Genomic DNA, 55,329 nt, shown 5'->3' with positions numbered 1-55,329 from the left:
AAGGCGCAGGCGCTGTTGCAGCGGTCGGAGGCCAACCTCCAGCAACGGGTGCTGGTGAACCAGCGCCGCCAGTCGCTCGTTGATCGCGGCAGCGTCTCGCGCGAGCAGGCCGAAGAAGCCCAGACCAACGAGACGCTCGCCCAGGCCGATTTCGCCGTCGCCAAGGCGGAGGTACGGGTGGCCGAGGCGGCCCGCGATGACGTCGCCGCTGCGCTGACCATCGAACAGGTGCTGCTCGACCAGCACCGCCTCGTTGCGCCCTTCCGCGCCCGCATCCTGTCTCGCCTGAAGGAGGCCGGCGCTGTCGCCGGTGTCGGGGAGGTCGTCTTCACGATCATCGAACCCCATTCGGTCTGGGTGCGCGCCTTCATCGACGAGGCCGTATCCGGCGGACTCGCGATCGGGCAAAAGGCGCTGGTCCGGCTGCGCTCCGAGATGAACACCGTCGTCGAGGCGCAGATCGTCCGGATCGACCAGGAGAACGACCGCGTCACCGAGGAGCGCCGGGTCTATGTGCGCTGCCTGAACTGTGAGCCGGAACATCAGGGCCGCTATCTTGGTGAGCAGGCCGAGATCGAGATCATCAAACGGGTCGTTCCGGTGGGCCTGTTCGTTCCCTTACGTGCCGTGAGCGGCTTCGATGGTCGTGCGGGCACGATCTGGACGGTCGAAGACGGCAAGCTCAACAAGCGTCTCGTTTCGATCGGAGACCGGCTGCTCGACGGTCGCGTGCTGATCGTCGACGGTCTGCCCGCCGATGCACGCGCGGTGGTCTCTGTGCCGGCGGACGGGTTCACGGTCGGGCGCAGGGCTGTGGCCTCCGAGAGCCCCCGATGAACCTCGCCTGGCGCGATGTCCAGCATGGGCTTGGACGGTTCATCCTCACCTGCGTCGGCCTCAGCCTGTTGCTGGGCGTCGTCATGGGCATGGTCGGCATCTATCGCGGGCTCGTCGCCGAGGCGCTCGGCCTGGTCCGGAGTGCCGGGGCCGACGCCTGGGTCGTCGAAGCGGGCAAGAGGGGCCCTTTCGCCGAGAGCTCGCGCCTGCCGCGCGACACGCGCGACGCCATCGCAGTCCATGCCGGCGTGGCGGCGGCCGGCGCGGTCGTCTACCAGACCGTCGAGTTTCCCTATCGCGGCACGAACCTGCGTGTGTTCATCGTCGGGGCCCAGATCGGACGACCCGGCAGCGAGGTCGCAATCGAGGAAGGCCGCCCCATCCTGAAATCGCGGACCGAGGTGGTGGCCGATCGCAAGACGGGCCTCGCACTCGGCGAACGCATCCGCATCGGCCGCGACGATTTCACTGTCGTCGGCTTGACCGCGAATGCCACCAGTTCGGGAGGCGATCCCGTCCTGATGATGACATTGCGCGACGCCCAGATCGTCCAGTGGCAGTTCGATCCCTCGGCAGTCAGGCGGGAGACGGCCCGCGACGCACCGGCAGGCGGGTCGAGCGATCTGGTCAGCGCCATCATCGTGCGCATGCGCCCCGATGCCTCGTCGGACGGCGTCATCGGTTCGATCGCGCGCTGGAAACATCTGACCGCGATGACGGCCGCCCAGCAGGAGGAGATCCTGACGCGCTCGGTGATCGAGCGCGCCCGTCGGCAGCTGGGCCTGTTCGCGGTGATCCTGCTGGTCGTCTCGACGGTGGTGATCGGCCTGATCGTCTACACCATGACCATGGACAAGAAGAAGGCGATCGCGACGCTCAAGCTCATCGGTGCGCCCGACCGCGTCATCGTCTCGCTGATCCTGCAGCAGGCGCTGGCGATGGGCCTGGTAGGCTTCGCCATCGGCGCGACTCTGATCCGCCTGGCCAAGGACTATTTCCCGCGACGCGTGGTGCTGGAGACCTCCGACACGGCGATCCTGCTCGGCATCATCGTCATGGTGTGCCTGATAGCCAGCATCTTCGGGGTCCGGTCGGCGCTGAAAATCGATCCGGCCTCGGCGCTTGGAGGCTGACATGATGGCCTCACCCAGACCCATCGTCGCGCCAAGGCCCGTCGTCGAAATCGCCCGCCTGTCGAAGACCTTCGGCACTGGGGCGACGAAGGTGCCAGCACTGATCGACATCGATCTGACGATCGGGACCGGCGAGGTGGTGGGCCTGATTGGCCCCTCCGGATCAGGCAAGAGCACATTGCTCAACTGCATCGGCTGCATCACGGAGCCCGATGCCGGCACAATCCGTCTCGATGGCCGCGCGATCTTCGACGGCAAATGGCTGATCGGCGATCTCAGGCGGCTGAGGCTCGAGACGATCGGTTTCATCTTCCAGTTCCACAACCTGCTGCCGTTCCTCTCGGCCTGGGAGAACGTGGCGATCGTTCGCACCCTGATGGGCGAGAGCCCCGAGCGGGCCAAGGCCCGCGCCATGGAACTGCTCGGTTATCTGCAGGTCGACCACCGCGCCGATGCGCTTCCCTCCAAGCTGTCGGGCGGCGAAGCCCAGCGCGTCGCGATCGCACGCGCGCTCGCCAACGAGCCCCGGATCATCCTTGCCGACGAGCCGACCGCGGCGCTCGACTCGGAACGAGCCGCCATCGTCATCGATCTGATGAAGCAGGTCGCGACCGAGCGTGACGCTGCGGTCATCGTCGTGACGCATGACGAGAAAATCTTCTCGCGCCTCGATCGCATGGTCCATCTGCGCGATGGGCGGATCGTCGAGGTGGTTTCATAGCGAGAGAGATAACGTCGCTCGGATTGGCTCCTCATGGATGCGATATCGGGTGGTCGCGCTTACTGAGCGCCAGCATAGCCGCGCGGCCGATCGGTTCTATCATCGCCCTCGGTCGCGGGGCGGGATCGTCCTCGTGGCTGACGGCGCCTCACAAAGCGGCCAGTCGGATCGATTAATCCGGCTGGCCGCCCTATGGTCTCCGCAAGACAAGGAGCCGGCGATGACCAGCCCACGACGCAGCCACTGGGACGACGTCTACACGACCAAGCAGGCCGACACGGTCAGCTGGTTCCAAGACGACCCGACGCCGTCGCTCGACATGATCGCGCTGACCGGTTTGGGCAAAGACGCCCCCCTTGTCGACATCGGCGGCGGTGCCTCGGTGCTGATCGAGCGGCTGCTGGATCGCGGCCATTCGGACCTGACGGTGCTCGACATCGCCCAGGCCGGCCTCGCCGTCGCACGTACGCGCATGGGCGAGCGTGCCGCGCTTGTGACGTGGATCGCGCAGGACGTAACCGCTTGGCAGCCTCTTAAAGACGCCTTCTCCATCTGGCATGATCGCGCTGTGTTCCACTTCCTTGTCGAGAAGGCCGACCGGGTGGCCTATATGCGCGCTCTTGACCAGGGCGTCAGCGTCGACGGCTGCGTCATCCTCGCGCCCTTCGCGCTCAGCGGCCCCGAACGGTGCAGCGGACTTCCCGTTAGGCGCTACTCGGCGGAATTGCTGCAGGCGGAGCTCGGGCAGCGCTATGCCCTGATCGACCAGAAGTTGCAGACGCATGTGACGCCATCCGGGAACCGCCAGGACTTCATCTGGTGCCTGTTTAAAAAGACCCAGACGTTGGCGGCCGCAGAACCATGACCCAAACGCCGTGACGGGCCTGCGCCCATTCTGGCCTAGAAGCATCATTCCGATGCGCCCACCTTGGAGCCCGGAAATCTGTTGCGCGAAGCGCACCGCAAGACAGGGCTGGCCGCATGCGACATTCCGGCGATCTTCGTGCTCTACCCTGACAGCGATCTCGTCCGACGCTTGCGCGCAGACGGATGCACGACGGTTTACCGAGCCTCGGCCTGCAATCACAGCAAGCTCGCGTTTCCTGAAGGGCGGCGTGTTATTCGCAATCGCTGGCCGCGTGGTCGGCGTCTCCTATGTCGTGATGGTAGCCCCGGCACCGCGTCAAAGCTGCTGCCAAGGGCGCTCGGCATGGGCGGGCTCGTCGGCGCAATGTCGGGATTTGTAGGCATCGGTGGTGATCTTCTTGTCGAGCCCGGCCTGATGGGGGCTGCGCGCATGCCGATGATCATTGCGATCGGATAGACTCTCGTGGCGGTCACTGCCTTCGGCGTGACGACCGCCGTGTCCTATGCGCTGTCGGGCCCGGTCGACTGGCGCATCGCCATCCTGTTCGTCGCCGGCGGCATCGGCGGGACGCTGCTTGCCCAGCGTCTCTCGGGCAGCAAGTCGATGCTATCGCGTGTCTTCGCCTCGATCGTGGCGATCGTCGGCGTATACGTGGTCGTGCGGGTGTACACGGCCGTCTTTGCCTGATCGGCAGGACGATGAGCCATCAGCGCCGGAAGATCTGGCGGATCGAGCCTTCCATCAAGTAGGCGATGCCCAGGCGAGCGCCGACCATCATGCCGAAGATCGCCAGCGGCCAGGACAGCGCCATCATCGAGCCGGCGGTGATGCCCTGTCCGATGGTGCAGCCACCGGCGAGAATGCCGCCTCCACCCATCATCACCGCACCGACCAGGTGCCGGCGCATTTCATGATGATCGTCGAAGGCCTCCCAGCGCAGCTCGCGGTCGAACAGCGCCGAGAGGAACGAGCCGAGCACGACGCCGATCACCGTTCCGATACCGAAATCGAGGAGGCCTTCGGGCGTGGTCAGGACCGCATAGAGCGCGCGGCCCACCGGCGACACGAAGGTCAGGCTCTGGGGCCGAGAATGGATCGCGAACTCGTCGATCGCCACCCCGGTCGCCCACCAGCCGGCCACGACGCCTAGGCCCAGCGTGCCGCCCGCGAGCAAGAGGCGGGGCGAGCGCCGCAGCCGCTTGTCGAGCGCCACGGCCAGAACGAGAAGAGTGGCTGCCGCGAGGGCAATGACGAGTCGCAGATCGCTGAAATCGAACCATGCCAGAACCGAGGGCAAATCGCCTTGCACCGCGCCGGGAACGCGGACCGCGATGGACTCCAGCCCTTCGATCCGCAGCGGCGCCAGGATCCCACGCAGCGTCGCGTAGGCGGCGGCACCGAAAACCATCATCACGATCAGGCTGCGCAGGTCGCCGGTGCCGAGCCGGATCAGCGATCCGAACCCGCAGGTGCCGACCAGCGCCATCCCGAGACCAAACAGCGTCGATCCCAGCAGGATCGCAAACCAGGGCACGGCGCTGGGGACGTAGTTCGACAGGCCGGGATTCAGGGCTCCGTACCAGACCATCACCTGCGTGCCGAGAACGGCCACGCCCAGAGCCAGGCCGAAGATGCGCAGCCGGCGGGTGTCGCCGCCGAGCCAGACATCCTCGATCGCGCCGAAGGAGCACAGGCGCGCCCGCCTCGCCGTGAAGCCGCAGGCCGCACCGATGGCGATGCCGACGAGTGCGATCGACCAGGCCGGCAGCGGCGCCATTCCTCAGATCGAAACCAGGGGAGGGCGCCCCGGCATCACTCGGCAGCCGGCGGCTTCGGCGGACCACAGAAGATGTCGTAGATAACCGCGATCACGCGGCGCACATCCTCATTGGCGAGGCTGTAATAGACCGCCTTGCCCTCACGCCGTGTCGTGACAAGTTGGTCGAGCCGCAGCCGAGCCAACTGTTGCGACACCATGGGCTGGCGCAGCGAGAGAATGTTCTCGAGTTCGGTCACGGTCCGCTCGCGCTCGGCCAGCAGGCACAGCAGCAGCAGGCGGTTTTCATGCGAGAGCGCCTTGAGAAAGTCGCTCGCCTTGCGGGCCTTGCGCATCAGCATGTCGAGTTCGGCGGAGAACTCCTCGCCGTCGCGCAGCTCGGCTTCGAGGGCCTTGGATACGATCGCGCTCATGGTCAATCCAGTCTCGCGGCGGTGCCGCTGCGGTGAATGGGGCTTGGCATGTCAGCAAGCATCTTGCCAAGCAATCCCCAGAAGGCATCGTCTCCCTGATAGCCGGTGATCCGACCTGTTTCGCGGCCGTCCTCGAACAACACAAAGGTTGGTGCTGCAATGACCGGTGCGGAGAGCCCGGCCAGGTTCGACCCGCCGGCTTTGAGCTCGATCCGCCGCAGCGGTGCCTGCTTTCCCTCGTCCGTCAGATGATAGGCCGGCGCGACCTCGCGCTCGAAGCGCGCGCACCAGGGACAGCCATCGCGGGTGAACATGACGAGCTCGGCCGCCATAGCCGCCATCGGCGCCAGGCTGGCTACGGTGAGGACGAACAGTGCGACGAGCGTGCCGGCGCGAGGACGGATGAAACCCATTGCAGTAACATAGTCGTATTCGTATGTTTATGCTAGACTAGGACTGTCGGCTTTTCCGCTCTGGAGCTTTGCCATGCTGACCCGTCGCACAATCCTCGCCGCCGGCCTGACGACGGTGCTTCCAGGCGCCGCCTCTGCGCGGGCGACGCTGGGCGAAGACGGGCTCTACAAGCTGGACTGGTATCTTGAGAGCTTTCTTGATCTCGGCGAGGACCTCGCGGCGGCGACCGCCGGCGGCAAGCGCTTTGCCATCCTCTGGGGTCTGAAGGGCTGCCCGGCCTGCCGGCGGATGCACGAGGTCCATCTCGCCGACCCGCAGACGGAACGCTACATCCGCGAGAATTTCGAGATCCTGCATCTCAACATTCTCGGCCAGCGTCCGGTGACCGATTTCGACGGGACCAGGCTCGGCGAAAAAGCCTTCGCCGCCCGCTATGCCATCGAAGGAACGCCGTCGATCCAGTTCTTTCCGGAGACGACGGAGGGCCTGGCGTCGAGAGTCCCTGTGGAGCGCGAGGTCGCGCGGATGCCGGGGCTGCCCGATCCGCGCGAATTCCTCGCCTGGTTCCGGTTCGTGCGCGAGAAGGGCTATGAGCGCGGCGCCTTCGCCGACTGGCCCGGGAACAGGCCAGCCGGAGGCTGAAGCGCTATTTGTTCACCGGCGACTCGGGATCGAACAGATAGGCCATCACGTCCTTGATCTGCTGCTCGTCGAGCACCTTGTTGGTGCCGAAGCGCGGCATGTTCGAGCAGGGCACCACCGCCATCGAATTGTAGATTTTGGTGTAGGCGTCCTTCATCGCCTCGGCGTCGTATTTCCGCTCCTTGCCATAAGCGGAGAGGCTGGGGCCGAGCGTGCCGTAGCTGACCTCCTTGGGGTCGAGTTGGTGGCAGGCGAAGCAGTTGCCGCCGGCGACGGTACCCGGCGGATCGGAGAACTGGCCGCCGCGGCCATTGTTGGCGACCGCATAGCCCTTCTTCCAGTCGCCCAGCAATTTGCCGTCGGCGGGATGGACGACCTTCGGCAGTTCGCGCTTGATGATCGCTTCCGCCTCGGCGGAGGAGACGTTGTTGCGCTTGGCGTTGCAGACGGCCAGCGACTCGTCGGGCGTGATCCGGGCCTGCCATTCGGGCGAGGCCTTGCCGAAAGTCGATTTGACGTAAGCCTCGATCGTGGCCTGGCTCGGCTTCTGCTGCGCGAGCGCCGGGCCGGCGATCAGGAGGGCGGCGCAGGCCGCGGTGACGAAAGCGGTTCTGGTCATCGTTTCCGTCCTCTCAGCGCTTGATCGAAGGCACGGCGATTTCACCGCCGGCGGCCTGCTTCTGCAGGAAGACCGTCAGTGCGGTCAGGCTGTCGGAGCCGAAATCGGGCACCGGCCAACGCTGCTGGCGGTAGCAGTCCCAGAGCCGGTGCTGCATCGTCCGCAGCGCGCTCTGCGAGACGCGGTAGGTCGGCCAGGACGCCATGGTCGCCTGCGCCGCGGCGCCGGGCACCGACAGGTTCGGCAGGCCCTGCAGACGGATGCGCTTGCCTTCCTCGGCGTGGCAGGTGGCGCAGGAGAAATCCATCACGCCGCCGCGGCGATAGAACAACTCCTCGCCGACGGCCGCCATCTCGATCTCCTTGGGGTGGTTGAGCTGCGGCTCGATCTTCATCCCGCTAGACTTGTTGGCAATGAAGGCGGTGAGGTCTTCCAGATCTGACGCGACGCCCGGCCCCGAGAAACGGCGTTTCAAGACGTCGGCGGTATCGAGCCCCTGCAGTTTGTCCATGCACCAGAGCAGCCGCTGCTCGGTATCCATGACGCGGTCGGTATCGGCGAAATAGCGTGGCAGCTTGGCGAAGGCGCCGTCGATCTTGCCGGGTCCCTCGCCGAGATCGCAGCCCTCCAGCGACGCCTTCTTGGCTCCGCGTGGTTCGGCCCACAGCGCCTCGCCGCGATCGACCGCAAGGAAGCCCGGGTTGGAGAACGGGTCCGACAGCATCTGCCGGTAGCGCTCGATCTCCTTCTCGCTGTCGTCCTGCGGCGGGGCCTGTGCGGTCAGGTGCCCGGCGGCCAGTGTCATGGCGGCCGCCAGCACAGCCGCTCCTATTGTGGGGAGCTTCATCCCTTGCCCTTTCGTTTCCTCAGGCGGCCGCTGCTTTGCGACCTTCGTTTCACATCCCTCTCTGTCGGAGGGACTTTACATTCATAGAAAACAATATCACGATACGTGCAAATGATGATCGCGTGGCGGCCCTGCCGTCAAGAGCGAAACACGAACATTTCCAAGGAGGAAGCCGATGCCATCCCAAATCGCGGGCCTGACCCGCCGCAGCACCCTCACGGCCGGCGCGCTCGCCGCTTTTGCGAGCCTTCTGGCGCCGCGCCTCGCCTTCGCAGACGAGAAAACCGTCATGGCGGAGATCAAGAAGCTCTATGGCGACAAGCCGATGGCCGAGGGCAAGATCAAGCTCGACGTGCCCGAGATCGCCGAGAACGGCCTCGTCGTTCCCGTCAATGTCGAGGTCGAGAGCCCGATGACGGAAGCCGACTACGTCAAGGCCGTCCACATCTATGCCGACGGCAACCCGCAGCCCGGCATCGTCAGCTACAGCTTCACGCCGGCCTGCGGAAAGGCTTCGGCCGCGACCCGCATGCGCCTCGCTCAGACCCAGAACATCGTCTGCGTTGCCGAGATGTCGAACGGCGCCCTCCACATGGCCAAGGCCAACGTCAAGGTCACCATCGGCGGCTGCGGCGGCTGAGCGTCCCTGCTCCCGCCCCATAAAAAACGACTTCAGGTGAGGACACTGCCATGACGACCAAACCCACCCCGCGCGTGCGCGTCCCGGCCAAGGCCGCCGCCGGCGAACTGATCGAGATCAAGACCCTGATCTCCCACGAGATGGAATCGGGCCAGCGCAAGGATGCGCAGGGCAAGACGATTCCGCGCAAGATCATCAACAAGTTCAGCGCGAGCTTCAACGGCAAGCCCGTGTTTTCCGCCGACTGGCACCCGGCGATCTCGGCCAATCCCTACCAGTCGTTCTTCTTCAAGGCGACGGAATCGGGCGAGTTCACCTTCGTCTGGAAGGATGACGACGGCTCCGAGTACAGCTCGAAGAACAAGCTGACCGTCGGCTGAACGAGCCGGCCTGCCGGGCCGGCGAGAATCCTGATGACGTGACGCGCGATGTCCAAAAGGACATTGCCGGTGGGCGGCGCTCGGCGTTCGCCCAGAGGGTGAATCATGGTCACGAGACGCGAATTTCTCCAGGCGACGGCCGCCGCCGCGGCGATTGCGGCAGCCTCCGGGCTGGGCCCGCTCGGGCGGGCGGTGGCACAGCAGAAACTGGCGCAGAGCGACATCCTGCGCTTCGATCCGCTGGGCACGCTGACGATCCTGCACGTCACCGACATCCATGCGCAGCTGATGCCGCTGCATTTCCGCGAGCCCTCGATCAATCTCGGCGTCGGCCCCGCCAAGGGGCAGCCGCCCCATCTCGTCGACGCCGAGTTCCGCGCGCATTTCAAGGTCGCGGCCGGCTCCGCCGACGCCTTCGCGCTGACCTCGGACGACTTCGTCGCCCTGGCGAAGACCTATGGCCGGATGGGCGGGCTCGACCGCGTCGCGACGCTGGTCAAGGCCGTCAGGGCGGAGCGTGGTGACGACAAGGTGCTGCTGCTCGATGGCGGCGACACCTGGCAGGGCAGCTGGTCTTCGCTGCAGACCAAGGGGCAGGACATGGTCGATGTCATGTCGGCCCTGAAGACCGACGCCATGGTCGGGCACTGGGAGTTCACGCTCGGCGCGGAGCGCGTCAAGGAAATCGCCGAGAGCGCGCCCTTCGCCTTCCTCGCTCAGAACATCAGGGACCGGGAATGGAGCGAGCCGGTCTTCCCGCCGCGCAAGGTCTTCGAGAAGGGCGGCGTCAAGGTCGCGGTGATCGGCCAGGCACTGCCGCGCACGGCTATCGCCAATCCGCGCTGGATGTTCCCGGACTGGGAGTTCGGCATCCGCGAGGAGGAGATTCAAAAGCAGGTCGACGAAGCGCGGGGCGAGGGCGCTGCCGTGGTCGTGCTGCTCTCCCATAACGGCTTCGACGTCGACAAGAAGCTCGCCTCGCGGGTCAAGGGCCTCGACATCATCCTCACCGCGCACACCCATGACGCGATGCCGGGCCTGATCCGCGTCGGCGACACCGTGCTCGTCGGCTCGGGCTCGCATGGGAAGTTCGTCTCGCGGCTCGACATTGCCACCAAGGACGGCAAGGTCAGCGATATCCGCTTCAAGCTGATGCCGGTCTTCTCGGACGCGATCGCCCCCGATGCCGACATGGCCGAGCTGATCTCCAAGGTGCGCGCGCCCTATGCCGCCGACCTCGCGAAGGAAATCGGCCGGACGGATTCGCTGCTCTACCGGCGCGGCAACTTCAACGGCACCTTCGACGACCTGATCTGCAATGCCATGTTGGAGCAGCGCGATGCCGAGATCGCGCTGTCGCCGGGCTTCCGCTGGGGTGGGACGCTGCTGCCGGGCGACGCCATCACCTGGGAGGCGATCACCAACGCCACGGCGATGACCTACCCCAACTGCTACCGCAACGAGATGACCGGCGCGCAGCTCAAGGAGATCCTCGAGGACGTCGCCGACAACATCTTCCATCCCGACCCCTATTTTCAGGGCGGCGGCGACATGGTCCGCATCGGCGGAATGGGCTACGCCATCGATGTCGGCCAGCCGATGGGCAGCCGCATTTCGGGCCTGACGCATCTGAAATCGGGCCAGCCGATCGATGCGACCCGCAAATATGTCGTGGCCGGCTGGGCCAGCGTCAACGAAGGGACGCAAGGCCCGCCGATCTGGGACGTGGTCCGCAACCATGTCGCCACGCGCAAGACCGTCAGCATCCGCCCCAACGACGCCGTCAAGGTCAGCGGCGCCTGAGCGCGCCTTGCCGATCCTGGGCACCACAACCATGGGACATCCGCCGATGAGCTCAGATCACAAGACCTCCCCACTCGACCGCCGGCGCTTTCTGGGCGCGGCCGGTCTCGCCGGCGCGGGGCTCGCCGCAGCCTCGCTGCCGCTGCGGGCGCAGGAGGCCAAGCCCGACCCGTTGATCACCGAGGTGCAGGACTGGAACCGCTATCTCGGCGAGGGCGTCGACAAGCGCCCCTATGGCACGCCATCGCCCTTTGAGAAGCACATCGTCCGCCGCGACGTGTCCTGGCTGACCGCCTCACCGGATTCCTCGGTCAATTTCACGCCGCTGCATGAGCTCGACGGCATCATCACCCCGTCGGGCCTGTGCTTCGAGCGTCACCATGGTGGCATCGCCGAGATCGACCCGGCCAATCACCGCCTGATGATCCATGGTCTGGTCGACAAGCCACTGGTCTTCACGATGGAAGACATCCGGCGCATGCCGCGCCAGAATCACGTGCACTTTCTCGAATGCGCCGCCAATTCCGGCATGGAATGGCGCGGCGCGCAGCTCAATGGCTGCCAGTTCACCCACGGCATGGTCCATAACGTCATGTATACCGGCGTGCCGCTGAGGCTGCTGCTCGCCGAGGCCGGGCTCAAGCCCACCGCCAAATGGCTGATGCTGGAGGGCGCCGATTCCTCCGGCATGAACCGCTCGCTGCCGGTGGAGAAGGCGCTCGACGACGTGCTGATCGCTTTCGCCATGAATGGCGAGGCGCTGCGTCCCGAACAGGGCTATCCGCTGCGCGCCGTGGTGCCCGGCTGGGAGGGCAATATCTGGGTGAAATGGCTGCGCCGCATCGAGGCCGGCGACAAGTCCTGGCAGGCGCGCGAGGAAACCTCGAAATACACTGACCTTTTGGCCGATGGCCGCTCGCGCCGCTACACCTTCATCATGGACGCCAAATCGGTGGTAACGAACCCCTCGCCACAGGCACCTCTGAAGCACAAGGGCCGCAACGTGCTCTCGGGGCTGGCCTGGTCCGGGCGAGGCACGATCAAGCGTGTCGACGTCACGCTCGACGGCGGCAAGAACTGGCAGGCCGCCCGCATCGACGGGCCCGTCCTCGAGAAGTCGCTGACGCGCTTCTACGTCGATTTCGATTGGGCCGGGCAGGAACTGCTGATCCAGTCCCGAGCCATGGATTCGACCGGCTATGTCCAGCCGACCAAGGACGAGCTGCGCAAGGTCCGCGGCGTCAACTCCATCTATCACAACAACGGCATCCAGACCTGGCAGGTCCGGCCCAACGGGGAGACCGAAAATGTCGAGATCGCTTAAGCCCGTCCTGTTCGCAGGCCTGGCCGGCCTCGCCATCCTCGGTGCCGGCCCGCTGATCGCCCGGACGGCCAAGCCTGCAAAGACTCTCACCTCTGCTCCTGCCGCCACCGCAACCGCTTCCAAGCCGGTGCCGCTCGGGCTGGGTCGCCTCGCACTGCCGGCCGAGATCAAGGCCTGGGACATCGATGTCCGCCCAGACGGTGTCGGCCTGCCGCCGGGCAAGGGCACGGTCCGGCAGGGCGACGAGCTCTTCCAGGCGCAATGCGCCAGCTGCCATGGCGAATTCGGCCAGGGCAATGGCCGCTGGCCGGTGCTGGCGGGCGGGCAGGGGACGCTCAAGGCTGACAGGCCGGAGAAGACGATCGGCTCGTTCTGGCCGGATCTCTCGACGGTTTACGACTATATTCACCGCGCCATGCCCTTCGGCAACGCCCGGTCGCTCAGCGCCGACGATACCTACGCACTCACCGCCTATCTCCTCTTTCTCAACGACATCGTAAAGGACGAGGACTTCGAATTGTCAGACAAGAACTTCACATCCGTGAAGCTGCCCAATGCCGGCGCCTTCTACGACGATGATCGCGAGACGTCCGAAAAAGCGTTCTGGGGCAAGGAGCCCTGCATAACGAACTGCAAGCCGGAGGTGAAGATCACGGGCCGCGCCGCCGTCCTCGACGTGACGCCCGATTCGAAATCGGCGCCGAAGGTCGATTGATGCGGAGCCCTCGGCAGTCGCCCGGCTGGATCAGCTTCGTCGCCTTCGCGGCCTCGCTCTCCGGCGGCCCCGCTCTGGCCTCCGGCGATGTCGCGCTGGGGGAGTATCTCTCCTCCGAATGCACGGCCTGCCACCAGACCAGCGGCCGGCAGGTCGGCGGCATTCCCGCGATCGTCGGCCACCCGGCCGACCAGTTCCTCGCGCTGATGGACGCCTACCGCGGCAAGCATCGCGAAAACCAGGTCATGCAGACGATTGCCGGCCGCCTGACCCGCGAGGAGTTGCTCGCCCTGGCCGCCTATTACGAGAGCCTGAAACCGGTCCGATGAAGCCAGCCTCCGCAGAGAGGCAAACGGAGGTCGAGATGACCAGTGCGCGCGACGAGACTTCACGCCGGACGGTGATGGCCGCGGCCGTCGCTGGCTTGGCCGGCATGGCGGCACCCGCGCTGGCGGCGCCGCGCGACCTCAAGCTCGCCGATCTGAAGAAGGAGGCCGATCTCGCCTGCGTCTATCATTGCGACTTCGGCGATCCGCCGCGCTTCGTCCAGATGCTGACCAACATCTCGAACCACTATTCCGCCTATGGGGCGGACCCCTTCGCGCTGCAGCTCGCCATCGTGGCCCATGGCCAGGGCGTCAAGTTCTTCCTCGAATCGCTGGAGGAAACGAGCTGGCGCGACGAGGTCATGGTCCCGAAGATCTTCGAGCGGGTCGAGGACGTCGCCAAGAACGGGCTCAAGGTCCATCTCTGCGAGATCACCTTTAGCCGCCTCAAGCTCGACAAGGCCAAGGCCCGCAGCGCCGCCTTCATCTCCTTCGTGCCCTCTGGTGTGGCGACCGTCGCCGCCCTGCAGTCGAAGGGCTTCGCCTACATGAAGATCGGCTAGGCCCGCCAAGAGGCCGCCGGGGACGCCATCCAACGGACAACCAACAAAAGAATCCGGGAGAGAGACATGAAGATCAATCGTCGTGCATTCACCCTGTCAGGCCTGTCAGCGGCGGCCGCGCTGGGGCTGGGCGCGCCGGCCGTCCTCGGCCAGGCCAAGCCGCGCGTCGTTGTCATCGGCGGTGGCGCCGGCGGCGCAACCGCCGCGCGTTATCTCGCCAAGGACAGCCAAGGCGCGATCGCCGTCACGCTGGTCGAGGAAAACGAGACCTACCAGACCTGCTTCCACTCCAATCTCTATCTCGGCGGCTTCAAGACCTACGACGAGATCGTCCATCGTTATGATGCGCTGGCGAAGGCCCATGGCATCGCCGTCGTCCGCGCCCGCGCCACTCAGATCGACCGCGACAAGAAGGAGGTCGTGCTCTCGACCGGGCAGCGCCTACCGTACGACCGGCTGGTCGTCTCGCCCGGCATCGATCTGAAATACGATTCCGTTCCGGGCTGGTCGAAGGAGGCCGAGGAGGCGATGCCGCATGGCTGGAAGCCCGGCCGCCAGACGCAGCTGATCAAGGAAAGGCTCGACGCGGTCCCCAATGGCGGGCTGATCGTGATGATCGCACCGCCCAACCCGTTCCGCTGCCCGCCCGGCCCCTATGAGCGCGCCTCGATGTTCGCCCATGCGCTGAAGAAGGCCGGCAAGGCCGACGCCAAGATCATCATCCTCGATCCGAAGGAGGCCTTCTCTAAGCAGGGCGTGTTCCAAGCCGACTGGGAGAAGCGCTATGGCGGGATGATCGAATGGCTCGGCCCCAAAGTGCATGATGGCATCAAGTCGGTCGATCCGAAGACCAACACCGTCGTCACGGGGTTCGAGACCTACAAGGACTGCGCCTTCGTCAACGTCATCCCCGCGCAGATGGCCGGCGAGATCGCCCGCAGCGCGGGCCTCGCCCCTGCCGGTGGTTATTGCGCAATCGACCCCGCGACGATGAAGTCGGCCGTGGACGCGCATATCTTCGTGCTCGGCGATGCCTGCATCGCCGGCGACATGCCCAAATCCGCCTTCTCGGCCAACAGTCAGGCCAAGATCGCCGCCATGGTAATAAGGGGCGAGGTGACCGGCGCTCGCACCTTCCCGGCACGCTACGTCAACACCTGCTGGTCGCTGGTCGACACCGACGACACCATCAAGGTCGGCGGCCGCTACGAGCCCAAGGACGGCAAGATCACGGCGACCGAAACCTTCGTGTCGCAGCCTGGCGAGAGCGATGCGCTGCGCAAGGACAACCAGGCCGAGAACCTGGGCTGGTACGCCGCCATCACCGCCGACATGTTCGGATGAGACGTCCCCCCGCACCGTGGCCTCCCGCGCGGTGCGACCTCCCTGGCCGCGCCCCCCCGGGTGCGGCCCCTTTTTTCACCTCTGACGAAGGACGACCCATGAAATTGCTGACCAGCGCCATTCTGATCGCCACGATCCTCGCCGCGGCCTCCGCGCAAGCGCAGGACATCGCCGCCGGCGAGCGCTCCTGGAACAAGTGCCGGGCCTGCCACCAGATCGGCGAGACTGCGAAGAACGGCGTCGGCCCCCATCTCAACGGCCTGTTCGGCCGCCATACCGGCGAAGTCGAGGGCTACAGCTACTCTGCCGCCAACAAGGCCGCGAACCTGACCTGGGATGAGGCGATCTTCGCCGAATACATCAAGGATCCCAAAGCCAAGATTCCGGGCACCAAGATGGTCTTCGCCGGCATCAAGAACGAGAAGGAAATCGCCGATCTGACGGCGTTCCTCAAGCAGTTCGGCAAGGACGGCAAGAAGCTCTGATTCCCTGCGGCCGGCCCTCAGGCCGGCTGGACGAAGCGATAGGCCGCGCCCTGCTTTTCTACGCGGCCGATCGCGCCCGGCAGATGGTAGCCGATGATGCGGGCCTTCTCGGCCACGGCACGCTCCAAAAGGGCGTGCCGTGTCGCAACCGCCCGGTCCGGCTCATGGTCGGAAGCCGGCCGCCAGTCGGGATGCGCAAACGAGATCACCGGATGCGTCAGCGCGTCGCCGACGACGAAAACCGGACCTTCCGCATCGGTGAAGCCGAAAGAGACATGGCCGGGCGTGTGGCCGGGTGTGCCGAAGGCGGTGATGCCGGGCGCCCAGTCCTGTCCGGCCTGCCGCGTTTCCAGCCGGCCGCCGAGTTCTTTCAGCACACGCTGCGCGCCCGCCGCGAAGGCGTGCCGATCCTCCGGCAGGCCCTCGTAGACCTTCGGGCTCGTCCAGTAGGCGACTTCGGCCGCGTCGGCAAGCCAGCGGGCATTGGGGAAGAGCGGCGTGTCGAAGTCGTCCAGCGCGCCCCAGAGATGGTCCGGGTGAAGATGCGTGAAGAGCACATGGGTGACGCTGTCGGGCGCGATGCCGGCCGTCTCCAGGCTGGTCGCGAGCTTGCCCGTTCCCGGCAGAAAGTTAGCGCCCGAGCCGCAGTCGAACACGATCGTCTGGTCGCCCCGGCGCAGGCAGGTCACGTTCAGCACGGTTGTCGATGGCCCGGAGACCCGCGCGACGCTCCTGATCGTCTCGGCTTCAACGTCGCGGGCGAGCATGCCAGCGGGCATCTCGAAGCCGCCATCGCTGAGGACCGTGACGCCAGCATTGCCACTGCCAACACCGGTCCGCGCGACAACCTGCGCTGACGCGGGCATATATGCCGAAGGCAGCAGCAAAGCCGCCCCTGCCGCGAGAACGCGCCGCCGATCGAACATCGAACCCTCCAGATTTTATATCGTTAAATCGGAATGTATCGAATTCTATCGCGTGTGCAAGGCAGCCTGTTGCGTCGGCCGCCGGCATGGCTCGCAGCCTTCGGCGGGGCACGGCGCCCGGCGGAGGGTCAGACGGTCGCCGTATCGCGACTGCGGCTGTCCAGCTCCGCGTTGTACCGGCGCAGTGCATACTGTTCGGTCAGAAGGCCGACGACCCTTTAACGTCGCCCGATCGTCGACGACGGTGAGCTCCTCGCTCTTGGACGATTCAAACAGGCTCGCCGCCTCGCGGACGTTCATCTGGGGCAGCAGCACATCCTTGGGATTCAACGCCAGCTCTGCAACGGTCTCGACATCGACCTCTGGCCCGTGTGCGTGAGCCGCTAGGACGATGCCGGCATAACGGCCTATCTCGTCGACGAGCATCGCGATCATAGTGGCTACGATCAGACCAGCACCCAGCCCAACCACGCCGGCGAGCAGGACCAGCCAGACCTCGTCCGTGCGGATCAGCCTTGGGAAACTGCGCCTGAAGCGAAGATACCGGGCGCGGCCATGCCGGAGCAGCCGTTCGAAGCTTCCGCGCGCAATCGGCTGGTTCGGGCTTTCGGACGGGTCAGTCATCGCTTCTTCGACCGTGATCTACCTTCCGTCGCCATAGCGCGGACATCGTCTCAATCGATTTTGGTATTGGCCTCGGCATCCAAACGGTTGAGGCGGGCATGCCGCCTCAGCAGATTCCGCAGTGCGGCGGGAAGCTAGGCGACGGCAACCACGAAGCATCGACCCTGACGGCGCGAACAGCGGCATCACCGAGGGCTCGGGCACGTGCTCGGACGTCTGCCGGTCACGCTGACCAACATCCTAAGCTGCTGGGCTGCAATCTTCAGCAGGGCACCCTGAAGCTGACGTTCCGAACGTCGGCTAGGGGCCAGAACCGCCGCCCCCGCGCCCGGGCGAATGCGCCAAGATCGCCGCCGAGAGCGAGTGGTGATCAATTTCGAGGTTGTACTCGCGCGCCAGCCGGTAACAGGCATTCTCGGCCGCGATATCCTGAGCCAACGCGGGCTCGACCGCCGGAAACGAACTCAGCGCTGCATAAAAGCTAAGGGCAACGTCAGCGGCGCTACCTCAAACAACTTCGCAAGATCCGCCACCGATCACATGCGATAGCCCTGTTCAAGACCCGTCCGGCGCTTGCCGGCTGGGGCACGGCTATGCATCAAATAACTGATTTCGGTCGTCATTTCAGTCGATTTCGACGGCTTGGCGCTGGGGCTGAGTATCCTCCCGCCCCAGCCAGCTTCTCCCAAGCGCCTGCAATCTTTGAGAAAACGCGCCAAACGGTAGCGTTTTCCACATCGTTGCTTCACATGGCTGTGAAACAGGACGATGTCGTGCCAGCCATTCCTCACGTGCTCCGTCCGGGCTCGGTTTCTCTCGCATCAGATCACCGCGCACTCAGACCTTCATGTCTTCCCAGCGGTCATGACCCTCAAGCTGTCGACCCGCCAGATCCAGTCCATCGCCAGGCACGTGTTCACGCAGCACCTCGAAGGGGGGGCGGGCCGGTTGAATGCGCGTTGAGCTATGTCGCCGGCCCAGCGATGGATCGCGACAGTCGGGCCGCAAGGAAATCGACAAAGGCACGGATGCGCGCGGGCGTCGTGGCGCCGCCAACGAAGACGGCGTGGATGATCTCGACATCGCCGGGATTGAACGCTTCCAGGATGGGCATGAGCCTTCCTTCGGCGATCTCCTGCGCGACGCTGAAGGCGCCGACGCGGGCGATGCCGACGCCGATCGCCGCAAGCTGGCCGAGCGTCTCGCCATTGTTTGCTTCGATGTTGCCCTTCACGGTCAGGGCGAATTCGCGACCATCGCGCAGGAAGGGCCAGACTGGCTCGGCGCGGCGAAAGTTGAAGTTGAGGCAGTTGTGCCGGTGCAGGTCCTCGGGCACCTGCGGCTCACCGAAGCGGGCGAGATAATCGGGCGAGGCAACGATCAGGCGCCGCGTCTCGCCGAGCCTGCGAGCGGTCAGAGTGCTGTCGGCGAGGAGGCCGAAACGCACCGCGACATCGGCCTGCCCGGCGGCGACGTCGATCACCGTGTCGGTGAGCGCGATGTCGACGAGAATATGCGGATAGAGCGCCGCGAACTCCCCTAGCAGCGGCACGATGCAGAGCCGCCCATGCGACAGCGCCGCACTGACCCGAAGGCGCCCGCGCGGCGCGCCCTGATCGGCGATCTGCTGCTCGGCATCGTCGAGATCGGCGAGGATGCGCCGCGCCGCCTGCAGATAGGCCTGCCCCTCCGCGGTGATCGAGAGCGCCCGCGTCGAGCGCAGCAGGAGCCGCACGCCCAGCCTGGCCTCGATGCGGTCGATCGTGCGGCTCACCGCGGACGGGCTCAGGCCCAGCAGGCGTCCCGCCGCCGAAAAGCTGCCCTGTTCGACGACGGCGGCAAACATCGCCAGCGAATGGGCCCTGTCGGCCCCCAACAGCATCTTTGCGTCCATCGCACATATCCTCGCCGGACGGGCCGGATAATCTGGGGAAGAGGCCGCCGCTATTTATGCAGCAGCCTATCAACGGAAGAGCAAGCCATGGAATATCGTCAACTGGGATCGTCGGGCCTGCGCGTTCCGGCCCTGAGCTTCGGCACCGGCACGTTCGGCGGCCAGGGGCCGCTGTTCAGCGCCTGGGGACAAAGCGATGCGCGCGAGGCGCGGCGCATGATCGACATCTGTCTGGAAGCCGGCGTGACGCTGTTTGATACGGCGGACGTCTACTCGAATGGCGCCTCGGAGGAAATCCTCGGCGAGGCCTTGCGCGGACGTCGCGGCGACGTCCTGATCTCGACCAAGACCGGCCTGCCCCTGGGCGATGGTCCGCAGGATTGGGGCGTGTCGCGTTCGCGGCTCATCCGCGCGGTCGATGCCGCACTGAAGCGCCTCGGCGCCGACCATATCGATCTGCTCCAGCTCCACGCCTACGACGCGTCGACCCCGGTCGAGGAGCTGATGGGGACGCTCGACCAGCTGATCGCGCAGGGCAAGCTGCGCTATGCCGGTGTCTCCAATTATCCCGGCTGGCAGCTGATGAAGGCGCAGGCGGTGGCCGATCGCCATGGCTGGGCGCGGTTTGTCGCGCATCAGGTCTACTACTCGCTGATCGGACGCGCTTATGAAACGGAGCTGATGCCGCTCGGCCTCGACCAGGGCATCGGCGCGCTGGTCTGGAGCCCGCTCGGCTGGGGACGCCTGACCGGCAGGATCGGCCGCGACAGGCCCGTGCCGGACGGCAGCCGCCTGCACGAGACCGAGCAGTTCGCGCCGCCAGTCGAGAGCGAGCATCTCTACCGCGTCATCGACGCCATCGAGGCCGTCGCCGCCGAGACCGACCGCACCGTGCCGCAGATCGCGCTCAACTGGCTGCTTCGGCGCCCGACGGTCTCTTCGGTGATCATCGGCGCCCGCAACGAGGAGCAGCTGCGCCAGAATCTCGGCGCCGTCGGCTGGTCGCTGACCGCCGAGCAGATCGCCGCGCTGGATGCGGCGAGCGAGGTGCTGCCGCCCTATCCCCACACGCCCTACCGGCAGCAGGAGGGCTTCGCCCGCCTCGCTCCGCGCGTCATCTGAGGTCTCGCCATGAAACTCAATCCTGGATTGATCGCGCTCTCGATCGGCGCCTTCGGTATCGGCGTCACCGAGTTCGCCCCGATGGGCCTGCTGCCCATCATCGCAGCGGATCTCGGCGTCTCGATTCCCAGCGCGGGGCTGCTGATCAGCGCCTATGCAATCGGCGTGATGCTCGGCGCCCCGCTGATGACCCTGACGACGGGGCGCGTGCCGCGACGAAAGCTCTTGATCGCGCTCGCCGGCATCTTCACCGCCGGCAACCTGCTCGCGGCTGTGTCGGACAGCTACGGCATGCTGTTGGCGGCGCGTCTGCTCACCTCCCTCAATCACGGTGCCTTCTTCGGCGTCGGCTCCATCGTCGCGGCAAGCCTCGTCCCGCCACAGCGGCAAGCGGGCGCGGTCGCGGCCATGTTCATGGGCCTGACCATCGCCAATGTCGTGGGGGTGCCCCTGGCCGCCTGGGCGGGCGAGCATCTCGGCTGGCGCGCCGCCTTCTGGGGCATCGCGGCGCTGGGCCTGGTGACCATGGCGGCCCTGCGGCTGACCCTGCCGCCGCTGCCTGCGCCGAAGGGCGCCAAGGTGATGGCGGAATTGCGCGCGCTGACGCGGGGCGACGTGCTCGGTGCGCTCGCGCTCACAGTCGTCGGCTCGAGCGCGATGTTCACCGTCTTCACCTATATCGCGCCGATCCTGCGGGATGAGACGCAGGCCTCGTCCGCCTTCATCACGGCGATGCTGTTCACCTATGGGGTCGGCCTGACCGTCGGCAACTGGCTGGGCGGCCGCTTCGCCGACCGCTCGGTCGACCGGACGCTGATCGTGACGCTCGCGTCGCTCACGGCTGTTCTCGTCGCCTTCGCGATGCTGATGGGCCACGCGGCCGCGAGCGCCGTGCTGATCTTCCTCTGGGGTATTGCGAGCTTCGCGCTGGTCCCGCCGCTGCAGGTGCGGGTGATGTCGGCGGCTTCGGAGGCACCCAACCTGGCCTCTGCCGTCAACATCGGCGCGTTCAATCTCGGCAACGCCTTTGGCGCCGCGCTCGGCGGCGGTGTCATCGCCGCCGGTTGGGGATATCCGATGGTGGCGCTGGCGGGAGCTGCGACCTCGGCGATCGGCCTCGTGGCGGTCTGGTTCAGCACGAGGCCTGATCGCGCCCGGCTGTGCCCGGGCATCAATCCATAGGTGTCTTGGGCACCGGGAGTTCGAGAGTCCCAGGGCTGTCGGATCCTGCAAAGCGATGGCGCCCGTTCTTGTGCGGCCGGGCGTCGTCGGCCAGCTCGCCGTGAACCTGCGCAACGACCGCTGCGCCATCGCCACCACGCGGCGCAAGATCAGCGCGCGCATGACGATTTCGCCAAGATTGGCCGAGCCGATGATCAGCGCCGGCAAATGTGCGGCATTCCAAGGGAATCGCCAGACAACCTTCCGCTCCCGCCTTGCCGGCGGCGAGCGAGCCACGGCCTGCAAGCTGGCTGATCTCGCCGGTGAATTGCCCGCTGCTGTGAACCGTGATGGGGTTCACGCGATGTCGAGCTGAAGGTCGACCTGACGGTCAGCCGCGCGAGGAACTGGTGTCGCGGGCGTTGGATATTTGCTTGTTGAATGGCCCGATCTCGAACTTCAACATCACCAATGTCGAGCTCGGCTCCCTGCCCTATCTCTGGGTGGGCTCGCCGCGTCTCGGGCTCCGATATCGCGACCTTCGCATCACATACGATCCTTACCCATGCGCGCAATACGCGGCATTTCGTCGAACTCTCCGCGCATTTCCGCGACAGCTTCGAACGACCGGTCCGGATCGTGCCGTCGAGCAACCTCGCTGCCAGCCTGCAGATGCCCCTCGATGGCCTGGGCATCGCGCCGATGTCGCGGACATTGGTGAACCCGTGGCTGGACAGTGGAGAGCTGGTCGAATTCCCTTATGAGGGGAAGCCAACCGCGCTGATTTTCACAGCATCATACGCCCACACGCCTGCCAGTTTTCGGCTCAAGCGAGCAGCGGAGCGGGCGGGCGGGAGAACAGGCAGCGCATCAGCATCATGGCAACAGCATCGGGCAGTTGGGCCGATAGAAGGCTCAACGGCGCGCACCGATAAGCGTTCTCTATCAAATAACATAGATAATAATCATTCGACGGCATCGGTGAGCATTCCTATCCTTTTTGGGATCAGGCAACGGAGACGATGCAACCATGTCCATTCTCGGGGCCCGCTTGGGTGTCGACATCGGCGGAACCTTCACGGACGTCGTCCTCCAACGGGACGGCAAGAGGTTCTCGACGAAAGTCCTGACAACCTACGCCGCGCCGGAAGACGCGATCATCGAGGGCATGCACCGGGTCTGTTCCAAGGCCGGCGTGCAGGTCTCCTCGATCGCGCAGATCATCCACGGCACGACGCTGGCGACGAATGCGCTGATCGAGCGCCGTGGCGCCAAGACCGCGCTGATCACCACCGAAGGCTTCCGCGACGTGATCGAGATGCGGACCGAGAGCCGCTTCGAGCAATACGATCTCAACATGACGCTGCCGCAGCCCCTGCTGCCGCGCAACCGGCGCTACACCGTCAGGGAACGCATGGATGCGCGCGGACAGGTGTTGATCCCGCTCGACCGCACCGAGGTCGAGACACTGGCAGACGAACTGCGCGAGGCCGGCTATGAGAGCGTCGCCATTGGGCTGCTGCACTCCTACGTCAACGACGCGCATGAGCGCATGATCCATGACGTACTGGCCGAGCGGCTGCCCGGCGTCATGATCTCGCTGTCGTCGGAAGTCTCGCCCCAGATGCGCGAATATGAGCGCTTCAACACGACGATCGCCAACTCCTACATCAAACCGCTGATGAAGAGCTATCTCGTCCGCCTCAAGGGCCGGCTCGAGGCGGAAGGCGCGTCCTGCCCGATCTTCCTGATGCATTCGGGCGGCGGCATCATCTCGCTGGAGAGCGCCTCGGAGTTCCCGGTCCGCCTCGTCGAATCCGGTCCGGCCGGCGGCGCGGTCTTCGCCGCCCATATCGCGGCCCAGCACGGCCTGGCGAAGGTCCTGTCCTTCGACATGGGAGGCACGACGGCAAAGATCTGTCTGATCAAGAACTACACGCCCAAGACGGCGCGCGTCTTCGAGGTCGCCCGGACCTATCGCTTCAAGAAGGGCTCGGGCATGCCGATCTCGATCCCGGTGATCGACATGGTCGAGATCGGGGCCGGCGGCGGCAGCCTCGCCCATGTCGACTCGATGAAGCAGATCCGCGTCGGCCCCGAGAGCGCCGGTTCCGAGCCCGGCCCGGCCTGCTATGGCCGTGGCGGCAAGCGTCCGGCGGTGACGGATGCCGACGTCGTCCTCGGCAAGATCGACCCCGATAACTTCGCGGCCGGGACGATCAAGCTCTTCGCCGATGAATCGGCCGCCGCGTTGAAAGCCGAGATCGGCGGCAAGCTCGGGATGGGCTCGGAAGAGAGCGCCTGGGGCGTCGCTGAGGTCGTCGACGAGAACATGGCTAATGCGGCCCGCGTCCATGCGGTCGAGAACGGCGAGGACCTCTCAGGTTACACCATGATCGCGTTTGGCGGCGCGGCCCCTTTGCATGCCGGCAGGCTTTGCGAGAAGCTCGGCATCGAGCGTTGCCTCGTGCCACCCGGCGCCGGCGTCGGCTCAGCGATCGGCTTCCTGCGGGCCCCGTTCAGCTTCGAAGCCAATCGCACGTTGTTCATGCGGCTGTCGCGCTTCGACACGCAGCGCGTGACCAGGCTCTTCGACGAGATGGAACTGGAGGCGACGCGGGCGGTGCGCTCCTGCGGCTGGAGCGGCGAAATCCTGACCGATTACAAGGTCTATATGCGCTATGCCGGCCAGGGTTGGGAAATCCCGGTAATGCTGACCTCGGAAGAGGCGCGCTCGGCAGATCCCTCCGTCATCCTGCAGCGCTTCGAGCATGAATACGTCAACCTGTTCGGGCGCACGGTGCGCGGCCCCGAGGCGGAGATCACGGTATGGTCGGTCAATGCCCAAACCCCCGCGACGTCGGTCGCTCCTGTCGAGGCCTTGAGCGTGACGCGGCCCGTGGCCACCCGGACGGCACGCAGCTTCTTCGATGCCGGGCTCGGCAAGCGGGTCGAGGCATCCGCCCATGACCGCGACGCTCTGCCGGCAGGAAGCGAAGTCTCCGGCCCCAGCATCATCACCGAAGACGAAACCACCATCATCCTGCCGTCGAGCCGCCTCGCCGTCACATTGAACGACGGCTGCATCGACATCCGCCTGCAGCAAGCCCCGAAGGCCTCGCATGCGGCCAACGCGAAGGAGGCCGCCCATGTCTGAGATCTCGAAAGTCGCCTACCAGGTGATGTGGAACCGCCTGATCTCGGTCGTCGAGGAACAGGCGCAGGCGCTGATCCGGACCTCGTTCTCGACCTCGGTGCGCGAGGCGGGCGACCTCTCGGCCGGCGTCTACAACGAGAAGGGCCTGATGCTGGCGCAGGCGGTGACGGGCACCCCCGGCCATGTCAACGCCATGGCCGACGCGGTCGCGCATTTCATTCGCAGGATCGGGCGCGACAACATCTGCGAAGGTGACGTCTACATCACCAATAATCCCTGGGAAGGCACGGGCCATCTGCACGATATCACGATCGTCAGCCCGTCCTTTCATCAAAAGAAGCTGGTCGGCTTCTTCGCCTGCACGGCCCATGTCGTCGATGTCGGCGGGCGAGGCTTCGGTGCGGATGCAAACTCTGTCTACGAGGAAGGCCTGCATATCCCGATCATGAAGTTCGTCGATCGCGGCACGGTCAACGACACGCTTGAAATGATCATTCGCGGCAATGTCCGTGAGCCCGATCAGCTTGTCGGCGACATCTACGCGCTGGCGACCTGCAACGAGATCGGCCATCGCCGCCTGATCGACATGATGGTCGAGTTCAAGCTCGCCGATCTTGCCGGCATTTCCGACTTCATCCTGACCAATTCCCGGCAGGCGACTCTCGACAAGATCGCAGCATTGCCGCGTGCCCAGGCAGAGGGTCACATGCGGATCGACGGCTACAGCCGGCCGATCGACCTCTGCGTCAAGATCACGATCGAAGAAGACGGCGTGCTCTGCGACTGGGCCGGCACCACCGGGGTCGACAAGAACGGCATCAACGTGCCGCTCGTCTACACCAAGGCCTATACCTGCTATGCGCTGAAATGCGCGATCGCGCCAGAGATTCCCAACAACGCGGCCTCGCTGGAGCCGTTCCGGATCACGGCGCCGGAGCATACGATCGTCAATGCGGTCTGGCCGGCCCCGGTCGCGCTGCGCCACATCATCGGCCACATGGTGCCCGACACGATTTACGACGCGCTCGACAAGATCCTGCCGGGCGTCGCGCCGGCAGAAGGAGCAGGCAGCCTCTGCAACTTCCAGGTCTCGCTGCGGCCACGCAACGATGCCGCCGTGCCGGCCGATGCCGTTCGTGCCGAAGTCCTGACCTTCAATTCCGGAGGCTCAGGCGCCCGGCCCACGCTCGACGGCATGAATGCCACCGCCTTCCCCTCCGGCGTGATGACGATGCCGGTCGAGGCGACCGAACAGGTCGGCCCCGTCATCGTCTGGCGCAAGGAGCTGCGGCCCGATTCCGGCGGCAATGGCCGGCAGCGCGGCGGCCTCGGCCAGCACATGGAGGTCGGCGCCTGGGAAGGTTACGAGTTCGACATGCAGGCGATGTTCGACCGCGTGCACCATCCGGCTCGCGGCCGGCGTGGCGGTGGCGCTGGCGCGCCGACGACGATCGTGCTCGACGACGGCACGGCGATGAAGGGCAAGGGCAAGCAGTTCGTGCCGCATGGCCGCAAGGTGATCATGGCCTTCCCCGGCGGAGCAGGCTATGGCGCGCCGGGAGAGCGGCGCATGGAGAGCGTCGAACGTGATCTTGCCCTGGGCTACATCACGGCCGAGATTGCGGCTTCAGAATACGGGCTGTCCAAAGAGCGCGTGGCCGAAGTGCAGGCCATCGCCCGTCGTGGCGAGCTGCCTCGCTAATGGTGAGCGCGCACTCATCTGCGCAATGAGGGCAAGGCGATGCAGATGCCCCCGAACCGGTTCCTGGCGTCGATACGGGGCGGGCAACCTCAGATCGGACTCTGGCTCAGCCTCGCCAGCGCCTTCGCCACGGAAGCTGTCGCAAGCTCCGGTTTCGACTGGGTGCTGATCGACGCAGATCACCGCCCAACGACCTGAACTCCGTGATGGCGCAGTTGCAGGTTCTCGCCGCCCATCCGGTCACCCCCATCGTGCGGCCGGACTGGAACGACCTCGTGCTGGTCAGGCGGCTGCTTGATCTCGGCGCGCCGGGACTGCCACAACCGCCAGAAACGAACGCAGCGCTGGACAAAAAACTGGAGGCAACGTCAGCCCGCTATCCAGCGAGCGTGCTCTGCAGGAATGCGATCAGACGCGTGTCGTCGCCATAGGCGATGTTGACCCGCATTCCCGGCCGCGTCTGCTGGCGATCGGGGAAGAAAACCGTGCCGGGCGCGATGAAGATGCCTTGCTCCGAGGCGAGGCGCGCCAGCTCCAGATCGTCGAGGCCAGGCTCGAAATCGGCCCAGAGATAATAGCCACCGGTCGGGGCTGCGAAGACCGGCAGGCCAAGCCGGTCGAGGTTCTGCAGCGTGCGCGCGGTCGCCCGCTCGATGCGCTCGCGCAGGCGTTTGAGATGGTGCCGGTACTGCCCGCTGGCGATCAGCTCGCTGACCATCCGCTCAAGGTAGCCCGAGCTGTTGACGACCGTCAGCATCTTCATGTCGGTCAGCGAGCGGCAGATGCTGGGGCTGGCGGCGACATAGCCGACGCGCAGGCTGGCAGAGAGCGTCTTCGAGAAGGTGCCGAGATAGATCACGCGCTCGAGCTGGTCGAGCGCCGCCAGGCGCGGCAGGCTTGCCGGGAGGGCATCGGCAAAGACATCGTCCTCGACGATGGTGAGATCGTGTTTTGCCGCGATCTGCAGTAGGCGATGCGCGACCGGCAGCGACATTGAACCACCGGTGGGATTATGCGCAGCTGATTGCGTGAAGAAGGCTTTCGGCGCGTGCCGAGCAATCTGCAGCGAAAGGTGGTCGAGATCGGGGCCGTCGGCAAGACGTTTGACGCCGACGATTTCGACCCGCGCGAGCTTTAGCTTGCCAAACAGCGGATAATAACCCGGGCTATCGACCAGAACCGTATCGCCAGGCTGCAGCAGATGCCGGATGATCAGGTCGAGGCCATGATTGATGCCGAAGGTCAGCAGCACCTGCTCGGGCGAGACATGGATGGAGCGCTCGGCCAGCATCAGCCCGATCTGTGACCGCAGCGGGCCATAGCCGAGCGGATCGCCATAGCCATGCTCGATCGGTCGCTCTCCCTTGCCGGTCTTGAGGCGCAAATGCCGGCCTAGCTCGGAATCCTCGGTCCAGGAGGCCGGAGGACGCCCGTCACCGACGCGGACGGGATGGGTCTGGCGCAACTGCTCGCGCAGGAGTGAGACGATGTCGATCGCCTCCATCATGTGCGCCGGTGGGGCTTCGATCGCGTTGCGACCGGCGGCCCGGACATAGAAGCCGGAACCGGGTCGCGCTTCCAGCCGCCCGAGAGCGACCAGACGATCATAAACCTCGACCATCGTGTTCTTGGAAACCGCGTATTCCAGAGCGGCCGCGCGCAGCGACGGCATGCGCCGACCCGGCTGGAGCTGACCAGCCTCGATCGCGCGCGCGATGCGGGCGATGATGCGGTCCGTGCGGCTGACATCAGCGCCATCGTCCATCGCGCGGCCTCCGATTGTACCACTCGATCGACTGGTACGCCGAATGGGATCGTACGGGTAATTGTGCCTTGTTCCTCTTGGGTCTTTGCGAGAGCCTGTCAACAACAAGCAGGCAACGAGCCCGATCGCGGGCGGAGGAAACACCATGACGACGGCTGAGGCGCGCGCTGACGGCGCGCGGTCCGTGAATTCGCGCATCGAGAACTACCGCAACCTGTCTTGCCTGGAACGGCTCGACCAGGCGGTTGCGGCCGCCGGTCTTTCGGCCGCTGACCGTGCCCTTCTGGCGACACCCGGAGCGCTGCCGCTGATGCTCGCCAATGGCATGATCGAAAATGTCGTCGGCACCTTCGAACTGCCGCTCGGCATCGCCACGAATTTCACCGTCAACGGCAAGGATTACCTGATTCCGATGGCGGTCGAGGAGCCCTCGGTCGTTGCAGCCGCATCCTACATGGCCCGGATCGCACGCGGCTCGGGTGGCTTCCTGACCTCCAGCAGTCTGCCGATCATGCGCGCGCAAGTGCAGCTCATCGGCATCAGCGATCCCGAAGGTGCGCGCCACAAGCTGTTGTCGGCGCGCGATGAAATCGTCGCCGCCGCCAATGCCAGGGACAAGGTGCTGATCTCGCTCGGCGGCGGCTGCCGCGACATCGAGGTTCATGTCTTCCCGCAGACGCCGCGTGGCCCGATCGTGGTGATGCACCTGCTCGTCGATGTCCGCGACGCGATGGGGGCAAACACGGTCAACACCATGGCCGAGACGGTCGCGCCGATCGTCGAGCGCGTCACCGGCGGCACGGTGCGGCTGCGCATCCTATCGAACCTCGCCGATCTCAGGCTCGCCCGCGCCACGGTTCGTATTCCCGCCGCGGCGCTCGCCACGCCCGACTATTCGGGCCAGCGCATGATCGACGGCATGCTCGACGCCTACACCTTCGCGGCGATCGACCCTTATCGCGCCACCACCCACAACAAGGGCATCATGAACGGCATCGACCCGGTCGTGGTCGCCACCGGCAATGACTGGCGTGCGATTGAGGCCGGTGCCCATGCCTATGCCGCCCGCGGCGGCCGCTACACGTCGTTGACGACCTGGGAGCTCTCCAAGGACGACGAACTCGTCGGCTCGATCGAGATGCCGATGGCGCTCGGCCTCGTCGGCGGCGCCACCAAGACCCACCCGCTGGCGCAATGGTCGCTACGGCTGATGGGCGTCGCGACGGCGCAGGAGCTGGCCGAGGTCACCGTCGCGGTCGGTCTCGCCCAGAACATGGCGGCGCTGCGCGCGCTCGCCACGGAAGGCATCCAGCGCGGCCACATGGCGCTTCATGCCCGCAACATCGCCATCGTCGCCGGCGCGGAGGGCGCCGAGATCGAAGCGATCGCGGCCGAACTCGCCCGCACCCATGACGTCCGCGTCGACCGCGCCCGCGAGCTGCTCGCCGAGCGCAGGAAAATCTGACGCCGAGCACCATTGCCTTCCACTCGCCTGCCACGACAGAAAACCGCGAAAAGCGGATCATCCCCGGAGGAGACACCATGACTATCCTGCTTTCGCGCCGTGCGCTCAGTGCCCTGCTCGTCACGACCAGCCTCGCCTTCGCGGCGCCCGCCCTCGCCCAGAACGAGATCAAGATCGGATACAATGCCGATCAATCGGCCAGCGGCGTGGCAGAGCTCGGCATAGCCGGGCTCTACGGCTTCCAGGCCGCGATCGAGGACATCAATGCCAAGGGAGGCGTGCTCGGGCGCAAGCTCGTCGGCGTCGTCCGCGACGACGTCGCCTCGCCGCCCAAGTCGATCCAGAACATGAACGAGCTGATCGACAACGAGAAGGTCGCGGCCGTCGTCGGGCCGACCAACTCCGGCAACGCGCTGGCCTGGCTGCACATCCCGCAGCAGAAGAAGGTCCCGGTCGTCTCCCATGTCGCGACCGCGACCGACATCACGGCGCGCTACATGAAGGAGCCGCAGAACTACATCTTCCGCGTCTCGATGGTGGATCGCGAGCAACTCGCCTTGCTCGCCGCCTATGCGATCAAGGCCACCAAGACCAAGAACATCGCCATCATCGCCGATACGACCGGCTATGGCCAGGCCGCGACCAAGGACCTGCTGGAGATTCTGACGCTGCATGGCATCAAGCCGGTGGCGATCGAGAAGTTCGGTCCCAAGGACACCGACATGACCTCGCAGCTCGCCAAGGTGAAGGCAGCGGGCGCCGACATGGTGATCTCCGGCTCGCTCGGCGATGCAACGGCGCAGGTGCTGAAGAGCATGGAGAAGATGGATTATTATCCCGGCCTGCTCTCGACCTGGGGCTCGATCAACACGCCGCTGATCAACATCGCCGGCCCGAAGCTGGCGGAGAAGACCATCTTCGCGGCCTCGACGACCGAGGATGCCAACGAACGGGCCGTGGCTTTGCACAAGCGGCTGATCGCCAAGCACCCCAACATGCCGGCCTTCGTCTCGGCGGCGCAGGGCTATGACGCGGTGACGCTGATTGCGGCTGCCATCGCCCAGGCCAACAGCACGGATGGCGAGAAGATCCAGCAGGCTTTGGAAAACCTCGGCAAGGTCCAGGGCATCATCAAGGCCTATGACAAGCCGTTCTCCAAGGAGCAGCACGAGGCACTCGGTGTCGCCGACTTCCACCTGGCGCAGTGGAAGGACGGGCGCGTCGTCAAGGTCGACAACGAGATCGTCAAAGCCCTGACGGCGGCCGATCTCAAGCGCTGACGGCGGTACGCTTCACTCCAACGCGCCGTCATCCCGGGCGACCGCAGGGAGACCCGGGATCCATGCCGGAACGGTTCAGGCATGGATCCCGGGTCCTCGCTGGGCTCAGCCCGGGATGACGGAATTGCTTTAAGACGGACGGCGCGGAGACGAGATGACGGCAATCCTTCAGGCGCTGGCGAGCGGACTGGCGCTGGGCGCGATCTACGGCCTGATCGCGCTCGGCTTCAACATCACCTACGCCACGACCAAGACCTTCAACTTCGGCCAGGGTGCCTTTCTGGTGCCAGGCAGCCTGGTCGGCGTCTCGCTCCTGCTGCTGGCCGCCGGCAAGCCGCATTGGGGCAACCTCGCCCCCTCCGAGATGACGCTTCTGAGCTACGCCCTTGCCACGCTGGCCAGCGTCGCGGTCGTGGGAGCCATCGGCATCCTGCTCTATTACTGCGCGATCAAGCCCTTCGTCGGGGCCGGTGGCCTGAACTGGGTGCTGAGCACGATTGGTTTCGGCATCATCCTGCAGAACGCGGCGCTGGCGGTTTGGGGCCCTGCCTCGATCGCGGTACCCTCGCCGCTCGGCAACGAGGTCTGGCGCATCGCTGGGGCCGGCATCCGCCCGCAGGAGGTGTTGATCGCGGGCGTCGCGATTTCGGTCATGGTCGGGCTCGATATCGTCCTCCGCAAGACCCGCTTCGGCAAGGCCCTGCGCGCCGTCGCCTTCAATCCGCAGGCCGCCGCGATCGTCGGCATCAATGTCGAAAAGATCGTCATCATCGCCTTCGTGATCTCGTCCTCGCTGGCGGGATTGGCGGGCATGCTGATCGCCCCCATCACCACAGCCTCGGTCTTCATCGGGCTCGGCGTTGCGCTCAAGGCCTTTTCCGCGGCAATCGTCGGTGGGCTGACCAGCCCGCGCGGCTGCATGCTCGGCGGCTTCCTGCTCGGCATCATCGAGGCGCTGGTCGGGCTCTGGCGCGCCGAAATGCGCGAGATCACCATCTTCCTGCTGATCATCATCGTGCTCGTGCTGCGGCCTGGCGGCCTCATGGGCGCGCGCAGCGTGGAGAAGATCTGATGGGTCTCGTCCACGGCCTCTCGCTCGCTCTGCTGGCAGCCGCGCTCGCGCTGCTGCCAGCATTGCCGCTCAACGACTTCCATCTCCAGATCCTGTTCACGATCGGCGTGAACTACCTTGCCGCGGCGGGCCTCAACGTGCTGGTCGGCTATGCCGGGCAGAAATCGCTCGGCCATGCCGGCCTCTTCGCCGTCGGCGCCTATACGGCGGCCATCGCCAGCGTCGAATGGGGCATCAGCCCGTGGGCGTCGCTGCTGCTCGCCTGCGGCTTTGGGGCGGTCTTCGGGCTGGTCATCGCCCTGCCATCGGTCAGGGTCTCGGGGCCAAGCCTGGCCATGGTAACGATCGGCTTCGGCATCGTGGTCGAGAAGATCGTCACCGAGTGGACCGACATCTTCAAGGGCCAGGCGGGCCTCTACGGCATCAGCGCGCCCTCGATCGCGGGGCGCAGTTTCACCAACCTGCACTGGGTCTGGTTCGTCGGCGCGCTCTGCATCGTGACGCATCTGATGCTGCGCTCGCTGCTGAGGGGCCGCTATGGCCGCGCCTTCCTGGCGGTGCAGATGGCCGAGCCCGCTGCGCAATCGGTCGGCATCTCGGTCTCGCGCTACAAGACGCTGGCCTTCGTCGTCTCGGCGGTGACCTGCGCGCTGGCTGGCGCCGTGGTGGCGCAGCAGAACCAGTATTTCAACTCCGACTTCATCACCTTCAACCTGTCGATCTTCTTCCTCGTCGTGGTGATCTTCGGCGGCTCGGGCTCGATCTACGGCCCGCTGCTGGGCTCGGTGGTGTTGACCCTGCTCGACGCCTGGCTGGCGCGCTGGCCGGCGCTCCAGCATTTCAGCTATGGCGCGCTGCTGCTGTTCTCGCTCTATCTGATGCCCAATGGCCTGGCCGGCGCGCTCGGCGCGCTGTTCCGGGGTCGCCCGAAAATCTTCGATCGTTCGCAGGCCGATGCGGGGGTCTCGGTTCTCGCGGCGCGTCCGTCGGCAGGCGACGGCAGCGCACTCCTCGTCGTTGCCGATCTCCACAAGGCCTATGGCGGCATCGTGCCGGTCAACCATGTCGGTTTCACCATCGGCGCGGGCAAGGTCCATGCGCTGATCGGCCCTAACGGCGCCGGCAAGACCACCCTGCTCAACCTGCTGTCGGGCCATGTCGCGCCCGACAGCGGCTCGATCCGCTTTCAAGGGCAGGAACTGGCGGGTCAGCCTGCGCACCGCGTCGCGAGTCTCGGCATCGCCCGCACCTTCCAGAACCTGAAGCTGTTCGGCGATCTCTCGGCGCTCGACAACGTCCTGCTCGGCGCGCATCGCCATGTCGAGGCGAGCTTTCCCGCTGCGCTGCTCGGGCTGCCGGCGAGCCGGCGCGCCGAAGCCCAGGCCCGGGCCGATGCGCTGGCGCTGCTGGCCGATCTCGGCCTCGGCGAGCGTGCCTTCGAGCCAGCCAGGAGCCTGCCCTACGGCCTGCAGCGGCGGCTCGAGATCGCGCGTGCGCTGGCCTCCCGGCCGAAGCTGCTTCTGCTGGATGAGCCGGCAGCGGGCCTCAACCCGCAGGAGACGCATGAACTTGGCGACGTCATCAAACGCATCCAGACGGCAGGCGTCACCGTGCTCCTGATCGAGCACCACATGGACCTCGTCATGGGCATCTCGCAGCATGTGCTGGTGCTGGACTACGGCGCGCTCATCGCCGAGGGCGCGCCCGACGCGATCCGCAAGAACCCCCGCGTCATCGCCGCCTATCTCGGCGCCGACGAGGATGCCGCAACCGTCGCGGAGAGCGTCGCATGAACATGCTCCGCATCGACGATCTCTGCGTGCGCTACGGCGCGATCGAGGCGCTGAGGGGCATCTCTCTGCAAGTCGCAGCCGGCGAGATCGTCACGCTGATCGGCGGCAACGGCGCCGGCAAGTCGACGCTGATGCGCGCCATCGCCGGGTTGGTGAAGCCGGCCTCGGGCACGATCACCTTCGAGGGCCGCACGATCACCGGGATCAGGCCGCATCATTGCGTCCGGCTCGGCATCGGCCATTCGCCGGAGGGCAGGCTCGTCTTCGGTGACCAAAGCGTGCGCGACAACCTCATGCTGGGCGCCTATGCCCGCGACGACTCGGACGCCATCGCCAGCGACATCGACAAATACTTCGCCGTGTTCCCCCGCCTGGCCGAGCGTCAAGACCAGCAGGCCGGCACCTTGTCGGGCGGCGAGCAGCAGATGCTGGCGATCGCGCGGGCGCTGATGAGCCGGCCGAAACTGCTGCTGCTGGACGAGCCGTCGCTCGGCCTGGCGCCGCTGATCGTCAAGGAGGTCTTCGCGGTGATCCGGCAGCTGCGCGAGGAGGGCGTCACCATCCTGCTGGTCGAGCAGATGGCCAACCTAGCGCTCACTGTGGCCGACCGCGCCTATGTCATCGAGACCGGGCGGATCACGCTGGAGGGCACGGGCGCGCAGTTGTTGCGCGACGAACGCGTCCGCTCGGCTTATCTCGGCGCCTGACATGACGAAACGGCGCGTCCAAATTGTCGAGGTCGGCCCGCGCGACGGCTTGCAGAACGAGAAGACCCTTGTCGCGACGGCAGACAAGATCGCGCTGGTTGGCATGCTCGCCGATGCTGGTCTGTGTCGGATCGAGGCGACCGCCTTCGTATCGCCGCGCTGGGTGCCGCAGATGGCCGATCATGACGCGATGCTGCGCAACCTGCCGCGCCGCGCCGGCGTGGTTCATTCCGCCCTCGTCCCGAACGAAAAGGGCGCCCAGGCAGCGCTGGCCGCCGGCGCGCAGGCGCTCGCCGTCTTCACGGCAGCGTCCGAGACATTTTCACAGAAGAACACCAACTGTACGATCACGGAGGGCATCGCCCGCTTCGAGCCGGTGCTCGCGCTTGCGCGCCAGGCCGGCGTCCCGGTGCGCGCTTACGTCTCCTGTGCGCTCGACTGTCCCTATGAGGGCGAGATCGCGCCCCATGTGGTGGCCGACGTCTGCGCCCGCCTTCACGGCATCGGCTGTGACGAGATCGCGGTTTCCGACACGATCGGGCGCGGTACCCCGCAGCGGACGGCCCGGATGGTCGAGGCGACGTCGCGCATGGTGCCCGTTGCGCAGCTCGCCGGACATTTTCACGACACATATGGCCGCGCCATCGACAATGTCGCCGCAGCCTGGAGCCTGGGCGTCGGCATTTTCGACGGCGCCGTCGGCGGGCTCGGCGGCTGTCCCTATGCACCCGGCGCCGGCGGCAATCTCGCCACAGAGGCACTGGTCGTGCATTTCGAGGCTCTGGGTATCGAGACGGGGATCGACATGGCGGTCCTGCAGAATATCGCTTTTTGGGTCCGTTCTCTCGCGAGCATAGATGCCGGTTCGCGAAACCGGCATGAGGTCACCCCTGCAGCCGGTTTACCAAGTCAAGCGCAGGTCCGCCTCCCGCCGTCCTGATTGGGTTTTTGAGGCCCCACTCTCGTGTGCTTGGAAGACCGCTTAGGAGCTTGTCGTGGCCTGCAGCAGGTTACGTGGACACCGAGATTGGGTGTTTGGACTGCCCCCGGTCCGTTAGACATCGCCGACCTATCCTTGGACTGCCCCCGGTCCCGTGCCTCAGCCCTGTGCCCCAGTTGGGGACAAAAGCTACTCAGCCAGGACGACAGGCCGTCTTTTCAATGACTTCGGATGGCTGGCTGGGGCGGGAGGATTCGAACCTCCGAATGGCGGTACCAAAAACCGCTGCCTTACCACTTGGCGACGCCCCAATGTGCCGCGCCTTCTAGAACGCGTCGGGGCCGTGCGCAACCTGTCAGATCGGCGCTGCGGAACCGAAAGCCAGCGCGGCGAAAGGTGACGCCGACAGATGCCGCGGATAATTCGTCATCGAGAGGCGTGGTGCCTGTTGCGCGGCGGCGCTGCGCTGGCTATAAGCCCGCCACCAGTCAATCGGAGTGTGGCTCAGCCTGGTAGAGCACCTCGTTCGGGACGAGGGGGTCGCAGGTTCAAATCCTGCCACTCCGACCAAAATTTCCCGTTGATTTCACGATCTGCCAAATCAGCCCTTCGGGGCTTTTTTGCTGTCTGGGCGTTTTGCCGCCGGCAATGTCGATGGCTGTGTCAACCGGCCTCGGGCCAGGACGGTGTCGTCGCGGTAGCTGCCCATGTGGTCATCGCGGCGCTTGCCCGCTAGGGTAAGCCGACACCACCAGCGGAATCGATCATGAAGCGCGCCCTGCACCTCCTCGGCATTCTCGGACTGGCGACGCTGCTCGCGGGTTGCGACAAATGCGGCAATCTCGGCCCGTTCTTCTCCGGTCCGCAGCCGACGACCTGCAGCGGTTCCAGCCCTAACGGCTGAGTGGCGCTTCCCCGACCTGTCCTTTCGACCACACCGATATGAAAAAGGCCGGGGCGATGCCCCGGCCTGGAGATGTCCGTCCTATGGCTGGAATCAGCCGCGGCGTTGCAGCAGCGACCAGCCGGCGCGGGCCAGGCAGGCGACCAGTGCGAGCTTGACGAGATCGCCGATGATGAAGGGCTGGACGCCATAGGCGAAGGCCTTGGCGAAGCCGACGCCGGTCGTGCCGGCGGCCATCTGGGCGCCGAAGGCGAGCCAGCCGAAGCCCAGCAGCATCATCACGGTCTCGGCCGCGACGAGGCCCCCGATCAGGCGCGGCAGCGAGGCATCGCGCGCCGCAGCCCAGCCTGCGATGGCGGCAGCCGCCACGAAGCCGACGAGGAAGCCGCCGGTCGGGCCGACGAGATAAAGCGGGCCGGCGGCGACCGGCGGCGTATTGGTGAACACCGGCAGGCCGGCGAGGCCATAGGCGATGTAGAGCGCCACCGTCGCCGCGCCGAGGCGCGAACCGTAAGCCGCGCCCAGCGCCAGCACGGCGAGCGTCTGCAGCGTCATCGGCACCGGCCAGAACGGCACCTTGATCTTGGCGGCGAGCACAAGCAGCAGGCTGCCGGCAACAGCGAGGGCGACATTGCGAAGCAGGGCCGCGCGCGGGCCCGAAATGGCAGGAAGGGCCGCCCCGGCCAGCGTCGGGGCTTGAAGGGGAAGCATATCGGCCATGGGCGTGTCGTCCTGTTCTCGAAGGCCGCGCTGCGCGACCGTCTTTTCCGTCTATAGAAAATGCCGCAAAGCCCCACAAGCCGCATGCGCCCGCATACAGAGGCAGGCGCGATTGCAGAGGCACGCATGAGCAGGGATCACAGATGAGCGACGACGTGCCGGCGAAGGATGACTTGCCCGCGAAGGATGATCTGCCCGCGAAGGATGATCTGCCTTTCGACCGCAGCGCGACGACCCCGGCGGGGGAGGTGGCGCGGCTGTCGCCGCTGGTGCGCCGGCTGATCGCCGGCAATGGCGGCCCCATGACCTTCACCGGGACGTGCAGCTACATCGTCGGCCAGGGCACGGTCGCGATCATCGACCCCGGCCCCGATGACCCCGCCCATGTCGCGCGGCTGCTGAAGGCGGTCGCGGGCGAAACGGTGAGCCATATCGTCGTGACGCATACGCATCGCGACCATTCTCCGGCCGTGCCGGCGCTCAAGGCGGCGACGGGGGCGATCGTCGTCGGCTGCGGCCCGCACCGCGCCGCGCGCGAGTTGGCGGCGGGCGAGGTCAACCGCCTCGATGCCGCCGCCGACCGCGACTATGCGCCGGATCTCGTCATGGCGGATGGCGATGCGATCTCGGGGCAGGGCTGGTCTCTGGCTGCGGTCGAGACGCCCGGCCATACCGCCAACCATCTGGCCTTCACCCTGGCGGAGGAGAAGACCTTGTTCTCCGGTGACCATGTCATGGCCTGGTCGACCACGATCGTCGCTCCGCCCGACGGCTCAATGGCGGCCTATATGGCCTCGATCGACAAGCTGCGGGGGATGGAGCACTCGGTCTACCGGCCAGGTCACGGCGGGCCGGTCGTCGAACCGCAGCGTTTCCTGCGCGGGCTGGTGCAGCATCGGCGCCTGCGGGAGGCGGCGATCCTTGGCCGGCTGCTGGCCGGCGACGAGACCATCGCCGCGATGGTGCCGCCGATCTATCAGGGTCTCGCGACCGCGTTGCACGGCGCAGCGGCCCTGTCGGTGCTGGCCCAGCTCGAGGATCTGGTGCTGCGCGGCGTCGTTTCATGCGACGGGCTGTTGCCCGGGCTGGAGAGCCGCTACCGGCTCGCGTGAGGCTCTCGCCATCCGCGCCCTGGATAACGCTCTAGCGCGTCTCGACCAGCAGCTCGACCTCATCGGCGAAGGCGGCGATCCGTGCCGCGTTGACGCTGAGATCATGCGGGCCGATCCGGGAGGCCGAGCGGATGTCGATGCGGCTGCCATCGGCGCGCGGGCGGACCCGGATGGTGATGTCCTCGGCCGTGCGCAGGATGCGCGAGCGCGCCACGGCCTCGATCCGCCCCGCGCCGCTGCGTCCGCCCGGCCGCGACGATTCGAGCACCTGCCAGCCCCGTGCGAGCGCCGCCCGGCGGGCGATGTCGAAGGCGGTCTCGGCCGGCACTTCGAGCACGATCGGCACCGCCTTGGGGTAGGCCTGGCGCTGGAGGCGGCGACGGTCGGGGGGGACATCGGGCGGCACCCGGCCGGCGCGGGCGTCGAGCGCCACGCGCGAGCGGCTGAAGCCCGGGGGATCATCGATATCGGTCGATATGTCGGCCAGCGCCGGCCGGGTCGCCAGCCGGAAGCCGACATAGGCAGCGGGTGCCAGCATCAGCAGGCAGAGCAGGAAGGCGCCCGACGCCATGCCGACGCCGCGATGGCCCGACTGCCAGATCCGCATGAAGGCCAGCAGCGCCAGCAGCAGCGCCAGCAGCACGACCACATAGGCCGCAGCCACGGGCGCAAGGCCCTCCAGGCTCGGCTCGCCCGTGCGGAAGACCAGGATCGCGAGCAGCAGCACCGCGAGCGCAAACCAGGCCAGCCGCCGGCTCCAAACGGCGGCACGCGAGACGGGCTCCTCGAAGACGAGACGGCGATGCATCGGCCATAGGTGACGCCGCGACGGGCTTTAGGCAAGACCGGGCGGCGGGGCCGGGGCCATCGCTCGACGGCGGGGCTCGTTCCCTTCCCCCCGCTTGCGGTGGGGAAGGGTTAGGGATGGGGGCCGGAAAGCTAGCACTCCACCTTGGATCGTCTCGCCGAGCGGCACTGCCCCCCACCCAACCCTCCCCACCGCAAGCGGGGGGAGGGCTGGAGCCCGCCATCATGGCCTCGTCAGCTTTCAAGCGATCGCCCTGGCGGCAGGGCCGGCAGCTCTCGCCTCCGCCGGCGAGATGGTTTAGGCGTCATCTTCTCATTTTCCGGGATTGACGGGCCGTGCCAGACTCGAAGACAGCGCCGCGCGCAGACGCGACCGAGCCGGACCGCGTCTGGTTCCGATTCATGCGGCTGCATCAGCGCATGCTGATGAAGATGACCGCGCGGGTTCGCGCGCTCGGCCTGTCGATTCCGCAGTTCGACCTGCTTTCGACGCTGACCGAGCGCGAAGGCATCAGCCAGAACGAACTGGCCGAACGGCTCTATGTCACCAAGGGCAATGTCTCGGGTCTGGTCGACAGGCTGGTGCAGGCCGGCCTCGTCGAGCGCCGCGCGATCGCCGGCGATCGCCGCTCCTATGCGATGCACCTGACTCCCGAAGGCCGCCGGCTGGCGGAAGAGGGGATCAAGACTCAGCGCGATTTCGTGGCGCAGACGCTGGGCAAGCTGCCGGAGGGGGATCTGGCGGAACTCGACCGGCTCGTGCTCAACTGGCGCGAACGCGTGCGCGCGATCGACGAAGGCTGAGGCCGAGCCCGTCTTGGCGTCACGTCCTGGCGTCAGGCCGCGACGCTGATCTTCTCGACCGCCTGCCGGCCGCCCGGGAGGTCGCGCATCACGAGGCGCTCGTCGGCGGCGATCTCCCCCAGCATGGTCTCGCCATGGGCGGTGAGGGCGGTGGCCGTTTTCCGGATGAAGACGATGACGGGGCGGTTGCCCGCTTCCGCCCAGCGCTTGAGCTGACCGTAATAGGGTTCCTTGCGCCAGGCCTGCGCCGCGCCTGGATCCGCCTGGACGAAGAGCCAGCGCGTCTGAGCGTCCATGGTGAGCACGAAGCGTGCCTTGTCAGGCTTCCAGTCGGGGCCGAGATAGTCCTGCGTCATCCAGAGGCAGAGGAAGTCGCGGCATTGCTGGGGACGCGCCTCGTAGATCTTGCAGCCGCGCCCGGGCAGGCAATTGGGACACCAGTTGCCTGCGGTGGCCCCGACAGGCGGCACGTCATAGACCTTGCAGCAGAGGGTACAGGTGCCGCAATTGCGCCCTGCAGCGGGCAGGCTCGTCTTCGTCACCGGGTCGATCATGGAACCTCTCTCACGCTCCGCACCGTGGAGAGCGTCACCGGAAATGGCAAGCGGCCGCGGGCCTGCCGTTTCGGGCCCGTCCTGCGGCAGAGTCTGCGTCGATGTGCGTGAAAATCGCTCAGCGCTTGCGTCCCGCGCGGTCTATGCTCCTATCAGCATTCCATAAAGACCGGGAGCCTGCGCGATGCTGTCCAACCTCGCCGTCCGCGACATCGAGACCCTCGTCCACCCCTATACGAACCTCGCGACGCATCGCGAGGTCGGCCCGCTCGTGATCGAGAGCGGCAGGGGCGTCTATGTCACCGATTCCAGCGGCAAGGAATATATCGAGGGCATGGCGGGCCTGTGGTGCACCGCGCTCGGCTACTCCAACCAGGAACTGGTCGAGACCGCCTATGAGCAGATGAAGAAGCTGCCCTTCACGCATATCTTCGGTGGCCGCAGCAACGACCCGGCGATCGAGCTGGCCGAGAAGCTGAAGGAGATCGCGCCCGTGCCGATCTCGAAGGTGTTCTACGGCGCGTCAGGCTCGGACGCCAACGACACCCAGGTGAAGATCGTCTGGTACATGAACAATGCGCTCGGCCGGCCGCAGAAGAAGAAGATCATCTCGCGGCTGAAGGGCTATCACGGCGTCACCGTTGCCTCGGCCTCGCTGACCGGCCTGCCCAACAACCATATCGATTTCGACCTGCCGCTGCCCGGCATCCTGCACACCTCCTGCCCGCACCATTACCGCTTCGCTGAGCCCGGCGAGAGCGAGCTCGACTTCTCGTCGCGGCTCGCCGCCGAGTTGGAAGAGATGATCCTGCGCGAGGGGCCCGATACGGTGGCCGCCTTCATCGCCGAGCCGGTGATGGGCGCGGGCGGCGCGATCACCCCGCCGGAAGGCTATTTCGAGAAGATCAACGCGATCCTGGCGAAATACGACATCCTCTTCATCTCGGACGAGGTCATCACCGGCTTCGGCCGCACCGGCAACATGTTCGGCACCACGACCTATGGCATGGCCGCCGACACCATCTCCTGCGCCAAGCAGATCACCTCGGCCTATTTCCCGCTCAGCGCGGTGATGATGAACGACAAGGTCTATGATGTTCTCGTCGACCAGAGCCGCAAGATCGGCACCTTCGGCCATGGCAACACCTATGCGGGCCATCCCGTCGGCTGCGCCATCGCGGTCAAGACGCTGGAAATCTACCAGCGCGACAGGATCGTCGAGCATGTCCGCGCGGTTGAGCCGACCTTCCTGCGACGGTTGAACAAGCTCGCCGAGCATCCGCTCGTCGGCGAGGCGCGGGGTGTGGGCCTCATCGGCGCGGTGGAGCTCGTCAAGGACAAGCAGACGAAGGCCTCCTTCGAAGTGAAGAAGGGCGTCGGCGCCAAGTCGGTCACCTTCGCGCTGGAGGAGGGGCTCATCACCCGTGCGATGGGCGATCGCGTCGCGTTCTGCCCGCCGATGATCATCACCGAGGCGGAACTCGAGGAGATGTTCGACCGCTACGAGCGCGCGCTGAACAAGACCTTGAATTGGGCCAAGGCCGAAGGCCTGCTCGCTGCCTGACGGCGACTTGCGTTCGGCCGGAGGCTTCCGCCCGCCGGAGCGTGAGTCCGTCCCGACGCAGCCATGTGTTCATGATTATGGCGGCAGGTTGCACAGCGACACATATCGCCTTGAACAGATCATGATGGCGCCGCGGCGCCGTCGCGATCGCCGGTCACGGTGCCAGCATGACGATGACCAGGAACCATCGTCGTTCGTGCAGCCAACCCCATCGGAACCCATGACCCCGTCTCATCCGCGTCGCCAGACGCAAGCGAATGCGAGCTTCCACGATGCCACGGCGAAAGAGGCTTATGCCTCCTGGTTCCGCCCCATCGCTCTGCCTGCCGTTGCCGCCGGAACAAGACGCCCGGCTGCCGCGTTGGACCTCCGTACGAAGGATGCACCATCCCGGCTTGCCGGTGTCCTTCGCAACGGTTTTGACGACTGACCTCCCTAGACCACGTTTCGAGACGCTCCATGTTTGACCGGCGCAGAGTTCTTCAAACTCTCGCCGGTCTTTTTTTGGCCATGTCGGGCACCGGCGCCTACGCCGCCGCATGGGAGCCGAGGCGCCAGATCCTGACACGTTACCGGCTGAAGCCGAGGGGCTGGCCGGAGCGCCGCCGCATGAGGCTGGCGGTGATCTCCGATCTGCATATCGGCTCGCTTCATGTCCCGCTCTCGCGTGTCACCGAGGTCGTCGCCGCGACCAACGCGCTGAAGCCTGATCTCACGCTGCTGCTCGGCGATTTCGTCGCGAGCCGCCGGCGCGTCGCATCCGACCCGCCGATGCGGGACTGGGCGGACGAACTGGCGCGGCTCCAGGCTCGCGACGGCGTCTTCGCCGTGCTCGGCAATCACGACTGGTGGCATGATCCGCAGACGCAGGTCGCGCGCGCCGGCCCCACCCAGGTCGGCGAGGCCCTGCGCGAGGCCGGAATCCCGATGCTGGAGAACCGCGCGCTGCGCTTGGAAACGGTCGATGGGCCGCTCTGGCTGGCGGGGCTCGGCGATCAGATCGCGTTCCTGCCGCACCATCGCGGCCGGCCTGCCGGGATCGATGATCTCGCGGGCACAATGGCGCAGATCGCCGATGACGGCGCCCCCGTGATCATGATGGCGCATGAACCCGACATCTTCGCGCGGATGCCGGATCGCGTGTCGTTGACCCTGTCGGGCCATACCCATGGCGGTCAGGTCAGGCTGTTTGGCTGGGCGCCGATCGTGCCCTCGCGCTATGGCAACCGCTATGGCTACGGTCACATCCACGAGGAGGGGCGCGATCTTGTGGTCTCGGCCGGAATCGGAACCAGCCAATTGCCGATCAGGTTCGGCATTCCGCCGGAGATCGTTCTGGTCGAGCTCGGGAGAGGCTGACGGCGTCAGCCGCCCCGACAGATCAGGTAACGATCACCTTCGTTCCGGCCGGAACCCGGTTGAACAGGTCGATCACGTCGATGTTGCGCATGCGGATGCAGCCCGACGAGGCCGAACGTCCGATCGTCTCCGGTTCGTTGGTGCCGTGGATGCGGTAGAGCGTGTCGTGGCCGTTCTGGTAGAGGTAGAGGGCGCGGGCGCCGAGCGGGTTGTCGGGGCCACCTTCCATGCCACCGGCGCGGGGCGCCAGATGCGGCCAGCGCGCGATCATCTCTGCGGGAGGCGTCCAGCGCGGCCATTCCGCCTTGCGCTGGATCACCGCTTCGCCGGTCCAGCCGAAGGCCTCGTCGCCGGTGGCGACGCCATAGCGGATCGCCTTCTTGTTCGGCAGGACGTAGTAGAGATACTTCTCTCTGGTATCGACCACGATGGTGCCGGGAGCCTGGCCCGTCGGATCGGTGATTTCATAAGGCAGATGCGTGATCTGATGTTCGAACTTCGGCACCAGCGCGATGTACTCGGCGTCACGGGCAGACAGAGCCGGAGCGTTGACGCTCTTGTATTGGCAGGCGCCCAGAAGCGCCGACATCGCCAAGGCAAGGATCACGGTCTGTTTCATGCTGTCCACCAGAGCGGCCCGAAGGCAATCTTTATGCTGAATGCGGGGTTAACGCTTCGTGTCGACCGGGTCCGGAAGGAGCGCCGACAAGATGCCGATGCTCTATGCGCGAAACCTGCACGGCGCAATCAGGTTCCCTTGAAGACGGCCGAACCGGGCGTTTCCCGATCCACCGTGGCAGGACGGCCACGCTTCGCGCCGCCCCGTCGCTGCACGACCCTTCGATTGCTGAAACAAAAGGCCCGACCGTGACGACCTTGCTGATCACGCATCCCTCGAGCCTTCGGCATGAGACGCCGGCGGGTCATCCCGAGCGTCCCGATCGTCTGCGCGCCGTCGAAGCGGCGCTGGAGGATGAGCGCTTTGCCTCGCTGATTCGCGAAAGCGCGCCGCTGGGCACTCTCGACCAGGTGGCGCTCTGCCATCCCAGAGAATTCGGCGAGGCGATCGTCGCCGCCTCGCCGCAAGCCGGGCTCGTCCAGATCGATGGCGACACGCTGATGTCGCCGGGAACGGTCGATGCCGTGCTGCATGGCGTCGGTGCCGCGGTCCAGGCGGTCGATGAGGTGATGTCGGGTTTCGTTGCCAACGCCTTTTGTGCGATGCGCCCGCCGGGCCACCACGCCGAGAGCGTCAAGGCCATGGGGTTCTGCTTCTTCAACAATGCGGCCATCGCGGCGCGTCATGCGCAGCGGCAGCACGGCGCGCAGCGCGTGGCGATCATCGATTGGGACGTCCATCACGGCAACGGCACGCAGGAAATCTTCTGGGACGATGCGAGCGTGCTTTATGCCTCGACCCATGAGATGCCGCTCTATCCCGGTACGGGCGCGGCCTCCGAGCGTGGACAGCACGGCACCATCGTCAATGCGCCGCTGCGCGCAGGCGACGGCTCGGACGCCTTCCGCGAGGCGATGGAGACGGCACTGCTGCCGCGCATCGATGCTTTTGCGCCGGACCTCCTCATCATATCGGCCGGCTTCGACGCGCATTGGCGCGACCCGCTCGCCAACCTCAATCTGAAAGAGTCCGATTTCGCCTGGGCGACCCAGAAGCTGATGGCGATCGCGGACCGGCATTGCGCGGGACGAGTCGTTTCGATCCTCGAAGGCGGCTACGACCTCGAGGGGCTGTCCCGTTCGGCCGCCGCCCATGTCATGGCGCTGATGCGGGGCTGATCCCGGCCGCGCTGCTCGGTGCGTCGACATCACGCGACGTTCATCGCGGGTTCAGTCGTGCCGGCGCATCACAAACGTGCTAGTGGAACGCTGTGTTGCGGCGGTCGCTCGGCCGGGGGGCTCGATTCGAGAAACGCATGAGCTTGCGATTCCGGGTCTAAAATGAAGGTGCGTGACAGGTCTTGATCGCATGATGGAGCGCGCCAGCCGGTGTCGCTCGCCAATGCGCTGGCCTGATCCGAGCGGGGCGCGATGAACGACATGAGCAAGCTGTCGGCGACGACAGATATCGCGGCCGCGAACCCGCTCGCCATGCTGGCGGGCGAGCGACGGCCGGACCTCCTCCGCGATGAAGTTCTGGGCGAGATTTTCGCGGCGACCGTGGCGGAACGGGCTGCGCATCCGGCCCTGGTCGATGCGTCGCGGCGGCTGAGCTATGACGAGGTCTGGGCGGCCGCGGGCCGTCAGGCGCGCGGGCTTGCGCTGGCGGGCGTCGGGCCCGGCGATCTGGTCGGGCTGTGGATGCCGCGCGGCATCGACCTGCTGATCGCGCAGATCGCCATCACGCGTGCGGGCGCGGCCTGGGTGCCGTTCGACGCGGAGGCGCCGGTCGACCGTATCGCCGTCTGCCTGACTGACGCCGAAGCCAAGGGCATCGTCACCGCATCAGACTGGCAGGGGCGTGCCGCGGCGACGGAGCGCACCGTCTGGACGCCGGAGGCCTTGGCGGCCGCCGACGACGGCGTGGCCATGCCGGCCCGTGCGGCCGGTCTGACCCAGGATCACCCCGCCTATCTGATCTACACCTCAGGCTCGACCGGCACGCCGAAGGCGATCGTCATCAGCCATCGCAACATCTGCCATTTCCTGCGCTCCGGCAACGCGCTGTATGGCATTGATGGCGACGACATCGTCTTCCAGGGGGCATCGGTCGCCTTCGACCTGTCGATGGAAGAGATCTGGACGCCCTATCTCGCCGGCGCCACCCTCTATGTCGCCTCGCCCGAGACGATGGGCGATGCCGAGAAGCTGCCGGCGCTGCTGACTGAAGCCGGCGTCACCGTCATCGACACGGTGCCGACGCTGCTCGGCATCCTCCCAGCGGATGTGCCGTCGCTGAAGCTGATCCTGCTCGGCGGCGAGGCGCTGCCGCCCGCGACCGTGCAGAAATGGTCGAAGCCCGGCCGGCGCATTCTCAACACCTATGGCCCGACGGAAGCGACCGTGGTCGCGACAGCGACCGAGGTCGTGCCCGGCGAGATCGTCACGATCGGCCGGCCGATCGCCAACTACACCGCCTATATCGTCAACGAGGCGATGGAGGTGGTCGGCCCCGGCGAGCAGGGCGAATTGCTGATCGGCGGCCCCGGCATCGCCAGGGGCTATCACGGCCGGCCAGAGCTCACGGCCGAGAAGTTCATCGCCAACCCGTTCGCCAACCCGTTCGGCGATGACGGCGATCCGATTCTGTACCGCTCGGGTGACGCGGTCAGCCTCGACGGCAACGGCAACATCGTCTTCCACGGCCGCATCGACGACCAGATCAAGATTCGCGGCTTCCGCGTCGAACTGGGCGAGATCGAATCGAAGCTGGCCGACGAGCCCGGGGTCCACCAGGCCGCCGTGGTGCTGCGCATCGATGACGAGATCGAGCGGCTTGTCGCCTTCGTCGTCGCCGAGCCCGGCGTCGCGGTCGATGGCGCGGCGCTGCGCGCTTCGCTACGCGACCAGCTGCCGCCCTATATGGTGCCGGCGCATTTCGAGGCGGTGGGCTCGCTGCCGCGCATGGTCTCCGGCAAGGTCGACCGCCGGATGCTGAAGGCCGCGCCGCTGACCGCGCCGAGTTCGGCCGGCGAGCAGGAGCCGCCGCGCAATGCGACGGAAGCCGCGCTTCTGGAAGCCGCCAAGCGCGTGCTGGGCGCGTCGAGCCTGCCGTTGGAGGCTGATTTCTTCGTCGATCTCGGTGGCCATTCGCTGCTGGCGGCGCGTTTCATCTCGATCGTCCGGGAGACGCCGGCCTTCGCCGGGATCACGCTTCAGGACGTCTACGGCGCACGCACGCTTCGCGGCATGGCTGCGCTGCTCGACGGGCGCGGCATCGCCGAGGCTGAAGACCTCTCCTTCACGGCGCCGCCCTTCATGCGGCGCTTCCTCTGCGGGCTGGCGCAGGCCGTTGCGCTGCCGGTCATTATCGGCCTGTCGACGGCGCAGTGGCTGGGCATCTTCGTCACCTATATGATCCTGTCGGGCGAGGATCTGCCGCTGCTCGGCCAGATCGCGGCGCTGCTCGGCGTCTATGTCGCCCTCACCATCGTCACCGGCCTGATCGCGATCGCGCTGAAATGGCTCGTGCTCGGCCGCACCAAGCCAGGAGTCTATCCGCTCTGGGGCGTTTATTATTTCCGCTGGTGGTTCGCCGCCCGCGTCGCCGGCCTGGTCCACATCAAATGGCTGCAGGGCACGCCGGTGATGCGGATGTACTGGCGGCTGCTCGGCGCCAAGGTCGGGCGCGACGTCATCATCTCCGACTATGAGGCCGGCGCGATCGACCTGATCGAGATCGGCGACAATTCGACCTTCGGCTCGAAGACCACCTTCGCCAATGGCGAGGCGATCGGCGACAAGCTGATCATCGGCCGCATCACCATCGGCAGCGATGTCTGCGCCGGTGCTTCGGTGGTGCTCGGGCATGGCAGCGTAATCGGCGACCACGCCGAAATCGGCGATCTGACCGCGATTGCGCCCCACACGCGCGTCGGAGAGGCTGAGATCTGGGACGGTTCTCCCGGCCGCAAGATCGGGATGGTCGATCTGGCCTCGCTGCCGGAGCAGGCCCAGGCCAGCCCGCTGCGGCGCGCCGCGATGACGGCATTCTATGCGCTGATGCTGATCGTGGTGCCGCCGATCAGCCTTCTGCCGATCTTCCCGGCCTTCTGGCTGTTCGACCAGATCGACGACTGGATCTCAACCTGGTCCGAGATCAGCTATCTCTGGTATCTGCCGCTGCTGACCTGGCCAACCGCGATCGGACTCATCGCCTTCACCGTGCTGCTGATGGCCGGCCTGCGCTGGGCGATCCTGCCGCGCGTAACCTCGGGCTCCTACTCCATCCATTCCAGCTTCTACGCGCGCAAATGGACCGTGGCGCTGGCGACCGAGGTGACGCTGGAGACGCTGTCGTCGCTGTTTGCGACGATCTACATGCGGGCCTGGTACCGGCTGATGGGAGCCAAGATCGGCCAGGGCGCGGAGATCTCGACAAACCTGTCGGGGCGGTATGACCTGACCGGGATCGGCTCCGGAAACTTCATCGCCGACGAGGTCGTCTTCGGCGACGAGGACATGCGGCGCGGCTATATGCGCCTGGACATGACCAGAACCGGCGAGCAGGTCTTCGTCGGCAACGACGCTGTCGTGCCGCCCGGCGCGATCATCCCTGACCGCGTGCTGATCGGCATCAAGTCGAAGCCGCCGGCCAACGACCAGATGCAGCCAGGCGACACCTGGTTCGGCTCGCCGCCGATCAAGCTGCCGACACGGCAGAAGGTCGATCTCGGGGCCGACTGGACCTACAAGCCGTCGCTGCGCAAGCAGGTCGCGCGCGGCGTGTTCGAGGCGCTGCACACATCGTTTCCGGCGATGCTGTTCATCACTTTCGGAACGCTCGCCGTCGATCTCGTGCTTCAGCGCAAGATCAACGAGCACGACTGGGTCGGGCTCGTCCTGTCCTTCATGGGCGTCGCCATGTTGATCGCGATCGCGCAGGCGCTGATCTGCGCTGCGATCAAATGGCTGATGATGGGCGTCTACAAGCCGGTGATGAAGCCAATGTGGTCGTTCTGGGCGATGCGCACCGAGGCCGTGGCCGTGATGTACTGGGGCCTCGGCGGCAAGGTGTTGTTCGACTATCTGCGTGGGACGCCGTTCCTGCCCTGGTTCCTCATGCTGTTCGGGGCAAAATACGGCAAGGGCGTCTGGTTGGACTCGACGGATATCACCGAGTTCGACTGCATCAACGTCGGCGATTTTTGCACCGTTAACGCTCATTCGGCCCTGCAGACGCATCTCTACGAGGATCGCGTCATGAAGGTCGGCCGGGTGAAGCTTGGCCGGGGCGTCTGCGTCGGCGCGGGCGCGACGGTGCTCTACGACACCCATGTCGGCGACTACGCGCAGGTCGGGCTGCTGACGGTGATCATGAAGGGCGAGAACCTGCCGGCGCATACGCGCTGGGAGGGGGCTCCGGCAGTGCCGGCGAAGGCGCCCGCCGGGCATTGAGGCGTACGCCTCCGGGCCTTCGCTACGGCAGCGACGGCACGAATTCTGTCAGCACGCCGAGGCCGGCTCCGGCTTCGGCTTGCCTTACGTCGCGCGTACAGAGCTTGATGGCTTGGCTCGATGCAATCGCGAGATGAAGCGCGTCACCTGCCCGCAGGCGGGTTGAAGCGCGGTTGGCGAAGGTTGCAGCCAGCCGAAACTGTTCACGCGTGACGTCGACACATTCGAATTCGCCGCCGATCAGATCGCCAAGTTTGGCAAGGGCCGTTCCTTGCGCCACCACATCAATCTGATTTGTGCGGAGCTTGATCGACAACGCTGCCGAGAATTCAGCCACGACCCAATCGCTCACGACGAAACGATCCGAATTGTGAGCGCTCAGCCATTCGAGCACGGCTTCCGAACCGGGTTCCGTAACAAGCGCGGTCACAACGAGCGACGTGTCAAGATACAGTCTCAATAGCGCTCCTCGTCACGCATCCGGCTCATGAAGGTGCCGCTGTCTTCCTTCTGCATTGGCATCATCGCCTGATGCGCCCGGAGCTTCTCAATATCGAGCGGCTTCCTAGGCTTCTCGATGGCGGTCAATTGCGCGACAGGCTTGCCGTGTCGCGTGATGCAGACGTTTTCGCCAGCTTCGACGGCATCAACTAGCGCGCTCAGTTGCGCTTTGGCTTCGGCAAGTGCAACAGATCTCATACCGATCTCCTGACCAGATTATTGGTCAGATTTATCATCGTTGCGTTCGTCTGCCAAGCCTACACGACAGCTTGCAGGACTTTGACGTTCCCGCATTCCAGCTTATGAGCCTGCCTAGCAATCTGTCAGGCTTCCCCATGTCCCACAACAGTTTCGGCCATCTCTTCCGCGTCACCACCTTCGGCGAGAGCCATGGGCCGGCGATCGGCTGCGTCGTCGATGGCTGCCCGCCGCTGCTGCCGCTGAGCGAAGCCGACATCCAGGGCGATCTCGACCGCCGGCGGCCGGGCCAGTCGCGCTTCACCACCCAGCGGCAGGAGCCCGACCAGGTCCGCATCGTCTCGGGCGTGTTCGCCCGCGAGCATGACGGCGTGCAGGTCACCACCGGCACCTCGATCGGGCTGATGATCGACAATGTCGACCAGCGATCGAAGGATTATTCCGAGATCAAGGACAAGTACCGGCCGGGACACGCCGATTTCACCTATGACGTGAAATACGGCATCCGCGACTATCGCGGTGGCGGGCGCTCCTCCGCCCGCGAGACGGCGATGCGGGTGGCGGCCGGCGCGATCGCGCGCAAGGTCGTGCCCGGGATGATCGTGCGCGGCGCACTGGTGCAGATGGGGCCGCACAAGATCGACCGCGCCAACTGGGACTGGGACGAGGTCGGCAACAACCCGTTCTTCTGTCCCGACGCGAAGGCCGCGCAGTTGTTCGAGGGCTATCTCGACGGCGTCAGGAAATCCGGCTCCTCGATCGGGGCGGTGCTCGAGATCGTCGCCGAGGGCGTGCCTGCCGGCCTGGGCGCGCCGATCTACGCCAAGCTCGATGCGGAGATCGCGTCCGCGCTGATGAGCATCAATGCGGTCAAGGGTGTCGAGATCGGCGACGGTTTCGGCGCGGCCGAACTGTCGGGCGAGGAGAATGCCGACGAGATGCGCGCCGGCAATGACGGGCGGCCGCTTTTCCTGTCGAACCATGCCGGCGGTATCCTCGGCGGCATCGCGACGGGGCAGCCGATCGTTGCCCGTTTCGCCGTGAAGCCGACCTCCTCGATCCTGGCGACGCGGGCGACCGTGACGCGGACGGGTGGAGAGGCCGAGATGTTCACCAAGGGGCGTCACGACCCTTGCGTCGGAATCCGCGCCGTGCCGGTCGGCGAAGCGATGGTCGCCTGCGTGCTGGCCGACCAGTATCTGCGCCACCGGGCGCAAGTGGGCGTGGTCGAGCCGCGCTGGCCGTTCCAGGAGTAGCCGGGCGTCTCTCTCGGGTCGCGGCCGCACATGACCGCGCGGCTTGCATTTCAGCAATACTGAAAATGCGTTTCGAATTCATTGCCACTGAAGCCGCCCTGCGCTAGCCTGCCGGGCATGAAACTCGACGCCTGGCTCAAACAGACCCATACCAGCCGCAGCGCTTTTGCGCGGCAGGTCGGCCTGTCGCCGGCCAGCGTGACGGCGCTCTGCAACGACCAGACCGCCTGGATCTCGCGCGAAAGCGCCGAGCGCATCGCCGCCGCCACGGGCGGTTCCGTCACTCCCAATGATTTCCTCGGCCTCGTCGGGCCGCGCGAGGCCAGCATGTCCAACACCGTCACTGCCACCATCGAAGCCTTCGCCCGCGGCGAAATCGTCATCGTCACCGATGACGACGACCGTGAGAACGAGGGCGATCTCATCGTCGCAGCCTCGCTCTGCACGCCCGAGAAGATGGCGTTCATCATCCGCAACACCTGCGGCATCGTCTGCGCGCCGCTGACCTCGTCCGAGGCGCGGCGGCTGCGGCTCGACCCGATGGTCTCGTCGAACGATGCACCGCTGGGCACCGCCTTCACCATCACCGTCGACGTCAAGCACGGGCTGACCACCGGCATCTCGGCCGAGCAGCGCTGCAACACGGTGCGCGCGCTCGCCAACGGCAATATGGGCGCGACCGATTTCGTGCGGCCGGGCCATGTCTTCCCGCTGATCGCGAGGGATGGCGGCGTGCTGATGCGCTCCGGGCATACCGAGGCGGCTGTCGACCTCTGCAAGCTCGCCGAACTGCCGCAAGTCGGCGTGATCTGCGAACTCGCCAATGACGACGGCACCGTGATGAAGGGCGCGCAGATCACGGCCTTCGCCCAGAAGCATGGCCTCAAGCAGATCACGGTCGCCGACCTGATCGCCTATCGTCAGTCGCGTGAGAAACTGGTCGAGCGGGTCCACAGCTTCCCGGTCAAGACCGCCTTCGGCGAGATGACCGGCCATGTCTATGTGACGCCCTTCGAGGACACGCAGCATTTTGCCTTCGTGATGGGCAAGATCGGCGACGGCGCCAAGGTGCCGGCGCGGCTGCATCGTGCCGATGTGGTGTCGGATGTCCTGGGCGGCGGCGCTTCGATCCAGTGCGCGCTGCGGCGCTTCCAGCAGGACGGGCGCGGCGTGCTGATCTATCTGCGCGACGGCTCGGCCGGCGTGCCGATCAAGAGCGTCGACGAGGGCTCCGACGCGCAGCGCACGCAGCAATGGCGCGAGGTCGGCCTGGGCGCCCAGATCCTGCGCGATCTCGGGGTCGGCTCGATCATCAATCTCGCCTCGTCGCCGCGTTCCTTCGTGGGCCTGAGCGGCTTCGGCATCGAGATCGCGGAGACGCAGCCGCTCGAATGAGCCGGGCCTGCTAGACCCAGTCGGCGCGATTGCCGGTGACGGTCAGGATCTTGCCCTGCCAGATCTCGACCAGCGCGGCCTTCTGCGGCGGCACCGCGCCGACCAGTGCCAGGATGGCACGGGCGACGCCGCCATGGCTGACGATGACGGTCTCGCGCTGGAGGTCCTCCAGCACGGGCCGGACGCGCTTCGCCAGCATGCCGTAGCTTTCGCCGCCGGGCGGCACGAAGCTCCATTTGTCGCGCTCGCGGAGCTGAGCCTGCTCGCGCTCGGCCTTGCGGATGTCGCGCCAGGTGAAGCCTTCCCAGGAGCCGAAGGTCAGCTCCTTCAGCCGGTCATCGAGGCGGTAGGCGCCCGGCGCCAGATCGAGCTCGGCACGCAGAATGTCCATCGTCTCGCGGGCGCGCTGCATCGGCGAGCCGATGAAATCCAGCGCCGCGAAGCCGGGCTCCAGCGCGCGCAGCCGCTGCGCCGCCTCGGCCGCCTGCGTCCTGCCGAGATCGTTGAGGGGAATGTCCTGGCCGCCCTGCAGGCGGCCCTCGCGATTCCAGTCGGTCTCGCCATGGCGGATGAGGATGAGCCGGTGCGGGAGCGTGATCGGGAGCATGTCCGGGCTTCTGCACGCTGCCGGGCGCGGCGTCAAAGCGTCGTGCCGGATCGGCGCCATGCGCCGCCGCCATGGCTGCGGCGATCGCTTTCCATTGGCCTGTCGCCGATGGTCGGTCTATAGGCGGCTCTTCGCACCCCGGATGATCCTTCATGCCGCCGGCTCTCACTTTGCCTGATGGTCGCAGGCTCGCCCTCGACGCCGCACCGCTGCTGATGGGCATCGTCAACATCACGCCGGATTCCTTTTCCGACGGCGGAATGCTGCGCAATGCCGCGGATGCAATCGCTCATGGCGAAAAACTGGCCGCGGACGGCGCCGACATCATCGATATCGGCGGTGAATCGACCCGGCCAGGCCACGCTCCTCTCGATGCCGCGACAGAACTCGGACGCGTCCTGCCGGTGATCAAGGGCTTGCGCGAACGGATCGCGACGCCGCTCTCGATCGACAGTTGGAAGGCCGAGGTCGCACAGGCCGCGCTGGCGGCCGGCGCCTCGATCGTCAACGACGTCTGGGGCGCCCAGCGCGATCCGGCGATCGCCGGTGTCGCCGCCAGGCATGGCGCGCCGATCATCCTGATGCACAATCGCGAGACCATCGATCCCGCGCTCGACATTCTGTCGGACGTACTACGCTTCCTCGAGCGCTCGATTTCGATCGCGCTGGCGGTCGGCGTACCGCGCGAGCAGATCGTGGTCGATCCCGGCATCGGCCTGTTCGGCAAGACGCCGGAGCAGTCGGTGCGGCTGATCCGCGAACTGGGCCGGTTGCGTGAACTCGGCTGTCCGATCCTGCTCGGCGCATCCCGCAAATCGGTGATCGGCGTCATCACAGGCCAGAGCGTCCCGGCTGAGCGCGTCATCGGCAGCGTCGCCGCCCATCTCTACGGGGCGACACAGGGAGCGGCCATCATCCGCGCCCACGACATCGGCCAACATGCGCAGGCGTTCAAGGTCTGGGCTGCCATCTCACAGCCCCTGGAGTCCCGCCCGTGAGCGAAACCGGCATCATCCTGATCGAGAAGCTCGATATCTACGCCTATCACGGCTTCTTCTCCGAGGAGGAGCGGCTGGGCCAGCGCTTCGTGCTCGATCTGGCGCTGGAGGTCGACCTGCGTGCTTCCGCCATCAGCGACGCGCTCGCCGATACCGTGAACTACGGCAAGGTCGTGGGCGTTGTGACGGAGGTCTTCACCACAAGCCGCTTCAACCTGCTCGAGGCTGCGGCGCGCGCTGTCGCCCTGGCGGTCCTCGACGGCTTTCCGCCCGTGACGCGCGTCGAGGTCACCTTGCGCAAGCCCGCCCCGCCGATCCACGCCACGCTCGCCAGCGTCGGCATCACGTTGAGCTATCGGCGTGAGAACTGAGGCCGCGCTCGGGCTGGGCGGCAATCTCGGCGATCCGCTGCAATCCTTCGTTGCGGCGCTGCACAGCTTCGCCGGTCATCCTGCAGTCGAGCTGCGCCGCTTTTCGTCGGTCTACCGGACCAAGCCCTGGGGCATCGTCGAGCAGCCCGATTTCCTGAACATGGCGGCGCTGCTGTCGACCGATCTCGGCGAGGTCGAATTGCTCAATCTCTGCATGGAGATCGAACAGGCCAGCGGACGCGAGCGGCGCGAGCGCTGGGGACCACGGACGCTCGACATCGACATCCTGACCTTCGGCGAACTCGTGACCGACCGGCCCAGCCTGCAACTGCCGCATCCGCGCCTGGCGGCGCGCGGCTTCGTTCTCGTGCCCCTGGCCGAGATCGCGCCCGACCTCATGATCGGCGGGCGCAGCGTCGCCGCGCTGAAGGCGGCGATCGAGACCAGCGACGTCGTTCTGGACGAAGAGGAGACGACGAGGCTGCGGGACGCTCTGGGCTGATGCCGCCGGTTTCGCGACAGGCGGAACCTGCTCGTCGTCACTCGCCCTTGTCGAGCGAGATGTCCGGGGCGGTCGGCACCTTCATGCCGACGACGTGGTAGCCGGCATCGACATGCAGGATTTCGCCGGTGATGCCACGCGAC

General features: G+C 66.2%; 56 protein-coding genes, 2 tRNA genes and 1 pseudogene (2 of these 59 running past the window's edge). 40 read left to right on the top strand and 19 right to left on the bottom strand.

Annotated elements, in window-relative coordinates; translation table 11 throughout:
- The 6 genes from AE618_RS07425 to AE618_RS07405 form a co-directional block, all read left to right on the top strand.
- Positions 1-837, top strand: the 3' portion of a protein-coding gene (locus AE618_RS07425; protein WP_054208410.1) for an efflux RND transporter periplasmic adaptor subunit. Its footprint begins 333 nt before the window's first position; 837 of the gene's 1,170 nt are visible here — the last part of the coding sequence; its start codon lies off the left edge, out of view; the stop codon is at positions 835-837.
- Complete coding sequence (locus tag AE618_RS07420) at positions 834-1,970, top strand: ABC transporter permease (RefSeq protein ID WP_054208409.1); 1,137 nt, start codon at positions 834-836, stop codon at positions 1,968-1,970. Before AE618_RS07425 ends, AE618_RS07420 begins: the two co-directional genes overlap by 4 nt.
- 1 nt (position 1,971) lies before the next feature.
- Positions 1,972-2,691 carry an ABC transporter ATP-binding protein gene (locus AE618_RS07415; protein WP_248310785.1) on the top strand — a complete coding sequence of 240 codons (720 nt, stop codon included), beginning with the start codon at positions 1,972-1,974 and terminating at the stop codon, positions 2,689-2,691.
- Between the two features lie 220 nt (positions 2,692-2,911).
- A complete protein-coding gene (locus tag AE618_RS07410) occupies positions 2,912-3,556 on the top strand; it encodes a class I SAM-dependent methyltransferase (protein WP_054208408.1) in 645 nt (214 codons plus the stop codon).
- Between the two features lie 81 nt (positions 3,557-3,637).
- Entirely contained in the window at positions 3,638-4,015 is a 378-nt protein-coding gene (locus tag AE618_RS28435) for a sulfite exporter TauE/SafE family protein (RefSeq protein ID WP_197280703.1), read from the top strand.
- 6 nt (positions 4,016-4,021) lie between these two features.
- Positions 4,022-4,246 (top strand): TSUP family transporter, encoded by a 225-nt coding sequence (locus tag AE618_RS07405; RefSeq protein WP_054208407.1) that lies wholly within the window; start codon positions 4,022-4,024, stop codon positions 4,244-4,246.
- Between the two features lie 19 nt (positions 4,247-4,265).
- Here AE618_RS07405 and AE618_RS07400 read toward each other — a convergent pair whose 3' ends face one another.
- Genes AE618_RS07400 through AE618_RS07390 form a run of 3 tightly spaced genes read right to left on the bottom strand, consistent with a single transcriptional unit; the run spans position 4,266 to position 6,162 of the window.
- On the bottom strand, positions 4,266-5,336 hold the full coding sequence (locus AE618_RS07400; protein WP_054208406.1) for a YeeE/YedE family protein: 1,071 nt from the start codon (positions 5,334-5,336) through the stop codon (positions 4,266-4,268).
- Between the two features lie 35 nt (positions 5,337-5,371).
- Entirely contained in the window at positions 5,372-5,749 is a 378-nt protein-coding gene (locus tag AE618_RS07395; protein ID WP_054208405.1) for an ArsR/SmtB family transcription factor, read from the bottom strand.
- A 2-nt stretch (positions 5,750-5,751) separates the two neighbouring features.
- Positions 5,752-6,162, bottom strand: coding sequence for a hypothetical protein (locus AE618_RS07390; RefSeq protein ID WP_054208404.1), 411 nt, complete (start codon positions 6,160-6,162; stop codon positions 5,752-5,754).
- Positions 6,163-6,235: 73 nt separating this feature from the next.
- Between AE618_RS07390 and AE618_RS07385 the strand changes: the two genes are divergently transcribed.
- Positions 6,236-6,805 carry a thioredoxin family protein gene (locus tag AE618_RS07385; RefSeq protein WP_054208403.1) on the top strand — a complete coding sequence of 190 codons (570 nt, stop codon included), beginning with the start codon at positions 6,236-6,238 and terminating at the stop codon, positions 6,803-6,805.
- A 4-nt stretch (positions 6,806-6,809) separates the two neighbouring features.
- On the opposite strand, the gene soxX is transcribed toward AE618_RS07385, so the two are convergent.
- Both soxX and soxA read right to left on the bottom strand, forming a co-directional pair.
- The gene (gene soxX, locus AE618_RS07380; RefSeq protein WP_054208402.1) at positions 6,810-7,424 is read right to left on the bottom strand and encodes a sulfur oxidation c-type cytochrome SoxX; all 615 of its coding nucleotides are present in this window, start codon (positions 7,422-7,424) and stop codon (positions 6,810-6,812) included.
- Between the two features lie 13 nt (positions 7,425-7,437).
- Positions 7,438-8,271, bottom strand: coding sequence for a sulfur oxidation c-type cytochrome SoxA (soxA, locus tag AE618_RS07375; RefSeq protein WP_082365072.1), 834 nt, complete (start codon positions 8,269-8,271; stop codon positions 7,438-7,440).
- A gap of 175 nt (positions 8,272-8,446) precedes the next feature.
- Here soxA and soxY point away from each other — a divergent pair, with 175 nt between their 5' ends.
- The 9 genes from soxY (at position 8,447) to AE618_RS07330 (ending at position 15,851) form a co-directional block, all read left to right on the top strand.
- Entirely contained in the window at positions 8,447-8,911 is a 465-nt protein-coding gene (gene soxY, locus AE618_RS07370) for a thiosulfate oxidation carrier protein SoxY (RefSeq protein ID WP_054208401.1), read from the top strand.
- A 50-nt stretch (positions 8,912-8,961) separates the two neighbouring features.
- The gene (gene soxZ, locus AE618_RS07365) at positions 8,962-9,291 is read left to right on the top strand and encodes a thiosulfate oxidation carrier complex protein SoxZ (RefSeq protein WP_054208400.1); all 330 of its coding nucleotides are present in this window, start codon (positions 8,962-8,964) and stop codon (positions 9,289-9,291) included.
- A gap of 105 nt (positions 9,292-9,396) precedes the next feature.
- Complete coding sequence (gene soxB, locus AE618_RS07360) at positions 9,397-11,094, top strand: thiosulfohydrolase SoxB (protein WP_054208399.1); 1,698 nt, start codon at positions 9,397-9,399, stop codon at positions 11,092-11,094.
- A gap of 46 nt (positions 11,095-11,140) precedes the next feature.
- On the top strand, positions 11,141-12,418 hold the full coding sequence (soxC, locus tag AE618_RS07355) for a sulfite dehydrogenase (protein ID WP_054208593.1): 1,278 nt from the start codon (positions 11,141-11,143) through the stop codon (positions 12,416-12,418).
- Complete coding sequence (locus AE618_RS07350) at positions 12,402-13,133, top strand: c-type cytochrome (protein ID WP_054208398.1); 732 nt, start codon at positions 12,402-12,404, stop codon at positions 13,131-13,133. Before soxC ends, AE618_RS07350 begins: the two co-directional genes overlap by 17 nt.
- Positions 13,133-13,462 (top strand): c-type cytochrome, encoded by a 330-nt coding sequence (locus tag AE618_RS07345; protein ID WP_054208397.1) that lies wholly within the window; start codon positions 13,133-13,135, stop codon positions 13,460-13,462. Before AE618_RS07350 ends, AE618_RS07345 begins: the two co-directional genes overlap by 1 nt.
- 35 nt (positions 13,463-13,497) lie before the next feature.
- Positions 13,498-14,022, top strand: a complete 525-nt coding sequence (locus AE618_RS07340) for a DsrE family protein (protein WP_054208592.1) — start codon at positions 13,498-13,500, stop codon at positions 14,020-14,022.
- 66 nt (positions 14,023-14,088) lie between these two features.
- Positions 14,089-15,366, top strand: a complete 1,278-nt coding sequence (locus AE618_RS07335; protein ID WP_054208396.1) for an NAD(P)/FAD-dependent oxidoreductase — start codon at positions 14,089-14,091, stop codon at positions 15,364-15,366.
- A 98-nt stretch (positions 15,367-15,464) separates the two neighbouring features.
- Complete coding sequence (locus AE618_RS07330) at positions 15,465-15,851, top strand: c-type cytochrome (protein WP_054208395.1); 387 nt, start codon at positions 15,465-15,467, stop codon at positions 15,849-15,851.
- A 17-nt stretch (positions 15,852-15,868) separates the two neighbouring features.
- Here AE618_RS07330 and AE618_RS07325 read toward each other — a convergent pair whose 3' ends face one another.
- From AE618_RS07325 to AE618_RS07310, 3 genes are all read right to left on the bottom strand, one after another.
- The gene (locus AE618_RS07325; RefSeq protein WP_210166448.1) at positions 15,869-16,630 is read right to left on the bottom strand and encodes an MBL fold metallo-hydrolase; all 762 of its coding nucleotides are present in this window, start codon (positions 16,628-16,630) and stop codon (positions 15,869-15,871) included.
- A 192-nt stretch (positions 16,631-16,822) separates the two neighbouring features.
- Entirely contained in the window at positions 16,823-17,401 is a 579-nt protein-coding gene (locus AE618_RS07320) for a CBS domain-containing protein (RefSeq protein WP_054208393.1), read from the bottom strand.
- Between the two features lie 964 nt (positions 17,402-18,365).
- A complete protein-coding gene (locus tag AE618_RS07310; RefSeq protein WP_054208391.1) occupies positions 18,366-19,295 on the bottom strand; it encodes a LysR substrate-binding domain-containing protein in 930 nt (309 codons plus the stop codon).
- A gap of 87 nt (positions 19,296-19,382) precedes the next feature.
- Between AE618_RS07310 and AE618_RS07305 the strand changes: the two genes are divergently transcribed.
- Together AE618_RS07305 and AE618_RS07300 are read left to right on the top strand one after the other, a co-directional pair.
- Positions 19,383-20,417 (top strand): aldo/keto reductase, encoded by a 1,035-nt coding sequence (locus tag AE618_RS07305; protein WP_054208390.1) that lies wholly within the window; start codon positions 19,383-19,385, stop codon positions 20,415-20,417.
- A 9-nt stretch (positions 20,418-20,426) separates the two neighbouring features.
- Complete coding sequence (locus AE618_RS07300) at positions 20,427-21,599, top strand: MFS transporter (RefSeq protein ID WP_054208389.1); 1,173 nt, start codon at positions 20,427-20,429, stop codon at positions 21,597-21,599.
- A gap of 135 nt (positions 21,600-21,734) precedes the next feature.
- On the opposite strand, the pseudogene AE618_RS28775 reads toward AE618_RS07300, so the two are convergent.
- A pseudogene (locus tag AE618_RS28775) lies at positions 21,735-21,933 on the bottom strand (thioredoxin reductase); the annotation flags it as partial.
- Positions 21,934-22,608: 675 nt separating this feature from the next.
- Between AE618_RS28775 and AE618_RS07290 the strand changes: the two are divergent.
- From AE618_RS07290 to AE618_RS27875, 3 genes are read left to right on the top strand one after another with little or no spacing between them, the layout of a single operon-like run.
- Positions 22,609-24,735: a hydantoinase/oxoprolinase family protein gene (locus tag AE618_RS07290; protein WP_054208387.1), complete on the top strand. Its 2,127-nt coding sequence runs from the start codon at positions 22,609-22,611 to the stop codon at positions 24,733-24,735.
- Entirely contained in the window at positions 24,728-26,437 is a 1,710-nt protein-coding gene (locus AE618_RS07285) for a hydantoinase B/oxoprolinase family protein (protein WP_054208386.1), read from the top strand. Before AE618_RS07290 ends, AE618_RS07285 begins: the two co-directional genes overlap by 8 nt.
- A 39-nt stretch (positions 26,438-26,476) precedes the next feature.
- Positions 26,477-26,635 (top strand): aldolase/citrate lyase family protein, encoded by a 159-nt coding sequence (locus AE618_RS27875; protein ID WP_156330160.1) that lies wholly within the window; start codon positions 26,477-26,479, stop codon positions 26,633-26,635.
- 178 nt (positions 26,636-26,813) lie between these two features.
- Here the strand turns inward: AE618_RS27875 and AE618_RS07280 are convergent, their stop codons facing one another.
- Positions 26,814-28,202 carry a PLP-dependent aminotransferase family protein gene (locus AE618_RS07280; RefSeq protein WP_054208385.1) on the bottom strand — a complete coding sequence of 463 codons (1,389 nt, stop codon included), beginning with the start codon at positions 28,200-28,202 and terminating at the stop codon, positions 26,814-26,816.
- Positions 28,203-28,347: 145 nt separating this feature from the next.
- On the opposite strand from AE618_RS07280, the gene AE618_RS07275 reads away from it, so the two are divergent.
- The 6 genes from AE618_RS07275 (at position 28,348) to AE618_RS07250 (ending at position 35,459) form a co-directional block, all read left to right on the top strand.
- Complete coding sequence (locus AE618_RS07275) at positions 28,348-29,667, top strand: hydroxymethylglutaryl-CoA reductase, degradative (protein WP_054208384.1); 1,320 nt, start codon at positions 28,348-28,350, stop codon at positions 29,665-29,667.
- A gap of 77 nt (positions 29,668-29,744) precedes the next feature.
- Positions 29,745-30,947: an ABC transporter substrate-binding protein gene (locus tag AE618_RS07270; protein WP_054208383.1), complete on the top strand. Its 1,203-nt coding sequence runs from the start codon at positions 29,745-29,747 to the stop codon at positions 30,945-30,947.
- Positions 30,948-31,101: 154 nt separating this feature from the next.
- Positions 31,102-32,019, top strand: coding sequence for a branched-chain amino acid ABC transporter permease (locus AE618_RS07265; protein ID WP_054208382.1), 918 nt, complete (start codon positions 31,102-31,104; stop codon positions 32,017-32,019).
- Complete coding sequence (locus tag AE618_RS07260) at positions 32,019-33,812, top strand: branched-chain amino acid ABC transporter ATP-binding protein/permease (protein WP_054208381.1); 1,794 nt, start codon at positions 32,019-32,021, stop codon at positions 33,810-33,812. Before AE618_RS07265 ends, AE618_RS07260 begins: the two co-directional genes overlap by 1 nt.
- Positions 33,813-33,814: 2 nt before the next feature.
- Positions 33,815-34,519, top strand: a complete 705-nt coding sequence (locus tag AE618_RS07255) for an ABC transporter ATP-binding protein (protein ID WP_054208591.1) — start codon at positions 33,815-33,817, stop codon at positions 34,517-34,519.
- A gap of 1 nt (position 34,520) precedes the next feature.
- A complete protein-coding gene (locus AE618_RS07250) occupies positions 34,521-35,459 on the top strand; it encodes a hydroxymethylglutaryl-CoA lyase (RefSeq protein ID WP_054208380.1) in 939 nt (312 codons plus the stop codon).
- Between the two features lie 236 nt (positions 35,460-35,695).
- On the opposite strand, the gene AE618_RS07245 is transcribed toward AE618_RS07250, so the two are convergent.
- A tRNA-Gln gene (locus AE618_RS07245) sits at positions 35,696-35,770 on the bottom strand.
- Between the two features lie 182 nt (positions 35,771-35,952).
- On the opposite strand from AE618_RS07245, the gene AE618_RS07240 reads away from it, so the two are divergent.
- Together AE618_RS07240 and AE618_RS27870 are read left to right on the top strand one after the other, a co-directional pair.
- Positions 35,953-36,029, top strand: a tRNA-Pro gene (locus AE618_RS07240).
- Between the two features lie 196 nt (positions 36,030-36,225).
- A complete protein-coding gene (locus tag AE618_RS27870) occupies positions 36,226-36,363 on the top strand; it encodes a hypothetical protein (RefSeq protein ID WP_156330159.1) in 138 nt (45 codons plus the stop codon).
- Positions 36,364-36,456: 93 nt separating this feature from the next.
- Here the strand turns inward: AE618_RS27870 and AE618_RS07235 are convergent, their stop codons facing one another.
- Entirely contained in the window at positions 36,457-37,083 is a 627-nt protein-coding gene (locus AE618_RS07235) for a biotin transporter BioY (protein WP_082365071.1), read from the bottom strand.
- A gap of 143 nt (positions 37,084-37,226) precedes the next feature.
- On the opposite strand from AE618_RS07235, the gene AE618_RS07230 reads away from it, so the two are divergent.
- A complete protein-coding gene (locus AE618_RS07230; RefSeq protein WP_082365070.1) occupies positions 37,227-38,195 on the top strand; it encodes an MBL fold metallo-hydrolase in 969 nt (322 codons plus the stop codon).
- Positions 38,196-38,226: 31 nt separating this feature from the next.
- On the opposite strand, the gene AE618_RS07225 is transcribed toward AE618_RS07230, so the two are convergent.
- The gene (locus AE618_RS07225; protein WP_054208379.1) at positions 38,227-39,003 is read right to left on the bottom strand and encodes a DUF1499 domain-containing protein; all 777 of its coding nucleotides are present in this window, start codon (positions 39,001-39,003) and stop codon (positions 38,227-38,229) included.
- Between the two features lie 401 nt (positions 39,004-39,404).
- Between AE618_RS07225 and AE618_RS07220 the strand changes: the two genes are divergently transcribed.
- Entirely contained in the window at positions 39,405-39,806 is a 402-nt protein-coding gene (locus tag AE618_RS07220; RefSeq protein WP_082365094.1) for a MarR family winged helix-turn-helix transcriptional regulator, read from the top strand.
- Between the two features lie 32 nt (positions 39,807-39,838).
- Here AE618_RS07220 and AE618_RS07215 read toward each other — a convergent pair whose 3' ends face one another.
- Entirely contained in the window at positions 39,839-40,360 is a 522-nt protein-coding gene (locus AE618_RS07215) for a YkgJ family cysteine cluster protein (RefSeq protein WP_054208377.1), read from the bottom strand.
- A 184-nt stretch (positions 40,361-40,544) separates the two neighbouring features.
- On the opposite strand from AE618_RS07215, the gene AE618_RS07210 reads away from it, so the two are divergent.
- A complete protein-coding gene (locus AE618_RS07210) occupies positions 40,545-41,924 on the top strand; it encodes an aspartate aminotransferase family protein (RefSeq protein ID WP_054208376.1) in 1,380 nt (459 codons plus the stop codon).
- 510 nt (positions 41,925-42,434) lie between these two features.
- Positions 42,435-43,283 carry a metallophosphoesterase gene (locus AE618_RS07205; protein WP_248310784.1) on the top strand — a complete coding sequence of 283 codons (849 nt, stop codon included), beginning with the start codon at positions 42,435-42,437 and terminating at the stop codon, positions 43,281-43,283.
- A 22-nt stretch (positions 43,284-43,305) separates the two neighbouring features.
- Here the strand turns inward: AE618_RS07205 and AE618_RS07200 are convergent, their stop codons facing one another.
- Positions 43,306-43,902, bottom strand: coding sequence for a L,D-transpeptidase (locus tag AE618_RS07200; RefSeq protein ID WP_054208374.1), 597 nt, complete (start codon positions 43,900-43,902; stop codon positions 43,306-43,308).
- Positions 43,903-44,150: 248 nt separating this feature from the next.
- Here AE618_RS07200 and AE618_RS07195 point away from each other — a divergent pair, with 248 nt between their 5' ends.
- Complete coding sequence (locus AE618_RS07195; RefSeq protein ID WP_054208373.1) at positions 44,151-45,080, top strand: histone deacetylase family protein; 930 nt, start codon at positions 44,151-44,153, stop codon at positions 45,078-45,080.
- A gap of 252 nt (positions 45,081-45,332) precedes the next feature.
- Entirely contained in the window at positions 45,333-49,358 is a 4,026-nt protein-coding gene (locus AE618_RS07190) for a Pls/PosA family non-ribosomal peptide synthetase (protein ID WP_054208372.1), read from the top strand.
- Between the two features lie 22 nt (positions 49,359-49,380).
- On the opposite strand, the gene AE618_RS07185 is transcribed toward AE618_RS07190, so the two are convergent.
- Both AE618_RS07185 and AE618_RS07180 read right to left on the bottom strand, forming a co-directional pair.
- A complete protein-coding gene (locus AE618_RS07185; protein ID WP_082365069.1) occupies positions 49,381-49,818 on the bottom strand; it encodes a type II toxin-antitoxin system VapC family toxin in 438 nt (145 codons plus the stop codon).
- Complete coding sequence (locus AE618_RS07180) at positions 49,815-50,057, bottom strand: type II toxin-antitoxin system Phd/YefM family antitoxin (protein WP_054208370.1); 243 nt, start codon at positions 50,055-50,057, stop codon at positions 49,815-49,817. The genes AE618_RS07185 and AE618_RS07180 overlap by 4 nt, the downstream gene beginning before the upstream one ends.
- 137 nt (positions 50,058-50,194) lie before the next feature.
- Between AE618_RS07180 and aroC the strand changes: the two genes are divergently transcribed.
- Both aroC and ribB read left to right on the top strand, forming a co-directional pair.
- Entirely contained in the window at positions 50,195-51,313 is a 1,119-nt protein-coding gene (gene aroC / locus AE618_RS07175; protein WP_054208369.1) for a chorismate synthase, read from the top strand.
- A gap of 117 nt (positions 51,314-51,430) precedes the next feature.
- Positions 51,431-52,708 carry a 3,4-dihydroxy-2-butanone-4-phosphate synthase gene (gene ribB / locus AE618_RS07170; RefSeq protein WP_082365068.1) on the top strand — a complete coding sequence of 426 codons (1,278 nt, stop codon included), beginning with the start codon at positions 51,431-51,433 and terminating at the stop codon, positions 52,706-52,708.
- Between the two features lie 10 nt (positions 52,709-52,718).
- On the opposite strand, the gene AE618_RS07165 is transcribed toward ribB, so the two are convergent.
- Positions 52,719-53,315: a histidine phosphatase family protein gene (locus tag AE618_RS07165; RefSeq protein WP_054208368.1), complete on the bottom strand. Its 597-nt coding sequence runs from the start codon at positions 53,313-53,315 to the stop codon at positions 52,719-52,721.
- A 152-nt stretch (positions 53,316-53,467) separates the two neighbouring features.
- On the opposite strand from AE618_RS07165, the gene folP reads away from it, so the two are divergent.
- Genes folP through folK form a run of 3 tightly spaced genes read left to right on the top strand, consistent with a single transcriptional unit; the run spans position 53,468 to position 55,186 of the window.
- Entirely contained in the window at positions 53,468-54,313 is an 846-nt protein-coding gene (gene folP / locus AE618_RS07160) for a dihydropteroate synthase (RefSeq protein WP_054208367.1), read from the top strand.
- On the top strand, positions 54,310-54,684 hold the full coding sequence (gene folB / locus AE618_RS07155) for a dihydroneopterin aldolase (RefSeq protein ID WP_054208366.1): 375 nt from the start codon (positions 54,310-54,312) through the stop codon (positions 54,682-54,684). The genes folP and folB overlap by 4 nt, the downstream gene beginning before the upstream one ends.
- Positions 54,674-55,186, top strand: a complete 513-nt coding sequence (folK, locus tag AE618_RS07150; protein ID WP_248310783.1) for a 2-amino-4-hydroxy-6-hydroxymethyldihydropteridine diphosphokinase — start codon at positions 54,674-54,676, stop codon at positions 55,184-55,186. Before folB ends, folK begins: the two co-directional genes overlap by 11 nt.
- A gap of 37 nt (positions 55,187-55,223) precedes the next feature.
- On the opposite strand, the gene fabI is transcribed toward folK, so the two are convergent.
- Positions 55,224-55,329: the final stretch of an enoyl-ACP reductase FabI gene (gene fabI / locus AE618_RS07145; protein ID WP_054208364.1), read on the bottom strand. Its footprint extends 737 nt past the window's final position; 106 of the gene's 843 nt are visible here — the last part of the coding sequence; its start codon lies off the right edge, out of view — the gene reads right to left on this strand; the stop codon is at positions 55,224-55,226.

It is taken from the genome of Allobosea vaviloviae, assembly GCF_001298265.1.
Lineage (GTDB): Bacteria > Pseudomonadota > Alphaproteobacteria > Rhizobiales > Beijerinckiaceae > Allobosea > Allobosea vaviloviae_B.
The sequence above is the reverse complement of the archived record's forward strand: the minus strand, read 5'-3'. Positions and strand labels throughout refer to the sequence as shown.

Bases quoted from the DNA above. Each gene is read 5' to 3' on its own strand.
- AE618_RS07420 (WP_054208409.1), top strand. From the start codon at position 834: ATGAACCTCGCCTGGCGCGATGTCCAGCATGGGCTTGGACGGTTCATC.
- AE618_RS07415 (WP_248310785.1), top strand. From the start codon at position 1,972: ATGATGGCCTCACCCAGACCCATCGTCGCGCCAAGGCCCGTCGTCGAA.
- AE618_RS07410 (WP_054208408.1), top strand. From the start codon at position 2,912: ATGACCAGCCCACGACGCAGCCACTGGGACGACGTCTACACGACCAAG.
- AE618_RS07400 (WP_054208406.1), bottom strand. From the start codon at position 5,336: ATGGCGCCGCTGCCGGCCTGGTCGATCGCACTCGTCGGCATCGCCATC.
- AE618_RS07395 (WP_054208405.1), bottom strand. From the start codon at position 5,749: ATGAGCGCGATCGTATCCAAGGCCCTCGAAGCCGAGCTGCGCGACGGC.
- AE618_RS07390 (WP_054208404.1), bottom strand. From the start codon at position 6,162: ATGGGTTTCATCCGTCCTCGCGCCGGCACGCTCGTCGCACTGTTCGTC.
- AE618_RS07385 (WP_054208403.1), top strand. From the start codon at position 6,236: ATGCTGACCCGTCGCACAATCCTCGCCGCCGGCCTGACGACGGTGCTT.
- soxX (WP_054208402.1), bottom strand. From the start codon at position 7,424: ATGACCAGAACCGCTTTCGTCACCGCGGCCTGCGCCGCCCTCCTGATC.
- soxA (WP_082365072.1), bottom strand. From the start codon at position 8,271: ATGAAGCTCCCCACAATAGGAGCGGCTGTGCTGGCGGCCGCCATGACA.
- soxY (WP_054208401.1), top strand. From the start codon at position 8,447: ATGCCATCCCAAATCGCGGGCCTGACCCGCCGCAGCACCCTCACGGCC.
- soxZ (WP_054208400.1), top strand. From the start codon at position 8,962: ATGACGACCAAACCCACCCCGCGCGTGCGCGTCCCGGCCAAGGCCGCC.
- soxB (WP_054208399.1), top strand. From the start codon at position 9,397: ATGGTCACGAGACGCGAATTTCTCCAGGCGACGGCCGCCGCCGCGGCG.
- soxC (WP_054208593.1), top strand. From the start codon at position 11,141: ATGAGCTCAGATCACAAGACCTCCCCACTCGACCGCCGGCGCTTTCTG.
- AE618_RS07350 (WP_054208398.1), top strand. From the start codon at position 12,402: ATGTCGAGATCGCTTAAGCCCGTCCTGTTCGCAGGCCTGGCCGGCCTC.
- AE618_RS07345 (WP_054208397.1), top strand. From the start codon at position 13,133: ATGCGGAGCCCTCGGCAGTCGCCCGGCTGGATCAGCTTCGTCGCCTTC.
- AE618_RS07340 (WP_054208592.1), top strand. From the start codon at position 13,498: ATGACCAGTGCGCGCGACGAGACTTCACGCCGGACGGTGATGGCCGCG.
- AE618_RS07335 (WP_054208396.1), top strand. From the start codon at position 14,089: ATGAAGATCAATCGTCGTGCATTCACCCTGTCAGGCCTGTCAGCGGCG.
- AE618_RS07330 (WP_054208395.1), top strand. From the start codon at position 15,465: ATGAAATTGCTGACCAGCGCCATTCTGATCGCCACGATCCTCGCCGCG.
- AE618_RS07325 (WP_210166448.1), bottom strand. From the start codon at position 16,630: ATGCCCGCTGGCATGCTCGCCCGCGACGTTGAAGCCGAGACGATCAGG.
- AE618_RS07320 (WP_054208393.1), bottom strand. From the start codon at position 17,401: ATGACTGACCCGTCCGAAAGCCCGAACCAGCCGATTGCGCGCGGAAGC.
- AE618_RS07310 (WP_054208391.1), bottom strand. From the start codon at position 19,295: ATGGACGCAAAGATGCTGTTGGGGGCCGACAGGGCCCATTCGCTGGCG.
- AE618_RS07305 (WP_054208390.1), top strand. From the start codon at position 19,383: ATGGAATATCGTCAACTGGGATCGTCGGGCCTGCGCGTTCCGGCCCTG.
- AE618_RS07300 (WP_054208389.1), top strand. From the start codon at position 20,427: ATGAAACTCAATCCTGGATTGATCGCGCTCTCGATCGGCGCCTTCGGT.
- AE618_RS07290 (WP_054208387.1), top strand. From the start codon at position 22,609: ATGTCCATTCTCGGGGCCCGCTTGGGTGTCGACATCGGCGGAACCTTC.
- AE618_RS07285 (WP_054208386.1), top strand. From the start codon at position 24,728: ATGTCTGAGATCTCGAAAGTCGCCTACCAGGTGATGTGGAACCGCCTG.
- AE618_RS27875 (WP_156330160.1), top strand. From the start codon at position 26,477: ATGCAGATGCCCCCGAACCGGTTCCTGGCGTCGATACGGGGCGGGCAA.
- AE618_RS07280 (WP_054208385.1), bottom strand. From the start codon at position 28,202: ATGGACGATGGCGCTGATGTCAGCCGCACGGACCGCATCATCGCCCGC.
- AE618_RS07275 (WP_054208384.1), top strand. From the start codon at position 28,348: ATGACGACGGCTGAGGCGCGCGCTGACGGCGCGCGGTCCGTGAATTCG.
- AE618_RS07270 (WP_054208383.1), top strand. From the start codon at position 29,745: ATGACTATCCTGCTTTCGCGCCGTGCGCTCAGTGCCCTGCTCGTCACG.
- AE618_RS07265 (WP_054208382.1), top strand. From the start codon at position 31,102: ATGACGGCAATCCTTCAGGCGCTGGCGAGCGGACTGGCGCTGGGCGCG.
- AE618_RS07260 (WP_054208381.1), top strand. From the start codon at position 32,019: ATGGGTCTCGTCCACGGCCTCTCGCTCGCTCTGCTGGCAGCCGCGCTC.
- AE618_RS07255 (WP_054208591.1), top strand. From the start codon at position 33,815: ATGCTCCGCATCGACGATCTCTGCGTGCGCTACGGCGCGATCGAGGCG.
- AE618_RS07250 (WP_054208380.1), top strand. From the start codon at position 34,521: ATGACGAAACGGCGCGTCCAAATTGTCGAGGTCGGCCCGCGCGACGGC.
- AE618_RS27870 (WP_156330159.1), top strand. From the start codon at position 36,226: ATGAAGCGCGCCCTGCACCTCCTCGGCATTCTCGGACTGGCGACGCTG.
- AE618_RS07235 (WP_082365071.1), bottom strand. From the start codon at position 37,083: ATGGCCGATATGCTTCCCCTTCAAGCCCCGACGCTGGCCGGGGCGGCC.
- AE618_RS07230 (WP_082365070.1), top strand. From the start codon at position 37,227: ATGAGCGACGACGTGCCGGCGAAGGATGACTTGCCCGCGAAGGATGAT.
- AE618_RS07225 (WP_054208379.1), bottom strand. From the start codon at position 39,003: ATGCATCGCCGTCTCGTCTTCGAGGAGCCCGTCTCGCGTGCCGCCGTT.
- AE618_RS07220 (WP_082365094.1), top strand. From the start codon at position 39,405: ATGCGGCTGCATCAGCGCATGCTGATGAAGATGACCGCGCGGGTTCGC.
- AE618_RS07215 (WP_054208377.1), bottom strand. From the start codon at position 40,360: ATGATCGACCCGGTGACGAAGACGAGCCTGCCCGCTGCAGGGCGCAAT.
- AE618_RS07210 (WP_054208376.1), top strand. From the start codon at position 40,545: ATGCTGTCCAACCTCGCCGTCCGCGACATCGAGACCCTCGTCCACCCC.
- AE618_RS07205 (WP_248310784.1), top strand. From the start codon at position 42,435: ATGTCGGGCACCGGCGCCTACGCCGCCGCATGGGAGCCGAGGCGCCAG.
- AE618_RS07200 (WP_054208374.1), bottom strand. From the start codon at position 43,902: ATGAAACAGACCGTGATCCTTGCCTTGGCGATGTCGGCGCTTCTGGGC.
- AE618_RS07190 (WP_054208372.1), top strand. From the start codon at position 45,333: ATGAACGACATGAGCAAGCTGTCGGCGACGACAGATATCGCGGCCGCG.
- AE618_RS07180 (WP_054208370.1), bottom strand. From the start codon at position 50,057: ATGAGATCTGTTGCACTTGCCGAAGCCAAAGCGCAACTGAGCGCGCTA.
- aroC (WP_054208369.1), top strand. From the start codon at position 50,195: ATGTCCCACAACAGTTTCGGCCATCTCTTCCGCGTCACCACCTTCGGC.
- ribB (WP_082365068.1), top strand. From the start codon at position 51,431: ATGAAACTCGACGCCTGGCTCAAACAGACCCATACCAGCCGCAGCGCT.
- AE618_RS07165 (WP_054208368.1), bottom strand. From the start codon at position 53,315: ATGCTCCCGATCACGCTCCCGCACCGGCTCATCCTCATCCGCCATGGC.
- folP (WP_054208367.1), top strand. From the start codon at position 53,468: ATGCCGCCGGCTCTCACTTTGCCTGATGGTCGCAGGCTCGCCCTCGAC.